The organism is Mesobacillus foraminis, from assembly GCF_004340465.1.
GTDB lineage: Bacteria > Bacillota > Bacilli > Bacillales > Cytobacillaceae > Mesobacillus_B > Mesobacillus_B foraminis.
On record NZ_SLVV01000001.1, the window covers coordinates 400056 to 457726 of the forward strand.

Here is a 57671-nt window from a genome sequence, read left to right on the forward strand (position 1 = left end):
AACTCAATCCTTTTCTTAAGAGCCCCTAGGAAGTCATCGTATTCCACAATATTTGTTTCGGCAGCCGCAGACAGCTTTTCCACCCATTGCGGGAAACCTTCACGATTGATTTCAAGCCCTTTATCCGGGCGGAAGCTAGGGAGTACCTTCACGTCAAAGCTGGCGTCCTCCTTCAGTTTCTGATGGTATTCCAGTGAATCGACCGGATCATCTGTAGTACAAACTACCTCAACCCGTGATTTCTTGATAAGGTCCCTAGCTCCAAAACCTTCCCCGGTCAGCTGTTCATTGACCTTTTCCCAAATTGCAGGAGCACTTTTGGAATTAAGGATGTCATGAATCCCAAAAAACCGCTGAAGTTCCAAATGGGTCCAATTATACAAAGGATTTCCTATGCTCATCGGGACTGTATCCGCCCAGGCCAGAAACTTGTCATAATCGGAAGAATCCCCCGTAATATATTTCTCATCGATTCCGTTTGACCTCATTGCCCTCCACTTATAATGGTCCCCATACAGCCATGCTTCTGTAATATTTTTAAATCTTTTATTTTCATAGATTTCTTTAGGGCTTAAATGGCAATGATAATCGATGATTGGCATATCCTTTGCGAACGTATTGTAAAGAGTAACAGCAGTTTCATTTGATAATAAAAACGTTTCATCCATAAATTTTTTCATTTTTTCACACCTGCTTCTTTTAATATTGTTGTATGTACCTTGTCCCCACCCAAACATAATAACGCTTACATACCTGTACAAAAATAAAGGACAAAAACCGTCCCCGTAATTGTAACAACGTTGTTATTATTTATATTAATCTTAAAATAGAACTTTTTTAATTTCAAGAAATTTCATACATTAATTTAATTATGCCTCTTTATTTACATTGACTTTATAAGAATAACCTGTGAAAATATGAAACATAATCACCTTTTTAACAACGTTGTTAAATAAATAAATCCTTTTTTACATACAAGGCGGGTACATATGTCAATTACAATTAAAGATATAGCACAAGTGGCAGGCGTCAGTTATTCTACCGTATCAAAGGCATTGAATGACAGTCCCCTTGTCAAGCCGGAAACGAAGAGTAAAATTATTGGTATTGCACAGGAGCTGGGGTATGAGCCCAATTATGCAGCCCAGCAGCTGGTCCGGAAGCAATCCAGGGTAATAGGGCTCATATGGCCAACTATAGAGCGGATCGCCCCTGCCACCTTATTGACCAGAATTAATGAGGAAATCTCTAAAAATGCCTACTCGATGGTGCTTTCAATTAATTCCATCAAAGAAAGTCTTGAAATGTTTAAACGGTTCAATGTTGACGGGATCATTGTTTTTGATGAACGAAATCAAGAAGAGTTCGAATCCATTTCGTTTCCTGTTGTCACCTATGGCGTAGCCAAAAAGAAAGCAATCCCTGTGGTTGATGTCAATTACCAGCAAGCGATGGAGAAAGCTGTAAATTACCTGTATGAGCTCGGACATAGGGAAATTGCCTATGTGGGTGATTTTTCGCTGGGAGATGAGAGGCAGAAAGAGAAGTATTACGGCTTTAAAAAGGCGATGACCAGGCTAAGGCTCCCGGTCAGCAGAGAGAACCTCATCAATACAAACGGACTTGACTGGTACGATGGCTATCTCGCAACAAAGAGACTCATTTCCTCCTCCATATCCCCAACCGCCGTGATTGGAGGAAGCTATGATATTAGCGCAGGGGTTGTCCGGGCTTTGCGGGAGGCAAACCGGGTGATCCCAAAGGATGTTTCGGTGATCAGCTATGATAATGTCCCGCAAATGGCCAACTTGGAGGTACCACTCACAAGTGTGGGTGTCCCGGTTGAAGATATGGCCTTTCATATTGTCAAAACCTTAATGGCGCATATGCACAAAGATGATACTGTTCCCTATGTAAATATATTGACTCCGGAAATAACCGAACGAAATTCCTGTGCACACGCACAGAATATTCACAGGAAGCTTCAATCGTAAGCTTCCTGTGGATTTATTTCCTAAAGGGACTTTTTTAGCAAATCAGTATTTTTATTATGTTCGTTTGCGTTCAGTCTAGTTATTTGAATAACCCCGAATTGTTTTTACCATTGAAAAAGACCAGCTTTTTTAGCCGGTCCTTCTCTGTACGCTTTTCCATTTCAGCCGTCTGTTTGGTGCCCACTTTAATTTAGCATGTGCCATGGGCTCTGGGTGAAACGCGTTTGGATCTCAATTGCCGCAGCCTGTTCCTTTCTTTTGTTACTAACAATTGTTATATCTATTTGCCACTATGAATATAGACGAAAATAGACAAGCTTAGATAACAATGTTTTTGCCTTCCTGCAGCTGAACCTCTTGCTGAATCGTATGGAGTTTTTGATTCTTTTTAATCCTGAAGTAATAAACTAGATAACAAGAGATGAAAAAAATGCTTCCGCAATAAAGGGCCATCCTCTGTGCCGGGTCAAATGCCAGACTAACCATCACAATGCAATTTGCCGTCAGGGCAACAATTGGCAGAAACGGATAAAGTGGCACTTTGAATTTCAAGTGTTCAAGCTTTCCACCCTGACGGATGTATGCTCTTCTAAAGGCAAGGTGAGAAGCAGTGATCGCAATCCAGCCGATTTGCGCCCCTAGTCCAGCCAGGGAAAGAAGCCAGACAAAAACGGTCTTTGCTGCCACGACACTTGAAAGCAGTGATAAACCCGAAATTGCAAGCGTAATAAGCAATGCGTTCATCGGAACACCTCTTGGATTTACGTTTCCGAGCACGGGGCTTGCCATTCCTTCCCTGGAAAGAGAATAGAGCATCCGTGTTGCTGCGTAGAGACCCGAGTTGGCAACCGATAACAGCGCCGTAAGAATAATAAAGTTCATGATATCAGCAGAATAGGGTACCCCTATACTGTCCAAAACAACCACGAACGGGCTCTCCACAATTCCAGCTTTCTCCATCGGGATCATTCCTGCCAGTATGAACACGGATAAAATAAAGAAGAACAGAGTGCGCCAGACCGTTTGCTTAATCGATTTAGGAATGGTTTTCTCAGGATTTTCACTTTCACCTGCAGCTATTCCAATCAACTCTGTCCCCTGGAACGCAAAGTTCACCGTAATCATCGTAATTAACAATGCTGTTACACCGTTGGGAAATAACCCTTCTGCTAGGTAGTTTGATAGCAGAGGTGCTTCCTGGCCTCCCTTTATATCAATAAAACCGAACATGGCGGCACCGCCGACAAGAATGAACAATATGATCGCAAAGATCTTTATGCTTGAAAACCAGAACTCTGCTTCACCGAACGCTTTTGCCGATAAAGCATTCAATAAAAAGATGAGTAAGGCAAAAATAGCACACCACATCCAAACGGGTGATTCGGGAAACCATCTCAGCATCAGCTGTCCCGCTGCCAAAAATTCAAGGGCCACAGTTACGGCCCAGCCCAGCCAGTACAGCCATCCCACGGAAAATCCCGTAGCAGGACCAATAAACTTCGTCGTATAGGTTTGAAACGAACCTGAGACCGGCATTGCAACCGAGAGCTCCCCCAGGCAAAGCATGGTCAGATACATAATAAGCCCTCCAACCAGATACGAGAAAATGGCCCCAACAGGTCCTGCTTCGTGAATGGTATAGCCTGAACCCAGGAAAAATCCGGTGCCAATGCATCCTCCCAGCGAAATCATAAATAGATGCCTGGCTTTCATGCTCCTCTTTAGTTCATTCGTTTGAGCTGCTTTCATTCAAACTCTCCTTTGCTCAGATTAGTTTGGAAGCGTTCCTGTTCCCTGCTGGAAGTACATAGCACCAACAGTATTAACCGAAAATGCTAAATCAAAAGAAATCCAGCTTTGTGCAGCCCCACAAATGCATGGTTCGACAGATTAATAGGAGGCCTTATGATGAAAAACATTTTGTAGTTTGCTAGTCTCGATCGATCCTAAAACGAGATTATAGTAATTTATCTCCGAATAACGAACTCATAAGGGCGACAGCAACCTCAGCTGTTTTATTTCGCTCGTCCAGTATGGGGTTTATTTCTACAAATTCGGCAGAAGTAACAATTTCTGCCTCGGACAGTATTTCCATGGCCAGATGGCTTTCGCGATAGGAAATGCCCCCAACCACCGGCGTTCCGACTCCAGGTGCATCATCAGGATCAAGACCATCCAGGTCGAGTGACAGATGGACACTGTCCGTACGCTCTTTTAAATATGTAATGGTTTCTTCCATAACTCTTGTCATGCCTAAGCGGTCAATCTCATGCATGGTATACACTCTGATTCCTTTTTCACGGATCAGCTTTCTTTCCCCCGGATCCAGGGAACGTGCGCCAATAATGACAACATTCTCCGGCTTGATCTTCGGTGCAAAGCCTCCAATATTGGTCAGTGAAGAGTCCCCGATTCCCAAACTGACTGCCAGCGACATGCCATGGATATTTCCCGAAGGAGATGTATCTGCGGTATTCAAGTCTCCATGTGCATCAAACCAGATCACTCCTAAATTTTTATTATGCTTGGCTATCCCGGCCAGTGTTCCAATCGCAATGCTGTGGTCACCGCCCAAAACTAAAGGAAACCGATTTAATCGGACTACCTCCTCAACTTTTTCACTTAACCTTACATTCCCTTTTGTTACCGCTTCCAAATTTTTCAGTCTCGTCTCTGCCCCATTGTCTGCTCTTTCTTTAATTTCAACTTTTATATCCCCTTCGTCGTAAATGGTAAATCCGAGGCCTTCAAGCCTTTCACTCATGCCCGCATATCTGATGGCACTCGGTCCCATATCTACTCCCCTTCTTAATTGACCCAGGTCCATTGGAACTCCTATAACTGATATCTCCTTCATCATGGCAGCTCTCTCCTATCCCAGTTTTTTCTCTCTTAGTTTAATAGATAAGGGCCAGGTGACTCAACTCGACATTTTTTTAAATATTTATGCAATTTAATTTAATCCCTACTAAAGGAATTTCATCTTTAGAAAGTAAGATTTTTATTTTTTTAGGATAATAATGAGCATGAACAGAATGGACAACATGTGAAGTTTTTTTTGAGAAATCGGGGAAATACTGCGGGTGATGGAGGCTATAATCCCCCATTGATTAGATGTTATGAGTTTGATGCTGATTCTCACAGTTTGTATTTTCTATAAAACATCCATACTGAGTTACAATGAGACTGCAGGATTGTGCTTTTAACAGAATGGGCACTTCAGTGGAGTCAATGGCCCAAATTTCCTTACGATAAGCTGCAGTTAAAATAGGAAAACAGCCCGGACCTCCACCTAAGGCGGCAAAGTATACGTTAAGTAAACCAACAGCGTTTAAATCAGCGAACCTTCTGAATGGAGCTTGCCACTTAATCTCTATCATTATTTTAAAATAACTTAACAATCATTTTTCCATTAACCTATGATGTCCTTAGATTTCGGTGGCAATCCCGGGGCTTTCCATGCTGCATTCGTGACTGCATTCAGCAGTTAGCATTTTAGAATCTAACATCCACTTTCGCAATAACAAATTAGTTTTCCTATTATTTATTATTTTTTCCATCTTTGGCAGTGCATTTTACATATCCCACTGAGTATATTTCAAACCCATCAGTCTAAAAAAGCTGCCTCTGCTTTAACAAGCAGCCTCTTTAGTTATAATCCGACAAACAAAAAAAGGCTGCATTTGAACAGCCCTCTCCATTAAGGATGGAATATAGATATTGTTAAATAGTTGATGTTACCCTTCCTTGAAGTGGAAGAAATTTATTTTGTAAGCTGGTTTCTGTCCTCAACTTGCGGAGGTTCTTCCATCCATCCCTTCTTAATCATGATTTTTCCGCCATCCTGGGCATAGGTAAATATGTCTTTAGCAAGGAGTGCCATCTTTGCCGGCAAATCACTTCGAAGGCTAAACGCGCCGCCCAGTGCATTGCTTCCCAATCCAAAGGAGCACAGCAGACTGGTATTATACATCATCAGCTTATCGGAAAAAGGCGCAATCTTTGAAGCGGTAGCTTTACCTGCATGAGTTGCAGGCGGTTCGATATAACTCTGGCGCAAAAATTCGCCCAAATCGATTTCGATTTTCTTTGATAATTTCATTCCATCCACAAGAAAGTCCTGTACCTCTTTATCTTCTGCCACCTGAGCAAACCCGATCATTAATTGCATCCCTACAAGATTGGTTTCAATAGCATGGTGAATCAGCGAGACTTCAACTGTATTCAGGGATCTTGTTTCACTAAACCAGTTGAACCCGCCCAGATAGCCTTTGTCCTTTACAAATTTGACCTCTGTGGGCATCGAGACAAATGCCGGACGTGATAATACTCCCTTCTCTAAAAGCTGGGAAGTCGCCTGCCCGTTCATCTGCTGTGCCTCTGCTGTTAATTTTATAAAAAAGTCTTTAATATCTTTTCGATAAGCCATTCCGGTAAAAAGTGCATACAGGCTCATTTCAACCTTGGTCATCATGTGGAGATACATGATATCGAACATAAAGTCATACAGTTTGGGAACCCCTTTATGTACATCATTCTCTGTGAAGCCAACAGGGATAACGGCTCCTTCCTCCTTAAAGATACTCTTTATCGTCTCAATGTTTTTAGCTGCATCATTAAAATGAGATTGTAATAATTGCTTGCCTTCCTCATCTGCATGTTCAATAAAGTGTTCAAGAATTCTCAAGACCATCGTTTTTTCTTGATAAGCCATCCACAAATTAGCCAATTCGGATGATGTTATTGGTACTTGACTTGAAGTCATTGCTGCTAGCCTCCATGTTTTTTTATAATGTAGCCTTTTATGTCAGCTTTTATTAAAAAATAGCCAGAATCTTTATAAGCTCACTTGAAAACGAGCCAAGTTACCATTGTTATGGCACAAACGGTTCTTCCGTAGTTATTGAGCAAACTTAAAAGGGACTTTAAAGAAGAGAATTAAAAAGACAATGATTATAATCGACATAAGATAGGCACGAAAAGGATATTTCTGATGTACTGCAATAACCCAGAACATAACAAGATCAAATAAAAAGGAATAGCCAAATTTCCAGCCATTCTGATAAGAAATCCTGCCTGACAAATAAAGAATGAACTCGACGGCTATGTAGAACCCTGACCAAATTAGTATATAAATAAAGCGTGAAACCCTCGTATCAGGATAATGGGACAGATATAAAAAAATACTGACTGGCATCGTAATCAGGGCATATATAATCACCGTCATCTCATGCCCAAACAGAAAGTCGGGATGAAACTTCCATAAAGTATAATCTTTCACAATATACTCATAAAGCAGACCAAATGTCGCAATAAAAAACATGCTAGCATGATAGTCTCTCCAGTTTCTCCAATTTCCCCACTTGAAAGATGCTAATAAAGTTAAAAGGGTAATTGCAAGGTGCATGCTGAATTTTCCTCTCCAGAAATTTGTATTAGCCTTCCCCATATCCACAAATTTATGAGCAGTGTTGATTTACCGAAGATAAAAGAGGCAGTCCCTGTGGTTCGCTCATGCCTGAAAGAAATCTGGGACTTTTCCCTTCATAAAAAATTAACGCCAGTTTAAAACCTGCTTAATAGGCCTTTACTATTATTGGACAGGAAGGGTTGTTCGAGTTCAGTAATCTCTGGTTTTAAAATCACATGGAGTTGAGTTTAAGGCTATGATAAGGAATTTGAACAACGCCCATCATACATATTAAAGTAAATTTATTGGAGGTTTTTAATGAAGAAATACCTGCTCTCTCTTGCACTGATTTTGGCTGTTTTTAGCCTGCCATTGACGAACGCAGCTGCTTCACAAAACCATCAGGCCCAACAGAAGGCAACTCCGCTTGCTAAAGCACATGCGCATAACGATTATGAGCATGCACGTCCTTTATTCGATGCACTGCAGCATGGATTTACAAGTGTTGAGGCAGATGTGTGGCTTGAAGATGGGGAGCTTCTGGTTGCCCATGACAAAGTCGATGTACAGCCCGGCCGCACACTAAAATCACTTTATCTGGAGCCGTTAAAAGATATTGTTAAAAACAATAAAGGCTCCGTATACCCTGGCTACCACCATGAATTCATCCTTTGGATTGACATTAAGTCAGAAGGTGAAGCTGCATACAGGAAAATTCATGAACAGCTCAGCCAATACCGCCTTATGCTGACTAAATTTATCCCGGCGGGTGTAAAGCCAGGTCCCGTAACTGTCTATATTTCCGGAAACCGGCCACGTGCTTTGATGGAGAACCAAAGAGTCCGGTATGCCGGATATGATGGGCGGATGACCGACCTTGGGGCAAATGATCCCAATACGTTCATCCCTGTGATCAGTGACAACTGGACGAAACACTTTACATGGACAGGAACTGGGGAAATGCCTCAAAAGGAACAGGAAAAGTTAAAGTCTATTGTGGAAAACGCCCATAAAAATGGTCAAAAGGTCCGCTTTTGGGCTACTCCAGACCTTCCCTCGCCTGCCCGTGATGCCATTTGGCAGAAACTCCTGGCACTTGGTGTCGATTTTATCAATACAGATGATTTGGGCGGTTTGGAGAAATTCTTGAAAGAACATGACCCTGAGGCATCAAAACCGAATATTGGCTGGTAAACGTCAAAGCTTCAATAAAAACAAGGCTTCCAGTAATTCCGGAAGCCTCGTTTTTATCCAAATTTATTTAGATTCAAGCGGGACGGCCTAAGCTGTAAAAACCCTATCCATATGTCTTCTCGCCATTCAAGGCTTTCTGCATGCCTGTACTTCTTATTAACCGTTAAGGTCCTTGCTTCCACTCTCACGATAGGAAGTGTCAGCGATTTTTTCGACTTCATGCTGGTTATTGACGTAATGGACAACTGAAACACTGCAATTCTCATGAACAGGATACTCGGTTCTTTTGGTTATTTGCATTATGTAGTTTCCAATGGTTACCCCATGTGAAAAGATTAGAATATTGCCGCCCTGGGAAGAGTGTTTTTTTACGATATCTTCAACTGCAGTCTTTGTCCGTGTAAAAAGCTGTACATAGGATTCCCCTTCTGGCGCTGCGGCATTTAAATCTTTAAGGCTGAATAATGTTTCGAGTATATTCCCGTGCCTTTCCACTATTTCCTCTTCCAGCAGGGATTCCAAAACGCCAAAGTTCATTTCCTTGAGCCTTGGGTCAATTGTCAAAGGAATATTTCGATCACCAATGGCATATTTGGCTGTATCCAGTACCCTTTGGCTGTCGCTTGAGTAAGCAGCATCAAAGTTTATGTCCGACAATCCTCTTCCGACAGATTTTGCCTGGAGGACCCCTTTTTCTGTAAGCGGTGAATCACAGTGCCCCTGCATTCGCTTTTCTATATTAAATTGAGTTTCACCATGCCGGACAAAAAAAATCGTTACCTTTTTCTCGTTGCCCAAATTCAAACACATCCCTTATTTTCAGTATAAAAAACTAATCCTTAAAAACTTGCTTAATGGGAAATCAACTGATGCCCGTACTGTTATCCCATTATAAACGTTTTATTTTCATTATGGTAATCAACAACAGGAAGGACGGATGGCACCAGTATTTTTCTTGGCAACCTTTTATAGTCCTTGCATTCACTCTCCCAGCTTGGTTAAAAATAACAGAAATCCGCCTTGAATAGCAGGCGGATTTCATTGCTGTAGTTCAGATGTTATAAATATTACCAGTCAGACAGGCTGTTATTGGCGCAACCTGCAAAAATGTTGCTTTAAAAGGGTTCATCCTGTTGTTGATTTCAGGAAGGGCCAAAATAAATATTATGCCCTTGCAGCCTGTTTTACTGTTTCGTAAAGATCTACGAATTCAGCCGCTAAATCCTTCATAGTGATTGCGTTCATCAAGTGATCCTGTGCATGGACCATCAATAAGGAAATTTCCGTTTTTTCCCCGCGAATCTCGCTTTGAATTAAAGAAGTCTGAATGTGATGCGCTTCGTTTAGGGCATTAACTGCTTCCTGCAGTTTTTCCCTTGCACCTTCTATATCTCCTGTCTTCGCCGCGGCAATCGCTTCCATCGCGGAGCTTTTTCCATTTCCACCATGAAGAATGATTTGAAAGATTGTTTCCTCTAAGTTTGCCATTATTATTTCCTCCTATAAAGTGCCCAGCCCTACTCGCACAGGGGCTGAGTTTTGCTAAAAACTTAGCTTGCCTGCTGTTCGGTTGTGCTGCCGTTTTCCTCACGGACCTTCATCTTGTCCCACATCTTGAAGAATGGCATGTAGACAGCGAAAGCAATAGCGATGTTGACGGCCTGCATGACAGCACCGGAGATTTTGCCTCCTGTTGCCAGGTACCCGCCAATAAGCGGAGGCGTAGTCCATGGGATGGCAATGCCTGCCGGTTTTGCAACGAGGCCTGTGCTCATCGCAAAGTACGTTACAATGATCAGGACGATCGGTGTCAGGAAAAACGGGACAATCAGCAATGGGTTCATGACAATCGGTGTCCCAAAGATAATCGGTTCGTTAATCATGAAGGTTCCGGGACCTGCTGACAGCTTGCCCAGCTCTTTCATTTGCTTGCTTCTGGCCCAGAACAGCATGAGGATCATCAGCCCGAATGTGGCACCAGTACCGCCGATATTGACGAATACCTCAAAGAATTGGGAAGTGAAGATATTAGGCAGTTCTTCGCCGGCCTGGAAGGCAATACGGTTGGCATCTGTGTTGGACAGCCAGATCGGGCTCATGACTCCACCCACAATATTGGTCCCGTGAAGGCCTGCAGACCATAGAAGCATGATCAGCATGTAGGCAATGATCGATCCGATTAAGCTTCCGCCAAGTACACTGAGCGGACCGCCCAGAAGAACCCCGATGACATTATGAATGCTTTCAAAGCTTGTATTTTCAAGAATCAGACGAACAAGCCATACAATGGTGATGACGAAGAAACCGGGAATAAGTGCAACGAATGACTTCGAAACAGCTGGCGGTACACTGTCCGGCATTTTAATGACGATGTTTTTCTTGACCACCCAGTTATAAACCTCCGTAGAGAACATCGCAATCACCATGGCAACGAACAGGCCTTTGCTTCCCATTAATGCTGTCGGGATGGCCCCGCCAACTGCAACTGCCTCTGCGGCCCCTTCAGGTGTGAACATGACCTGGAATGGAGTAGCCAATAAGAACGCACATAGAGAGATAGCTCCGGCTGTTAAAGCATCAAGATTGTATCTTTCAGCCAGCCTGTATGCGATCCCGAAGGCTGCGATAAGGCCCATCATGTCAAAGGTGGCTCCGGTTGGATAAAGCAATTTCGCCAGCCACTGGTCCCCGAAAATGCCTGCCATGAAGTCCGCATAGCCCGGAATGGGGATAAACCCTAAAATGAGAAAGAATGACCCGATGATAATTAATGGCATTGTAAGAATGATACCGTCTTTTAAAGCACCCAGATGTCGTTGTCCAGCAAGTTTTGCAGCAAACGGCATAAAGTGGTTTTCCAGGAAGCTTAAGAATTTATTCATGGGTCCTGCACTCCTTATCCTTTATTAATAAGAGCGAGAGCTGATTTCAGAACTTCTGGTCCGTTGCACATTCCGTATTGTACCGGGTTGATGGAATCAACCGGGATGTTCTTTTCTTCACCCAGCTTCTTCATTTGCGGAAGCAGGTAGCGAACCTGCGGCCCAAGCAAAAGGACGTCGGCCTGATCAATATGGTTTTTGACGGCATCGGCACTTTCAGCCCAGATTTTGCACTCAATCCCCTGCTCCGAGGCTGCTTTTTCCATTTTGGTTACCAATAGGCTAGTAGACATTCCCGCTGCACAGCATAATAGAATATTCATGTGAGTTCCTCCTAGAATTTAAATTTAGTTTTTCGTAACTTTGTAAGCCTCTTGTCGAGGTATGTCTTTATCATAGTAGTAAAGCGCTTTCAACTACACTCAAGTTTTTTCCTTTGCTCAACGGAAAAAGATTATACGCTTCCATTATTCCCTTCGTCACCCCTTATTTCTGTAACCTCAACCCCCAATCCTTGCCGAATAATAGACGGTCTCCGCATGCAACGGAAAAATGATGCGTGTACATCCAATTTGAAAAGGCTTAAGATGAGAATTACTATTGTAATGGTTGAAGGGAAATGAATCTGAAAGGCGGAAACGGGATGACTCCTTTTGTTGCAGAGATTGTTGGTACAGCCATACTGCTATTTTTGGGTATTTCATCATGTGCAGGTATGACCCTGAAAAAATCTTTTGCCCACCAGGCAGGCTGGATGGCAGTTAATTTTTCCTGGGGATTAGCAGTCATGATTGCGATCTATGCAGTAGGGGAATACAGCGGAGCCCATTTAAATCCTGTCGTTACATTATCGTTTGCTTTTATAGGAAAATTCCCATGGGATCAGGTACCTTCTTACATAACGGCCCAGCTGCTAGGGGCATTCCTCGGGGCAACAGCTTCCTATTTGCAGTATTTGCCTCATTGGAAGGAAACAGGGGATTCAAAAGTTAAATTGGGCGTTTTTGCAACAGGTCCTGCGATCCCGCATACCTTTGCTAATTTATTTAGTGAGATGCTTGGTTCCTTCGTTCTGATCCTAGCTTTGCTTTCCATTGGTGCAAATAAATTTACCGATGGCCTTAATCCTTTAATTGTCGGTTTCCTGATTTTCTGCCTATGTATGTCCGTGGGGGGAACGACCGGGGCAGCACTGAATCCCGCAAGAGATTTCGCCCCAAGACTGGCCCATTCCCTGTTGCCTATACCGGGCAAGAAAGGCTCAAACTGGCCTTATGCATGGATACCAGTTGTTGGCCCCATCCTTGGAGGCTGCCTTGGAGGACTGTTTTACCAGGCGGTTTTCCTAGGCAGGCCAAGTCCGCAATTATGGTATGTCCTTGGTGTATCAGTTATGGCGCTCGTTACTGCACATCTTTTCAGCAGGAAAGGCTCTTCGCTTATAAAAGGTGCGAGGAAAGCAGCATAGGAAATTCCAATTATTTGTTTTTAGTAAATCCTAAAAAAATCCATCCCTGTGAAATTTTTATATTATAAAAATAAAAAACTCACTATGATAGTGAGTTTTTATATGTTGCCTCCACATACCCAAATTCAGCCGACGCCATCAGCGTTTGCGTTGTTGAAGTGGAAGGCAATTCTCTTTTATCGGAAAAATATCCGTAAACCGAAGCCCCTGCCCCCACTATGATGATAATCACAACCATATTAATCACCCACTTTTTCATCCTGTTACTTCCTTTCACTATGAATAAGAACTAGTCATGTCCCTATCTTATCCAAGAGATATGAACAAATTGTTACTAGGTTTGGGCAGGACTGTAAAAGTGAGGATGATTTTTATCCAGCCTTTAGTTTCTATTGTTCAACAGGGACAAAGCATCTAAAATCTTTATTCAACCTCCAGCATCCGCTCTTTATTTTTATGCAGCAAATACAGTCTGTAAGTATGGCTGAGAATGACTTTGACTACCGCATACACCGGTACTGCAATGATCATTCCTAACAGGCCGCCCAAACTTCCTGCCACGAGCAAAAGTAGGATAATGGTTAGTGGATGGATATCAAGGTTTCTTCCCATAATGTAGGGAGATGTAATATTCCCATCGATTTGCTGGACAACGACAGCCACTATGAGGACCTTCAATGCCATGAATGGAGAAGTAAGGAAGGCAATAATGATGGCCGGGATAATTGCAATAAAGGGTCCAATAAACGGAATCACGTTTGTAAGCATAGCTACAGAGGCAAGCACAAGTGAATAATCTATTCCAATAATTAAATAGCCTATATACATCATTACTCCTACAAGCAAGGATACTATCGCCTGTCCTTTTATATAGGAGCTTAGGGCTTCATCCATGTCTTTCAATATCTTTCTTGCTTCAGCTGCCTGCAGATATGGGAGGTATTTAAGGATATGCGCCGATGCCCCTTCTCCATCCCTTAATAAATAGAAAACAATAAATGGAACAGTCACTATTAATGTGAGGATGCTTGTAATAATTCCAATCACATTCGTTACCTTGCCAAAGACATTTGCCATGTTGGCTTGAAAATAGGCGCTTACTTTTGAGCTAGCCTCTTCAAGTGTAAAATAATCATTTTCTTCAAATCTGGATACCCACTTATTTTCCCGGATGTCCAAAAATTTCCCTCTAAGATTTTCGGAGATAGCCGGGTAATTTTCAACCAGACTTTTAAATTGCCGCTGAAGCTCAGGGCCAATCCACAAAAGTAAAATGGTCCCAAGTCCGATAAACAATAGATAAATAGCTACAATCGCGAGAGATTTAGGCACTTTCCAATCATTCAAGCAGAATACCACCGGTCTTAGCAAATAATAGATGACTCCCGATATTAAAAAAGGGAAAAATAGGGTTTGAAAGAAGATCCCGATTGGTTTAAATATGAAATCTACCTTAGCTCCCAAATAGATGATGAACAAAAATAAAATGATCCCATATCCTATACGGAAGTATTTTGATTTAGGCAAATAATAACAGCTCCTCAAAAAGATTGTTATGGAAGATACCATTCCTTTTACCCACTAGTTAAAGATCATAAATGCATTTGGGCTAAAATAATTTCCCCCTTGTGTAACAAGTCTCCTGCATTTTAAAACAACCCAGTTAACAAGAAAGAGGCTGGACGCATCATCACGTCCAGCCTTTTATTAAGAACTTCATTGTATTTATTTTACCTTAGTAGCAAAACGGGTTCATCAGGAGGATAATTAAAAAATTGCCGCACTGAAATTGAGATGCCTTTTGCGATATTCATTGCCATGGTGAATATGGTATCCAGGTTTGTATATAGAAGGGAACTGTGGAGGTCAGGGTTGTTTTCCAGAACAACTCCCATAATGCTGCAGTCCCCTAGAGATGGGAGTTGATTGCCAAGGCCTATTCCAGGGAGCAGGGTACCTTTTCTCACGATGATGGAGTTGACCATTTCTTTTTTACCTAAAACACTGTCAATGGCGATGACAAAACTGTTGCTTCGGAAACGGACATTTGGGATTTCCCGTCCTAGGGTGACTGCATCTAAAGGGGACTGGAGGCTGCCCATTACAGTCAAGTGACCGGGATATATATTTTTCAGCAGTGTTCCGACTAACGGCCCCAGGCTGTCTCCACTTATGACATTTGAACCTATGCCTGCTACATAGATATGCTCAATCCCATTCGGGATAATGGAATGCAAGGTGTTCCTTATTAGTAAAGGAGCCAGCCTGTTGTTGTATTGGATGATTCCTTCAGATAATGCTGGCTTATCCTTATGATCAACAGTGCTAATCATACCCATTTCCCCTTTTAATTTAGTTACTCGATTCCCTTCACCGTGGTTTTATCTCTCTTTGTCGTCTGAAATCCTGCAGCAGTGGCAATCCCCATTGAACCGTTCTGCCAAAAATGCAGGCTGATTCATAATCAATGCCTGCATTTTCGGTAGGAGCCTAATATCCGGTTTTAACCATTCTGATAAAGTCCTCCAAGCTATGTTCCTGGAGAATCATGATTCGTGGTAATTCATAACGATTGCTCTGGTCTGTACTGATGCCGCCGCCAACCTTGAAGGCCCCTCGGAATCCCAGTTCTTTAAGAACTGAAATCGTTTCGTCATTATAATTGCCATAAGGATAAGCAAAAACATCCGTAGTCTTCCCAGTTAATTCCTTCAGTGCCGTAGTGGCAAAATTAATTTCTTCATATTGTTGTTCTTTGCTTAAATTTGCGAGAAAAGGATGTGACACCGAATGATTCTGGATATCAACTCCATTTTCCTTGATGATCAGCATTTCTTCGGAAGTCATGTTCCAGCCTCCGTTTACCCAATCAGAAACGGTAAACTGGGTGGCCTTCATCCCATATTGCTGCAGGATCGGATACACATATTGGTAAAAGTCACTGGAGTTATCATCAAATGTCAACAGGATTGGCTTTTCTGGCATTGCCGCTTTTTTATCAAGAATGTTGAAATATTGCTTCATGGTTAAAGTCCTGTAGCCATTCTCCTTTAGGTAGGCCATATGTTTCTCAAACTCTGACAGACTGGATTGCCATGGATTGGAAGGATCAGGATCGGGCTTAACCACATGGTACAGCAAAACAGGTATTTCAGCGTTTGCTGATTTATCAGGGGATGCTGCCTGAGTATAGCTGCTGCTGGAAACCAATGTTATGATCAAAACCAGTAGAAGACTCAATAAGTTTTTCATAGAATACTTCCTTTCCAGTATGGAAGATTTGGGATGAATCATTTACTGCAAAATAAAGAACTCTATTGGATAGCCCCGAACCTTGAACCTCTTAATATGGCCCTCTGATATGGTTCTTTACATTTTCCTCATAAAACTCCCTCAGTGCAGCAAGTTCAGGCTCAGTAAATGGTTTTTCGCTCAAGGACTCAAGATTTTGCAGGATTTGTTTTTCATTTTTGAATCCGGGAATGATGCAGGAGACTTCCTCCTGATCGAGAATCCACCTCAACGCTGCCGAAGCCATGGATTTCCGTCCTTCAGCGATCCATTCTAGCTGATCTGCCAGTTCCACCCCTTTAGCAAATCCAAGCCCTGCAAAGGTTTCGCCTACATTGAAGGCTGCACCATGCTCATTAAAATTCCGGTGGTCATCTTCTTCAAAAACATGATCCTTCGTAAATTTGCCCGTCAACAATCCACTGGCCAACGGGAGCCTGACAAGAATACCCACTCCGTTTTTCTTCGCTTCGGGAAGCAGGGATTCCATAGGCTTCTGGCGAAAGATGTTGAAAATCACCTGCAGTGCTTTAACATTCGGATTTTGCAGGCACAGCAAGCCTTCTTCTACGGTTTCCACGCTGACTCCGTAATTCCTGATTTTCCCTTCCTGCTGAAGCTTGTCCAAAACCTCGAACACCTGTCCATCCTTAAGGATTTCAATGGGCGGGCAGTGAATTTGATATAAATCAAGCGCTTCCCTGTTCAGGCGTTTCAGGCTTGCTTCACAATAGGCCGCAACCCGGTCATACGTATAAGTCTCCGGATCATGAATATCCCCTGCCCGGCAAAACTTGGTTGCAATGTGGATCTGGTCCTCTTTGCCTTTCGTTGCCTTTGCAAGCAATTCCTCACTATGGCCGTCACCGTACACATCAGCAGTATCAAAGAAATTTACCCCTTCGCCAATGGCCCTGTCCAGGGAATTGAGGGCCTCTTCATCGCTCGTTTTTCCCCAGGATCCGCCTATCGCCCAAGTCCCGAAACTGACTTCACTTACCTTTAACCCTGTGTTGCCCAACTCTCTGTAGTTCATGTCCTTTGCTCCTTCCTCCCCTTATTTCCGAAACTCCTGAAGCTGCTCATTCAGTTCCCTGGTTTGCTGATAAACCTGTTTGTACAGGCTAAAAAGCTTTTGATACTGGCCAACATTCGCCTCGATTGGTTCGTATGTTTTTACGGCTTCGACGAAATGTTCGGCGCACTGCTGCAAGGATGAAAACCATCCGCAGCCATAAGCGGCAAGCATGGCTGCCCCCATGCCGGGCCCTTGCTCACTGGAAAGCTTGACAATTTTGGCATTGAAAATATCGGCCTGCATCTGGAGCCATGTTTCATTCTTTGCTCCTCCGCCAATACTGATGACAGTATCTATCTTTTTCCCGTTTTCCCTGAAGATTTCAATCGACTCGTTTAATGAAAAAGTGATTCCCTCAAGCACGGACCTTACAAAGTCCCGGCGCTGATGGGAAGCGTCCATGCCGATAAAACTGCCTCTTATCAGTGCATCTGCATATGGAGTCCTCTCTCCAGCCAGATAAGGAGTAAACAAGAGACCATTCGCACCAATTGGGACTTGGTCAATATGTGCCAGCAAGGAGTCAAATTCCTCATCTTTGGCAAACGTATCTTTAAACCAGCTGAGGCTGTACCCTGCTGCAAGCGTTACACCCATTGTATAGTAGGCATTTTCTTCTCCGTGATTGAAATAGTGAACCTTTCCTTCGAAATCCTGGTCATTTCTTTCCTCATAAGAGAGCACGACTCCCGATGTACCTACGCTGCACAATGTCCTTCCTTCCGCAAGGATGCCGGAACCTATGGCTCCACATGCGTTGTCAGCACCGCCGGCAAATACTTTGGTTGATTCCGCAAGCCCTGTTTGAAGGGCCACGTCAGAGGTAATATTCCCGACATGCCCGTGAGATTCAGCCAGTGGAGGGCAGAGTTCCGGCTTGATTCCGAAAATTTCACATATCTCGGTACTCCACTTTTTCTCTCCTACATTTAATAGAAGTGTTCCCGCTGCATCCGAGTATTCACTATGTATTTGTCCCGTCAGCCGGTATCTTAAGTAATCCTTGGGAAGAAGGAAGACACTTGCTTTTTCGAAGTTTTCCGGTTCATGTTCTTTTACCCACAGAAGCTTCGGCAGGGTAAAGCCCTCAAGTGCAGGATTCTTGGTTATGGAGAGCAGCTTTTCCTTTCCAACGGCCTCATAAATCTGCCTGCATTGCTCGGACGTCCTCGTATCATTCCATAAAATGGAGTTTCTAATAATCTCATTTTGTTCATCCAGTAATACAAGTCCATGCATTTGGCCGGAAAAACTGATTCCTTCAATGTCTTCCGCCTTTCCGTCAAACCCCTGGACAAGCTCCTTGATGCCTTCGACTGTTTTTACTACCCATTCTTCAGGGTCCTGCTCACTGTATCCGGATTTTTCCTGGATGAGCGGATAGCTTTTTGACACTTCCTGGCAAACCTTTCCATCCTTATTGACGAGAAGGATCTTTACCGCGCTTGTACCAAGATCGACACCAATCACATACTTCATTCTTATCACCCTTCTATGTTTATTTTAGATTGCAAAAATGTGCTGGAACAAGCTATTCCAGCACATTTTCAACTGCCGCGGAAAGCTTCTTACAGGGAACCTGACAGAGTTTCCAATAGATACTGATTAACCACCGCTTTCAGTCGTTCTTGACGTCCTGATTTATTCTTGATTTCACCAAGACCCAGGGCATACTCCTCAAGCCTCTTTAAATCTGCCTTTCCTTCAACAATTTCAAGTCCGATACCGTCAGAGAAACTGCTGTAGCGATCAGCGACAACATCCTCAAGGACCTTATCTTCAATTAATTTATTGGCAACTTTCAAGCCAATCGCAAAGGCATCCATTCCGGCAATATGCGCATGGAACAGATCTTCCGGCTCAAAAGATGCCCTTCTTACCTTGGAATCAAAGTTTAATCCACCTTTACCCAATCCGCCGTTTTGAAGGATTTCATACATCGCCAGAGTGGTTGAATACAGGTCTGTCGGGAATTCGTCTGTATCCCAGCCGATTAATGGATCTCCCTGGTTTGCATCCACAGAACCAAGCATTCCATTGATTCTTGCCACACGAAGCTCATGTTCAAATGTATGGCCGGCAAGAGTGGCATGGTTGGCTTCAATGTTGAATTTGAAATGATCCTGAAGATTATAGTTCTGCAAGAATGATAGACTTGTAGCTACGTCAAAATCGTACTGATGTTTTGTTGGCTCTTTTGGTTTTGGCTCAATGAGGAACTGGGCATCAAAATTGATTTCCTTTGCATAGTCAACAGCCAGCTGCAGGAAGCGGGCAAGATTGTCCTGTTCCAGTTTCAGATCTGTATTCAACAATGTTTCATAGCCTTCACGTCCGCCCCAGAATACATAGTTTTCAGCACCGAGCTCTTTGCCGACCTCCAGTCCTTTTTTCACGCTTGCAGCGGCATAGGCGAAAACATCGGCATTGTTGGTAGTTGCAGCTCCATGAACATATCTTGGATTAGTAAACGCATTGATGGTATTCCATAGAAGCTTGGTCTTGCTTGTTTTCATATAATCCTTGATCATCGATACAATGACATCAAGATTCTGGTTCGTTTCCCGCAAAGTGCTTCCTTCTGGTGCAATATCGACATCATGGAAAGCAAAGTACGGCACATCAAGTTTCTCAAAAAGTTCAAAAGCAGCTTCAACCCTCGCCTTTGCGAGATCAAGACCGCTAAAACGGTCCCATGGGCGGACCATTGTGCCGGCTCCAAACGGATCTGTTCCATCAGCCGTAAATGTGTGCCAATAGGCAACCGAAAAACGAAGAAGCTCCTCCATTGTTTTTCCGTTAATTTTTTCCGAAGGGTTATAATACTTAAACGCCAGCGGATTTTTTGATTTCTGACCTTCAAATTGAATCTTATGGATATTTTCAAAATAAGCCATTATGTATTGCCTCCTTTGTGTGAATAACAGGTCCGCGGATGTAATGTGACCGCTTACAACCTTGTTTTAAATATTTATTAAAGTATTTGAAATGATTATACACTACCACCTTACTTTGTGCAATGGATAAACAAACTTTATATTCATTTACATTTAAATTATAATGGTAAATATGAAGTGGTGTGAGGACTATAGGAGGAGTAGAAAATAAGATGCAGATAACATGGAATCAGCAAGTAGTAAAAAAAGAGAATAAAACATTAGTGCTGGATTTAATCATGAATTCATTTCCGATTTCCCGTGCTGATGCAGCCCAGAAGCTGGGGCTAAATAAAGGTACGGTTTCTTCCCTGGTATCAGAACTGATTGATGAAAAATTAATTTTTGAGTCGGGTCCCGGGGAGTCCAGCGGCGGCAGACGTCCTGTTATGCTTTTGTTCAACCAGAACGCAGGGTATTCAATAGGAGTGGATCTCGGGGTTAACTATATTTATGGCGTATTAACGGATTTGCTTGGAAACATCATTTTAGAAAAGAACACGGAGAACCCCGGTCTCTCCTACAAAGATGCCTTGCGGGAGGTCAACAGTCTCATTCAGGAGCTTATAGATTCAGCTCCCTCATCCCCATACGGAATCATCGGGATTGGTGTAGGCGCCCCCGGAATTGTGAATAAAGAAGGGGATGTCTTGCTCGCTCCTAATCTTGGCTGGAGGAACGTATCTCTCAAACGCGATTTAGAACATGCTTTTAACCTTCCCGTGATTGTTGAAAATGAAGCGAATGCAGGGGCCTATGGCGAAAAAAAGTTTGGTGTCGGGAAAGACTACGACAATTTAATTTATATTAGTGCGGGAATAGGCATTGGTGCCGGAATTATTATAAATGGAGAACTATATAAAGGCATCAATGGTTATTCAGGTGAAGTCGGACATATGTCCATTGATTTTAACGGACCTAAATGCAGCTGCGGAAACAATGGCTGCTGGGAGCTTTATGCTTCTGAGCAATCCTTGATTTCCAAAGCAGGAAGTTTTGGGCTGGAAAACGAAATGACCCTTGAAAAAATCATAAATCTTGCTGCTTCTGAAGACGAAGATGCCTTGAGTATGCTAAAAGAAACAGGCCGACACCTGGGATTGGGCATCATTAATATCATAAACGCGTTCAATCCAAAACAAATCATTATCGGCAACAGGCTGGCCGCAGCTAAAGAATGGCTTTCATGGGACGTGAAGCAAACCATCAATAAATACACCCTGCCTTTTCACCAGACGGAAATTGATATAAGTTTTTCCAACCTGGCACTCCCTGCAGCTGCACTTGGAGTTTCGGCTTTTTCAATTGAAAATTTCATTAAAAATCAACTGCAGATCTAATGGGTAAATAAACTAGCGCCGTACACGGTGCAGTTTTCCTATCCTGACAGCTGCCCTGACAGCTTTCTTTGCTTTTGTTCTATCCTATTAAATGCCTGGAGTGAACACCGCATGAAAACAACAGCCGGCAAGGCGATCGCGAAAAATGGGGCCAAAACGGGAATGATATAAAACAAGGTGGCTAAAAGTACACCGCCAGCAATCATGACGAGAAACAACCACATATTCGACACGCCTATAAGAAAGGCCTGTTTTATATACTGGCCGAGCTTAAGGTCATAATGGACATAGACCGGCAGGATAAAGAGGCAGGTCATGATATAAAACAAAAAGGCAATCATCAACAAAACCATTGAGCCGGTTTGGACGGGACCGTGGATCGTCCTGATGTAAACCAGGTCAAAGAACAGGAAACCTCCACTGAGCCCGAGAATCAAGCCGAGATTGTTCGACTTCAGCCATTCTGTTCTAAATGCATGAAAGAAGGTTTTGAAAATCGGGATATCTGTTCCCTGCGTGATCCATTTTCGGGCAACGGTAAATACCGCGACAGAAGCTGGCATAATGCCAAAGATAATCAGACCTGAAGCAGTGAAAAGAATCCATAGAATATTGACGAAAGCCAGTCTCATGATCCATTCACAGATCCAAAACAGTTTTCCTGTCATCATGTTCGTTTCCATTTTATTCACCCTTATCTGCTCACTGTAATCGAGGAGCACCTTCTGTAAATGAAGGTGCTTTTTGCTATTTATTGGTTTCATTTTTTAAAGATAAAGTAATCAAAATCCGCATGCATCTCAGCTTTTTTTAAAAAGATATCACCCTTTTACAGAACCAGAAGCAATTCCCTCCACGATCCGGTTGCTCAGGATCAGGAACGCCAGCAGAATGGGAAGGATTGAGATCATTAAGGTTGCACCAATTGCACCCCAATCGGTTGTGTACTGGCCGATAAAGTTTTGGATCCCTACTGTGAGCGTTTTATACTGGTCGGAACTGATAAAAGTGTTCACGAAAACAAATTCATTCCAGTTATAGATCATATTAATGATTGCTGCAGTCGCGATTACCGGGGATGTCATAGGAAGAGTGATCCGGAAAAAGATCCGGTTGAGTGAAGCCCCGTCCATAACGGCTGCTTCTTCCACCTCGCGAGGCAGCGCCTGATAAAAACCGAGCAGGATCATAATCGTAATTGGCAGGTTAAATGCCGTATAAGACAAAATGACCGATAATGGATTATCAACAAGGTTAATGGCTGTAAAGGTGCTGAACAAAGGAATTAGCGTAGAATGAACCGGAATCATTAATCCGACCATGAATAACCCCAGCGCCAGATTGCTCAATTTCCATTTCATCCGGGTAATAGCGAATGTCACCATACTCGCAAGGATAACGGTTAAGATCACAGCCGCAACCGTATAGACAACCGAGTTCAGGAAATATTGGCTAATATTCCCCTCCGTCCATACTTTGGCATAGTTCTCCCATTTCGGATCTGTCGGGATTGAGAACGGCGACATATTGAAAACTTCCTGGTTGTTTTTAAGTGAAAAGAGAAACAGCCATACAATCGGAAATATTTGAAACACAGCTACAATGGCCAGGATTACGTATAAAATTCCTTTTGATGCTTTCTGCATGGCTGGATGGCTGAAAACTTCCAGCCTGTTATCAACAGACACTGAAGGAATACGCTGCTTTGCCTCTGTCTTCATGACTTCTCCTCCTTTAGTAAGTAATTTCTTCTTTAGCTGCGGTCAGTTTGCGGATCAGCCAGGTTACGACGAGGCAAATAACCAGCAGGAAGAATCCAATGGCACTGCCATATCCAAAATCAAAACCTCTAAACGCTTTATGGTACATATAGGAGGCCATTACTTCACTGGCTCCGTTAGGTCCGCCATCTGTCATAACATAAATCAGGTCAAAATATTTAAGCGAGCCGACAACGGCAAGAACAATAGTGACCTTAATAACGTTCATGATCAGCGGGATTTTGATTTTTAAAGCAATTTGCCATGCTGTAGCACCATCAATCCGTGCTGCCTCAATAAGGGATTCAGGGATGTTCTTTAATGCCGCATAATAGATCAGGATGTAGAAGCCGGCATATTGCCAAAGGATCGGAATAAAGATGGCATAAAGTACAATTTTAGGATCAGCAAGCCATGATGGCGGGTTGTCTACCCCGAAAGATCCCAGCAGGGTATTCAATATCCCGTTAGTAGGATGGTAGATTTTAAGCCATAGCTGGGCAATTGCCACGGAGGCCAATAGCATTGGGATGAGATAGATTTTCCTAAAGAAATCGGCCCCCTTGATTTTGCCCGCCAGGACAATGGAGATTAGCAAATAAATAATTAAGCTTAAGGCTGAAAAAACCGCTAACAAGAAAGAATGATAGGCTGTTTTCCAGAATATATCATCTTTTATAAGGGTCTTGTAGTTTTCCAGTCCGATGAATTCCTTGGCACCGATGCCATCCCATTTCATTAACCCATAATAGGCTGTTTGAATGATCGGGACATAAATAAGGCCAATGATTAAAAGCAGCCCGGGAAGGACATATAACGTGATGATTCTTTTATCTGACAATACTTTTTCCATTATGAGTCACTCCTTCCGATTCTGAATAAAAAAGGACATACCGCTTAAAGAAGATATGTCCTTTTCGTTAGGGCATTGTAGACGCTGGAACTCTGTACAGAAGGCCAGGGACACAGCGGGACCTGTGGAATACTCCAGGAAGAAGCCCGCGAACCCCTGTGGTACCTTCAGAAAGTCAACAGGAGGTATAAACAGAGCCTTCAAAATAAATGTGCTGTTTTATTCTTCTTTGGCTAGAGCCTCTTCATGCTGTTTAGTGAAGTCTTTCGGCTTTACTTCATTTCCAAACAAAGATTGAATCAGATTTAAGTGAGTCTCGGCTACTGAAGCGCTCATTTGGACATCGGCAAACAATGTAAGGTTCGTCGATTTGTTCAGTTCGTTCAATACATCGATGTACAGCTGTGGAAGTTCAACCTTCTCGGTATCAACCTTGGTTGCCGGAATGACACCCGCTTTAGTGACTGCCTGCTCGCCCCACTTTTCAACGAAGAACTTCACAAATTGCTTCGATTCTTCTTTCACCTTAGAATTCTCGGAAACAAACATTCCTACACCAGGTCCGCCAACCCAGCTGTCAATATCACCTTTGCCGCCTTCGACAGTTGGGAACTTGAAGAATCCTGCATTATCCCTGAACTCCTGAGGAACTTCCTCGTTTGTTGTCAGGTTAGGCAGCTCCCATGATCCCATAAGATACATCGCTGCATTGCCGTTCATGAATTCTGACTTTCCTTCATCATTTGATAAGCCATTAAAGCCTTTATTGAAAGCATCTGCTTTAACAAGGTTCTGTACTTCTGTCGCTGCTTCCGCCAGGCTCGGATCTTCAAAGGATCCTTCACGGTTGATAGCCTGGGTAAGGACGTCCGGGCCGCCAATCCGATCAGCCAAATACATATACCATAAAGATCCAGTCCAGCGATCCTTATTTCCCAGGGCAATTGGGGCTACCCCGTTATCTTTTAATGTCTTTACAATTGTTTCAAACTCTTCATAGGTTTTAGGGACTTCGAGATTGTACTTTTTAAAGATTTCTTTATTGTAATAGATAGGGGCGATGTTTAATTCAAGCGGAAGACCGTATGTCTTGCCATCAATAGCGTAGGCTTCCGTTGTACCCGGAACGAATGAATCTTTTAACCCCCCTTCCAGAACATCATCCAGCGAAGTAAACAAACCGCCTTTTACAAATGGCTGAAGGTATCCTGCTGCCCATGTAAATCCGACGTCAGGAAGTTCATTTGAAGAAGAAAGGACCTTGATTTTATTTTTATACTGCTCGTTCTCCAGTACTTCTACCTCTACTTTCACATCCGGATTCTCGGCTTCAAATTGCTTGATAATATCTTGAACAATAAGGTTTTGCTGTTTTGAACTGCCCGCAGGCCAAAGGTGCATAAACTTAATTGTTTTCTTAGAACCACTTTCCTCACTGCCGGCTTCTTTGCCTGAACAGCCTGTCAGCACAAGGGCAAAGGCTAAAAGCAAGGCCATTAATGTATGCGCTTTCCTAAACATATTGTGTTTCCCCCTTTGTTTGTTTGAATCTGTAATTAGGATATCATCGCAGGCAATATTAAATAAGGTTATGACAATTGGGAAAAATTCCACTATTTTTAGAAAAGGTTATGACCATCAGGTTAAATTCCACTATTTTTAGATAGAATGACTCGATGCTGTTTTTCTGAACTTGCTCGGTGTGGTTCCCTCGTAATCTTTAAATAGTTTAATAAAGTATTTGCCAGTCTGATAGCCTACTTTCTCTGCCACCTCTTCGATGGAAAGATTGGTCGTCAGCAGCATCTTCTTGGCATTTTGAAGTTTTTTGCGAGTCACATATTCGCTGAATGTTAGATTGGTTCGCTCCTTAAAAAGAGCACTAAAATAGCTTGGGTTCAGATGTACATGCGATGCCACATCCCGAAGACTCAGCTGCCCATTTATATTTTCCTGAATATAAGCCATCGCCTCTTTAATTGGAGTACTGGCCGTGTCTTCTGTATTGACTTCAATCAGGCTTTTATCCACAACTTTATCAATGAAGCCTGCCCGTTCCTGGCTTTGGACCACTTCCATAGCCTGTTCCACCGCTTCAGTCAGCCGCTTCTTGCTGATTGGCTTAAGCAGGTAGTTTTTAACCCCAAGTTCAATGGCCCGCTGTGCATATTCGAATTCCGAGTAGCTGGAAATAATAATGACAACTGGCTCCTGTGAAATCTCCCTTAAAGCTTCTAAAAGCTGAAGTCCGGACATTTCTGGCATTTGGATATCCGTAATCAGCAGGTCGACTCTCCTTTTCCTGCAGATTTCCAGCGCTTCCCTTCCGTTTGAACCACTATATATCTCATATCGGCCATCGCCCCAAATTTCCAGGGTCTTTTTCAGACCCTGCCTCGTTCTTTCCTCATCATCGACAATCAAAATCGTTTTAGTCTTCACCATGCTAACTCTCCTCTCCCGGTACCTCGAAAACAATCCAGGTGCCTTGCGTTAATATGCTGTATATCGAAAGCCCTAAATCTTGGTTATCGTAGTAAAGCTTCAGTCTTCTGTTTACATTGGCGACTGCCATTCCGGTTCCTTTAAGTGAGGATACACCCCCGGACTCCATGGAATCTACTATTCTTCTAAGGGTAGCCTGGTCCATCCCGGGTCCGTTATCTTCTACCTTAATGACAAGGCTGGCTGAATCGGGCGCTTGTTCTATACTTACCTTCACCTTGCCCTTGCCGGCCTTATTTCCAATTCCATGTAGGATTGCATTTTCAACTAAAGGCTGAATCAATAGTTTAGGAATCTTCACACCTAAATGGCGTTCCGGCGCACAGAGCTCCCATTCAAGTCTTTCTCCAAAGCGGATTTTCATGATCTGCAGATATTTTTCGATATGGTCAAACTCTTCCCTTATCGTAACCCATTCGTTTTTATTGGAGCCGCTTATGGTATACCGGAACAATTCAGACATGGCCACTACCATTTCAGCCAGTTCGTCTTCACCCTTTTCATCAAGAGACCAGTACAGGGCGTTAAGGGTATTGTAAAGGAAGTGAGGATTAATCTGAGCCTGCAGCGCTTTCAGTTCCGTACGGCTGGTGATGATTTCCTTCTCGTAAACCATCTGAATGAGGTGATTTGTCTGATCGACCATCTGGTTATATGTATCGTTCAGTTCATTTATCTCTACTGTTGAAGCCATTTCCGGACTGTGCACCAACTCGCCTTCCCTTGCACGCCGCATGGCAGTAATTAATTTAAAAATTGGTTTTGTAACAAGAGTGGAGAGAAAAAAAGAGAATATCAGGAAAATGATAAATCCGATTACACCTGACAGTAAAAGGGATGCTCGCAGCACGGATAATCCATCTGTCAGGGCATCAACCGGTGTCAAAATCAGCATGGTCCAGCCTGTAACGGCGGATTCCTGCCGTACCAGCATGAATTTTCTGCGGTCTAAAGTAACAAAGGGTTCTCTCATTGAAAGAAGCTCTGTAATTGAACCATCGTAATTAGAATGAACAGTTTTGTTGTTGCCATCGACTAAAATAGTATAGTCTGATAGATTTTTTGTTATGGGAGTATCTTCAAAACCAAAATAATTTTTATTGATCCTGACTAAAAGGTAGCCGCCGCTGGAAAACCAGCGGTCAAATAGACTTACACGGCGGATTGCCAAAAAGTAGCGAGGATTCTTCGGATCCGTCCCGACCCACAGCATTTCGCCTTTGCCGCGCTTGGCTTTTTCAATCCACTTTCGCCCCAGCCGATCCTGCAAGTTCCTGTCATCCGCAGGATAAAGCTTAGAATGATCATTTAAATAAAGCTCCAGCGAATCAATGCCATTGTAGTAAGCCTGATAGGAATTGACCATTTGCAGCAAGGATTGTTTTTCCTTATATGTAGGCTTTCCTCCTTCGACTATATCAAGCAGCATGCTTTGAACACTTGGATTAGTCGTGACCTGTCGCGTCAAAAGCTCCAGTTGGTGATAAAGCGTTTCCATTCTTCCGTTTGCCTGAACTGCTGTCTGCTGGATTTGCTTCTCTGCGTTGCTGCTGACTAGCGAGGATACCTGCTTGAAGGTGATGAGTCCTATAAGGACCAGGACTATGGCCATAACGAGCAGGTATACAACCAGGATCTGATTGCGCATCGTATTAAATCTCTGAAGCTTTGCCCACATGTTAAAACCACCATCCAATATAATATTATTACTCTATACTTTTAATACTATTAGACTATACTTTAACAGAAGTGTCAGGCTATTTAAATAAATACCTTTTAAAATGTATTTTAAGGTTGAACGGACAAAATTAATAGCTTTTATGAAAAAAAAGACTGCAGGGTTTACTAACCCTGACAGTCTCCCCGGCCTGAAGGGTTTACGATCTGTCTCTTACTTCTATTAGCTACAATGAAACAAACCAAACAGGAATAGGAGGACACAAAAGAAAGAAGGAATCCTGAAGCGGAATCCCTTCTGAAAGGTTTTCATTCTAATTGCAGCAATTAAAAACGCTAGATATGGGACTAGAACGCTGCCCCTGAGACAGATAAGAGCTTCCACCAGGATAGCGGCGCAATTATAGACTAGTAAATGGTTCTGTTTAGCTGATCGCCAATGCCGGATTTTCGGTAGAAATAGGTATTAATAATGTCCCGCCATTCTTTGGAATGCTCGGCTTGCGCCTCAAGACGGCCAAGGACACTCACATACCTGTCTTCATCTATTTTTCCTTCTAGCTTTTCCCAGCTCTTCTTTAGCTCTTCAGCCTGTTCGGCTCCTTCAAAGTGAGTGTTATAAATATGCTGAATGACCGTGACGCCTGATTTTAATTCGTGAGTATAGGGAACATGGTGAAAGAACACAATAGCTCATCAGGGCATGTTTCTACTGACTCATACAGCCCGAAGTTTTCCTCGAAATATTGGGAAGTGTACCCAGTCCCATCCTTTAAGGTACGATTAACTCCAATCCCATGGCAATCGGCAAAATGGTACGTTCCCCATACCGAGTATTCATACCCATCTACATTTGGTCCATAGTGGTGATGAGGATTTACCATCCAGCCTACTCCAAGCGGAGAAGTATAGTTTTCATATATCCTCCAGGATTCAGCCAGCATCGCCTTCACGGTTTCTTTTACTTCTTGATCATGCCCAAAGGTCTGAACCACCCACTCGTTCGTGATTTCCTCTTCTGATAGATCAGGATTCCATATTAAGCGGCCATATCCGTAAAGATTGGCCTGGGCAAGAGGATGGCCTGTCCAGTTTTCATCCATTCCGATGCTGGTAACAGCGGTAATCCCGCTGTATTTGTAAGGATACAGAGAGCCGTCCACGATTCTTTTCACATAGGAACCTTTTCCCCGTGCATAGGTATCAAAATCCAGTACCTCTTTCCATTGCGGAATCAGATAGCATAAATGCACTTGCTGCCCTGTGTATTCCTGGGTTATTTGAAACTCAAGGACCTGGTTGGTTTGAGGCATGGCCCCAAATAAAGGAGATACTGGTTCCCTTACCTGGAAATCCATTGGTCCATTCTTGATTTGAAGGATGACATTATCTAAGAATTCTCCGTCCAGCGGCATAAAATGGTCGAAGGCTGCCTTGGCACGGTCGGTCTTGCGGTCCCGCCAATCCTGCAGGCAATTGTAAACAAAGCATCGCCAGATCACTGTCCCTCCAAATGGCTCCAGCGCTCTTGCAAGCATGTTGGCACCATCGGCATGTGTCCTGTTATATGTAAAGGGACCTGGGCGATGTTCAGAATCTGCCTTAACGACAAACCCTCCAAAATCAGGGATGTAGCGGTAGATTACTTCGGCTCTGGAGTTCCACCATTCCCTCACATTGGGGTCCAGCGGGTCTGCAGTGCCTAAGCCCCCTATTTGCATTGGGCTTGCATAGTTAATGCTAAGGAAGGTTCTGATTCCATAAATTCTGAAGATGTCTGCCACCTTCGCAACCTCTGGCAGAAATTCCTCTGTAATCAGCTTTGTTTCCACTTCGTGAACATTGACATTGTTAATAGAAATTCCGTTAATCCCAATAGAGGACATTAGTCTTGCATAATCCTTGATTCTCCGGGCATCACCGGTACATTGGCCATCTTTATAAAATATGGAGCCTCCTGCATAACCGCGCTCAATGCTGCCATCCATGTTATCCCAGTGATTAATCATCCTGAGCTGATTTTTGGGACTTTCAATGATATTAATGTCAGATGTCCCGCTGCCCTCCTGGAGCAGCCTCAGGAGGTGGAAAACTCCGTAGAGCACCCCTGTGTCAGTCTTGCCAATGATCTGCAATCCTTCTGTTCCAGTTTCTGATGCCGATTTGATGATATACCCTTCATCATTTATTTCCCTGGCTAACAAATCAAGATCAGGGATATTCTGTATATGCTTGTTATTTAAGCTGCAAAGCGTAATCGCGTTATTTGAATATTCTTCAGAAGCTACCTGGGGGTGAATCCCGGTCATTTGCGAAATCCCTGTCTTTAATTCTTCAGCTGCCGCTTTCAGGGTCTGGCTTTCTCCATTTATAACGATTCTTGAAAAATAAGCTGGTGGCCTGATGGAATCATTTCTTTTATATTGAAGCCAGCAGTTGTAGCTTTCTGTCTGTATTTCAGAAATATAAGACGCATTGTCCATTGTCTGTCTCCCCTTCTATTTAGAATGATCGTCTCTTACAGTGACGTTTGAACCTGTTCATTGTTATCATTGAAACCCTGTTTTTCCTGCCTGGTGCAGAAGGAAATTAGGTCATGTGAAGCCATTAAACTCCTGAGTATGCCATGAATCCTCCATCAACAGGGACAGAGATGCCGGTTACAAACCCACTGGCCTGCTCATCAACAAGCCACAATAAAGTACCCAGTAAATCCTCAGGACTTCCAAGGCGCAGCATTGGGGTATGGGCAAGAATCTTTTCTGTGCGCTCCGTGTAGGAGCCATCAGGATGTTTTAACAATGCCTCATTTTGGCTAGTCAGGAAAAAGCCCGGTGCAATCGCGTTCACCCGTATGCCCGCTTCAGCCATATGCACGGCCAGCCACTTGGTAAAGTTTTCAATCCCCGCCTTAGCCGCACTGTAGGCTGGAACTTTTGTCATCGGGCTGGGCGCACTCATGGACGAGATATTTATGATGGTGCCTTTATTCCCAACCATTCGTTTGGAAAATACCTGGGTTGGAATTAAGGTTCCAATAATATTAAGATTAAACACAAATGAAAAACCTTCTAATGTCAGATCAAAAAAGCTCGTCAGTTCTTCCCTTCCGATATCCGATAATTGGAGAGTTTCCTTGGTGGTGATTCCTTTGGGGTGATTCCCGCCCGCGCCATTTATAAGCACGTCACATCTGCCAAATTCATTGAAAACAATTTGCTCCGCCTTTTTAACGCTCTCCATATTGACCACATCACATTGCACTGCAATGGCCTTTCCGCCTTCACTGGCAATCTGGTCAACAACCTTTTGGGCCTTTTCATATGTACGGTTCAAGATGGCTACCTTCATTCCCTGCCTGGCAAGTTCTCTAGCCATACAGCTGCACAGCACACCGCCACCGCCTGTTACTGCTGCTACTTTTCCCGCGAGAGACTCATTCAGCGGCAACATTTTCACTCATCCTCTCTTTTGGCAGGTTTTTCGTTTTTTCAAGGCTGTCCCAAATGCCTAATATATACATGATTCCAAGCCCGCGGTCGTACAATCCATACCCCGGCCGTGCTACTTCGTCCCAGATCATCCGCCCATGGTCCGGCCGGAAATAACCTGTAAACTCATGATTATGCAGAACTTTTATAATCTCATACAGATCCAGTGAGCCATCCTGGCTTCTATGGGACGACTCCTCAAAATCACCGTTCTCATAAATTTTGACATTGCGGATGTGAACGAACGGAACCCGGCCCAATTTTAAAAAGTAATCCAGAATTTCAGGGATATTATTATTAGGATTTGCCCCCAGCGACCCTGAGCAAAGGGTAACGCCATTTGAAGGACTGTCAACACATTTGACAATTCGCTCGAGATTTTCCTTATTGTTCACAATGCGAGGGAGACCGTAGACAGACCATGGCGGATCATCCGGGTGAATGGCCATCTTTATATCACATTCCTCGGCAACCGGGATCACACGTTCTAGAAAGTATTGAAGGTTTTCGAATAAATCTTCCTCGGTCACATCCCTGTATAATTCAAAAAGGTTTTTTATTGTTTTTAAGCGCTCTGGTTCCCAGCCTGGCAAGGAAAATCCATTAGAGTCATTCTCCATTTTCCCCACCAAAACATAAGGGTCAATATTTTCCACTCGGCTTTTTTCATAGGCCAGGACGGTTGAGCCATCAGGAAGCTCTTTGGCCAGGTCCGATCGGGTCCAGTCAAATATCGGCATGAAGTTGTAGCAAATCACTTTAATGCCTGCCTTCGAGAGATTCCGAATTGTTTCCTGGTAATTTTTAATATATTGTTCACGCGTTGGAAGCCCCAATTTAATATCTTCATGAATATTTACACTCTCAATAACTTCAAGACGAAGCCCGTTGCTATTAATCTCGTTCTTCAACTCCAGAATCCTGTCCAATGGCCAGACTTCGCCAACAGGGATATCGAACAGAGCGCCTACAATGCCATCCATACCGGGAATTTGCCTAATATGGGCCAGTGGCACACTGTCATCCTTTTTGCCAAACCATCTAAATGTGACTTTCACTTCTGAATTCTCCAATCTATGATTTAATACAGGCCTTAAGATGGCAGTCCTGCAGCTGCACATTTATGTTAGATAAAATAGTATGGATATCTTTCCTTCAAAAACTCTTTTTCGATGACAACTAATCGCAAATGCTGCTCCATTACTTTCACAGCTTGCTCCTCATCTTTATTTACAATGAGCTGGTAAATGAGTTTGTGCTGTGAAATGATGTGGTCCCAATCGGAATTTGACTGCAGCCTTAAGATTCTTAATCGATTAAAATGGCTGTTCAAGAGCTGAAGCATCTTCCAGGTTCTCCCTTTTTTACACCCGAAAAATAATATTTGATGGAATTCCTCATCCAGTTCAAACAGCTTCAGAATATTCTTCTGTTCCACGCACAAATCCTGCATGACAATATTGCTTTCCAGTTTAAATCTATATTCTCCTGGAAATGCCTTGCATGCGAGGGCTACAATTTCCTTTTCGAGAACTTCCCTGATGAATCTTCCTTCTTCAACATGCTCAAGGTTTATTCTCGAAACAATCGTTCCGCTCTGGGGAATAATATCCAGAAGTTCCTCCTGTGCGAGCTTCATAAAAGCTTCACGAACCGGGGTTCTGCTGACATTAAGCTGTTCGGCGATTTCCTTTTCCGAAATTTTTGTACCAGGCTCGAGCTCAAGATTAAGAATCTTTTCCTTTAATATTTGATAGGAGTGATCCCTGGTGGACCTCCTGACTGTCTGCTGTGTAAGCATGTTGCCCCCTTCTGCCAAGTTCAAAATACTAGTATGGTAGATTTTCATTCAAAAAAATTTGCTATGCTCCTAAAGGCAGCTCTCTACTTATTTAGCGGCTTTTCTTTTGCTCCACATTGAACTCGATTAAGTTCCCATCTGGATCACTGCAGAAGATTTGTGCAAAACCACTTTTGCTATTTGGCTTTTCCAGTACAGGCACTCCTTTTTCCTTCAGATAGTTTAAGGTGTGATCATAATCCAGTACTCTCACGGCAAAGTGTCCATCCCTGGAACTGATCTTCCGGCTGGGACGTAGTGTTTCCGCTTCTGGACAAACAATTAAATGAAGGTGCTGATATCCAACCTGGTACCAGGCACCAGGAAAATCAAATGGAGGGCGCTCGATTTCAGGAAAACCCAGAATATCACCGTAAAAAGCCTTTGCCTCGTTTAAATGGACGACCGCTAAGCTTACATGATGGATTCCTTCTGTTTTAATCACTTTTATGCCACCGCCGTTTCTTCTTATTTATAGGAGTGTTCTGGAAATTCAATCTTAATCGCATTTTGCTGTGCTTCCAGGCAAAGCTCAGCCGCCTTGAACGCATGCTCCTGTGTCATCGCATTTTCCGTTCCATTTAAACAGTCCAGGATAAAATCTCCGAAAAATGGGAAACCGACTTTTCCTGAGCAATCGAAATGCTGCTCGCCCTCATGATTGACAAGATATAGATGGTTGGATGTATTTTCCCTGCCAATATCGATGTATTTTCTCACCTCGATATAGCCGTCTGTACCGAGGATAATGACACGGCCATCCCCCCATGTGCCCAAGCCATCAGGAGTCAGCCAATCCACCCGGAAGTAAAAGGTTGCCCCATTATCCGCGACAAGAGTCGCATCTCCAAAGTCTTGAAAATCCGGATACTTTTTAAAGCTGTAGTTTGCTACTTTGCTATGAAGGACTTTGGCATCCTTTGCACCAGCAAAATGAAGAAATTGTTCGATTTGGTGGCTCCCGATATCACATAAAATTCCGCCAAATCGCTCAGGATCAAAGAACCATTCAGGGCGGCCTTCTGGACGCGCACGATGAGGACCTGTGCCGATGACCTGAACAACCCTGCCAATGGCACCTTCTTCAATCAGCTGGCCGGCGTATACGGCACTCTCAACATGAAGCCGCTCACTATAGTAAATTCCCCATTTCAGGCCCGTTTCTTCTGTTTTCTTCCTTGCCTTTGCTAATTGGTCCATTTTTGTGAAGGCTGGCTTGTCTACAAAGTAATGCTTCCCATGATCCATGGCTTTAAGTCCCAGCTCATAGCGTTCAGATGGTATGCATGCCCCGGCAATTAGCTTGATTGAGGGATCCTTAAGGATTTCATCTTCGGATAAGGCAGCTTTAACCCCAGGGTAAGTGGAGCAAAACTGTTCGACCTTCTGGGGGTCCGGGTCATAAACACATACAAGATTTCCTCCTGCTTCAATCAATCCGTTGCACATCCCGTAAATATGGCCATGGTCCAGACCTATGGCCGCAAATGGAAACTCTCCCTCTCCCACTGTACGGACAATCTTCTCGCCTTTTGGCGCGTAATTCATTCCATCACTTTTATTCACCATTACCGCTCCTTTCCGTTTCCTAGGATTCCTTAATTGTTCCCGCCTGAAGTGATCGTATTTTCCGCAAAGTTTTCGATACTATTTTTCTTCTCGTAAAAATGGACCGCATTCTCCAGGATCCCTTCCCTCGTATAAAAAGGACTGTCAGGCTTCAGCGGAAGACGTACTGTTTCTCCATAGCTTGCTGACTGAAAAATGGCCGTTATAAGCTCGAGCGTCCGCCTGCCCTGGATTCCGTCAACAAGAAGATCTTTCTCGCCTTCAACAGCCAGTAAAACATCATGGATTTGCCCTGTATGACCCTCATGCTTCAGCTCTGGCTGGCTTTCGTACACATTCTGCAGCTCTAGCTCCAGAGCGCTGTCTTCTTCTGGAAATCCATTTTGCTTCGACTTTGATGCCGCAACTTTCCAGGGGACAGAAACACGGGCTTTTTTCCCCTGGAAAATTAACTGCTGTTCCTCGCCGTGATGGACAACGGAGCTGGTTATCTGTGCCAGGCTGCCATCAGGATAGCGGGCTATTGCAATCGAAAGGTCTTCGACTTCTGCATTATCATGTGAGGTGTTACTCATCACAGCCGTTATTTCAGCCGGCATTCCGTTCATCCATTGAAAGATATCGATATGGTGAACCGCATGATTCAGGGTGCAGCCGCCGCCCTCTTTTTCCCATGTGCCCCGCCACCACAGATCGTAGTAGCTGTAGCCCCGCCACCAAAAAGAATCAACCTGGGTATGAACGATAGGTCCCATCAGTCTGGTTTCAAGGACATTTTTTAACTTCATCATCGGAGTCGTAAAACGGTTCTGTGCGACAACCGATAAAAGTTTTCCGCTGTTCTTTGCCGCTTCAAGCATCCTGTCGCATTCTTCAAGTGAAGAGGCCATCGGCTTTTCCACTACTACATGAATCCCCGCATTTAAAAATGCAATCGAGGTTTCAGCATGAGTATATGGAGGTGTACAGACAGAGACAAGATCAATCTCAGAATGCTCAAGAAGATCGCTGTAATCCTTGTATACTTTGGCAGGTAGCTGGTATTGTGCCACCAGCTTTTCCGCTTTCTCGGAATAGATATCACATACAGCTACAATCCTGCATTTTTCCGGGAACTGCAGGTACGCTTTGATATGCGCAGATGATATTGCTCCGGCTCCAACAATTGCGATTCTCAGCATTTTAATTCGACTCCTTTTAGATTGAATTTTTGAAAGCAGTTCTTTGCTGTTGGATCTCCTCTTGCCTAAATCTTCTAAAAATAGGCTGCTTAACCACGGTAACTGCCTGTCATGAAAATCCGGCTGGTCTCCCGGATTTTCAGCCTTTTAAAATAACAACATCCTTGGCTTTCACCTTCAATTTCATTCCGGCTTCATATGTTTGGTTATCGAGCAAAGAATGGTATGTTTTGGGCAGGGCAATTTCTCTTTCCTCTTCGGCATGGTTGAGCACAAAAGTAAAGATCTCGTCCCCTTTCTTCCTTTCTGTGATTTCAACCCCTTCGCCAGACTCAATCTTGCAAGCTATTTCGTAGTTGCTGGCTGTTTGTTTAAATAACTTCTTTAAAAAATCCAGATCAGGGTAGCTGGCTATATACCAGGCTTCTCCACCGCCAAACTTGTTCCTGGTAACAGCCGGTGTATTCGCATAGAAGTCTTTTCCGTATGTACCTATGGTCTCTGCCCCTAATGTTTTCACTACATCAAAGATCATGTTGCATGGATATTCTCCTTTTAATTCACCTGACTCCACACATATACTGTTAAAGTCCTGGGGAAGTAAGGTATCGGTCTCATCAATCCTGATTCCCAGCAGTTTTTTGAACAGGCCTGGCCGGTCATCAAGAATCGCGTTATCATTTTCATCCACAATCCCGCTCAAAAAGGTGGTAATGAAGGTTCCGCCTTTTGCTGTAAATTGTTCTGCTTTCTTATGGTAGTCATCCTTCACCATATGCAAGAGAGGTGCAATGACAACATCATATTGATCCAGTTCGGTATCCGGCCCAATTACATCTACCGGAATATTTAAAGCAAACAAGGCTTTGTAAAAGTGAATCATGGTTTGCTGATAGCTGATATGCCGGGACGGGCCATCGGAAATTTCCACTGCCCACCAGCTGTCCCAGTCGAATACCATCGCTACCCTTGCGCTTGTTTCCGAACCTGTAAGCTGGTCGCCTAACAATGACAGTTCTTCCCCCAGCTGCCTGGCCTCGATAAAAAACCTGGTATCATTGCGGCCGGCATGATTTATCAGCGCACCATGGTATTTTTCGGAAGCCCCCTTTGACTGACGCATCTGGAAAAACAAAACCGAATCAGAACCATGAGCAATGGCCTGGTAGCTCCATAAACGCATGACTCCCGGCCTTTTTACAGGATTGATGTCCCTGCAGGCTGTCGTTGTAGGCGTCTGTTCCATCAACCAAAACGGCTGCCCGTTTTTTAATCCCCTCATCAAATCATGCGTCAGTGCCATTCGTGCTTCAGATTTCATATCCGGCGGATAATTATCCCAGGAGATGAAATCCAGATGCTTCGCCCATTTAAAATAATCCAGTGGCCTGTACATCCCCATAAAATTGGTTGTTACCGGGATAGCCGGTGTGATTTTATTCAGCTCTTCTTTCTCTGACAGGAAGTTATTCAGAAGACTGTCTGAATTAAAACGCATATAGTCAAGGGTGATCCCCTGAAAAGCCGTTACATTCTCTCTCCCATAATGCTCGCTTAATGCATTAGGTACGACAATGTCATCCCAGTCATAGAAGTAGTGGGACCAAAACATGGTGTTCCAAGCTTCATTCAGTTTCTCGATTGTTCCATATTTATGATGAAGCCAGTTGCGGAATGCCTTTTCACAGTTTTCACAATAACAAGACCCGCCATATTCGTTGTTGACATGCCAGGCAATGATGTTGTCATACCCCGCATATCTCTCCGCCATTTTTTGGGCCATCAGCCTTGAATATCCTTTATATACAGGACTGTTCGGGCATGAATTATGCCTCTGCCCAAATTTATGTTTCAGTCCCTGAAAATCTGTACGTGTTACTTCCGGGTACTTTCTGGCCATCCAGGCTGGATGGGCGGCTGTCCCGGTGGCAAGGCATACCTTTTTCCCCTCTTTATGCAATCGCTCCATAATTTTATCCATAAGGGAAAAATCGTACGTCTCCTCATCCTTTTGAATCATGGACCAGGAAAACACACCAACAGTCAGAGTATCTATATGTGCCTCCTCAAATAACGCCATGTCTTCCGACCAAATCTCCTCAGGCCATTGTTCCGGGTTATAATCCCCGCCATAATGTATTTTGTTCATATGGACTCCTTTCTTCTACCCTTAAAAAGTTAAATTCAATATCTTTCAGAATCTCCCTTGTGTTCAGCATGATGAAAAAAGCAACGATACTGGAGACAAAAATAATTAGAAAATCGGTCGTCATCATGGAGGCAAATCCAACTATGAATAAAATCAGCACGTTGCCGATTGAATTTTTAAATTTACGGAAGCTGTAATAAACAGACAGCTTGAGTAAGTCTATGATTCTAAATTTGTATAATGAATTAATAGCCATAATGGTAATGGACAGTACGGACAGAAAAACAATCAGGAGTGAAATGATAATGGATAGGGCCTGGTTTGTACTGGATGCGGACTGCTGAAAATATTGCAGATCCACCATTAAAATAAAGTAGGCTGCCAGTATCGATATCCAAACTGCTAATGTTGTTTTTATACTAGATTTATATCCATGAATAAAATCAGACACAGGAGACAATTCTTTGGTTTTTAAGAGCTTATCCATTGAATAAAACAAGGCGGATATGGCCGGCCCAGAAGGAATCAGGGCTAATAAATATAAGCTGATATTGGAGAAATCCGGTTTTAGCGTCATGAAAAAACCGATAAAAACGGCGTTTGCCAAAACAAACAGAAGGTTTGTCATCAGTAGCCAATAAATATAATTCGAAAATGTAAATAAGATTCCCTGCCCAAATTCTTTTCTTTCCACTTGATCTTCACCTTCTTTGATGGTTTTCACGTTCGCGTTCCTGACTCTCCAGCTTAGTAAATCAGGCTGCCCCTCACTTTTGGGAAGGGGCAACCTCAATGCTGTTATTTATTCTTCTTATACTCTTTATAGGTTTTATTCGCAATCTCCAGATATTGATCTAACCCTTGACCTTTAAGTTCTTCAACAAATTTATCGAATTCCTTCAGGTCACGGTCTCCCATAATAAACTTCAGTGTATTTTGATCCGTGTAGTCTTTTAGCGGCGTGCTAAGCAAAGATACTTTTTCTCGATCCTGCACCGAATACGGGATTGGAGGATCTTGAGGAATCGTGGTTTTTGTTTTTGCCATATCTTCCTGGAACTTCACTTCTTCCTCACTCATCATGGAATGCAGCAGCTCGGTCGTGCCTCCATAGGCGAATACTCCGCCAGAGAAACCATAGTCAACACGTAAATCTTTGGTTCCTTCTGGATTTAAACCATTATAATTCACATCTTCAACAAGCTTCCTTACTCCGTTTTCTTTGGTAAAGGTTGTTCCCTCGACTCCCCACTTGGCGAATTCCTGTCCTTCATCGCTATAATAGAGCCAGTCAATGAACTGCAGGATGGCTTCAAAGTTCTCGCTTTCCTTTGCCTTTGCAGAAATCATTACACCGTTTTCCAGCCTGGAACCTCCCATAAGCTGCCCCGCAGGCCCACCTGGAACGGTAATTTTAGAAATGGAATATTTGCCTTTGCCCAGGGTTTTATCCATATCAGTTCGGTGAAGGTTGACCGTTTGAGAATTTCCATTGATAATGAAGGACTTGCCTGTAACAAATTTTTGGATGGCCTGATCATCTTCTTGTGTGAAGCTTTCTTTATCCAGAAGGCCTTCCTCTGTCAGTTTATGAAAATACTCAAGCATCTCTTTATATTCATTTGTCGTTGCAGCGTAGATGAATTCGTCCTTGGATTCATCATAGGATAATCCGTTTCCGAATCCCCAGCCCGCTTTAGTTCCAAAGCCGGTTGCCGCGATGTTCAGCGTGCTGTTGAAAGTGAACCTGTCTGAAAATGGCGTAACATCAGGATAGAGTTCTTTTAATTTTTTCATAGCGGTGTAAAGCTCATCCCAGGTTGCCGGGATTTCAATATTATGTTTCTCGAAGATATCGGTTCTGATCAGAAGCGTGTAATCCGGCCAAACCTCTTCATGCAGTCCCGGCAGCAGATAGTACTTCCCGTCGTTTTGTCTTAAGCCGTCGATTTCAGCTTCCAGATTCCATTTTTCAACCTTTTCCTTAAAATGCGGCATTTTGTCGATATAATCACTTACAGGCAGAATAGCACCAGAAGCGACGAATGCCGATTCTTCTCCAGGATATGTTTTTGGAATGACAAGCGGTGCATCTCCCGAACTGATTAACAGGCTTCGTTTTTGCGGATAATCACTCAATGGCACAAGGGTCGGCTTCAGCGTGACATTAGTGGTTTCTGTGATTTTCTCCCATAATAGCCAGTCCTTTTTATATGGATAAGTTGGCTGATCCATATATAGAATGGACAAATCAAATTTTTCCTCTGCTTTGAAGGTATCCCCTGCCTTATACCCTTCCATTGCTCCTTTTGATGTATTGCCCCCATCTTTTCCGGCAGACTCATTGCTGCTGCAGCCCACCATAAGGGCAGCTGACAAACCGATTGCCCCCAGGCTGCTGAACAATCTTTTCATACCAATTCCCATTTTCTTTCCCCCTGTTTTTTCATTTATATGGTAAAAAAGTAAAACCAAATTTGTTCTTCCTACTTCACCGACCCCAGCATGACACCGGTTACAAAATACTTTTGGACAAATGGATAAATGGTCAAGATCGGCAGAATGGTAAGTACCATGGTCACAGACTTAATATTTGCGGCAATCTGGGTCAGATTATCCGCTGAGGTTGCTCCGGAGTTCATTCCGCTCGTAGCGCCCGCAATCATATTTCGTAAATAAATTGTTACAGGGAACAGCTCTTTTTGATCAAGGTATAAGAAAGCACTGAACCATGAATTCCAGTAGGCAACTGCATAAAAGAGGATCATGGTCGCAATGACCGCCTTACTTAGTGGCAAAATAATTTTTAGCAATATACCGTATTGATTTAAGCCATCGATCGAAGCAGCTTCTTCCAGTTCATCAGGCATATTTTCAAAAAAGGATTTCATGATGAGCATGTTATAGATGCTGATCGCGCCTGGAAGGACAATGGCCCACATTGTATTTGCCATGCCAAGGCTGTTGATCAGGACGTAGTTAGGGATTAATCCGCCGTTAAAAAACATGGTGAAGACGGCGAATAGGGTTAATGGCCTGCGTCCAATCAGGCGTTTTTTTGATAATGCATAGGCAAACATCGTGGTGAGCACCATGGATATGGCTGTGCCGACGACTGTATAAATCACCGTGTTTTTATAATTCGTCCAGAACATCGTATCCTTAATAACCGTTTTATAGGTTTCAACATTGAAGCCTCTCGGGAAAAGACTAACCTTTCCTGAATTGATGTAAGCCTCACTGCTGAAAGACTGTGCAACCACATTTATAAACGGATAGAGCGTTAAGAAGACGATCAGCAAAAGAATAATTGTGTTGAATACTTTAAAGATCTTGTATTGTATGGATTCCTTCATTACTGCTCACTCCTTACCAAAGGCTTCTTTCAGTCAGTTTGCGGGAAATTGAATTAGCTGTCAGGACCAGGATCAATCCAATCAGGGATTCGAATAATCCAATTGCAGTTGCATAGCTGAAATTATTTGATTCAAGACCGATCCGGTATAAATAGGTCGAAATCACATCGGAAGTTTCATAGGTTAATGGGTTGTAAAGAAGCAGGACCTTCTCAAAACCAACGGCCATAAAACTGCCGATATTAAGTATTAAGAGTGTTACGATTGTCGGCAGTATTCCAGGAATGGTGATATGTAGAGTCTGCTTCCAGCGGTTGGCACCATCAATTTTTGCCGCCTCGTATAAAGAGTCATCAATCGTTGTAAGCGCCGCAAGGTAAAGAATGGCACCCCAGCCCATCCCCTGCCAAATTTCAGAGCTGATATAAATCGTCCTGAACCACTCGGCCTGCTGCATAAAAGTGATCTTGCTTCCTGTAAAAAACTCCACTAAGGCATTGATCGAGCCGTTAATTGCTGTCAGTTGGAGAATCATACCCGCAATGATGACGATCGAAAGAAAGTGAGGAAGATAAGAAGCTGTCTGCACAAACTTCTTGAACTTTCTTGATTTAACCTCGTTTAGCAAAAGCGCAAAGATAATTGGCATCGGGAAGGTGAACAGAAGTCCCAGTCCTCCCAGCATCAATGTATTTTTAAAGACATTCCAGAAAACCGGATCATTGATGAACATATTAAAATAGTGAAGGCCCACCCATTCTTCTCCATAGATATTGCCCCCTGGCATAAACCTCCGGAATGCAATAACATTTCCAACCATGGGACCGTATTTAAAAATAAGCAAATAGATAATTGGCAAGATTAATAGTGTATAAAGCTGCCAGTCTTTGCGTATTTTTGCTGAAGCAATGGCCAGCTTGCTTTTCCTGGCTGTCTGTACAGTACCAGCAGCTGTATGTGATCTTACTACATCTGTTTCCACTCAAACCCTCCACTCTTTGGTTGATGAATAATGAAAACCTGCGGCTATTGGATAATATGAAAGCCTGTGTAAAGGAACAAAGGATTCAAATCACGAAGCATATATAAAGCGCTTACTTTTTAATCAACCTCCTTCCGGTCAATCCAGGAAATAATGAAATCAAACTCAAAAGTATACTAGCAATAGTAGTATGGTAGAAAGCAGTAAATGGAACCCCTTTCATTTTTTATTAAAAGGGGATTTGCTGCTTTGATTGGTATAACTCGACTACTAGATGTACTAGTATGGTAGTAAAAGCCACTGAAGATCTTATCGCAGCTTAATAAAGAATCCAACTGACAAGTGACTGTCTGTGTTTTCAATACTTGAGCTAAATTCATTATAGCAACCGTCATATTGTTTGTCTACCGAATAAACAAAGATTTTTCATAGTTTTTTATTTTTTTAAAAAATTCCGCCTCATCACATAATCTGAAACAGATTCCCGCTTTTAATATAGTGGACGGGTGTGTTGGCAAAAGTGGTTCTAACTTGTTCAGCCAGCAGCTGCATGCCTGGCTCCTCACTTGGTGCATGCCCCAAAAAGATCATCGCTTTGTGATTTCCCTGGTATGCGGAATCCCGAACATACTCGGGGGTCTCCCACTCGGGGCCTTCACCGGCTATAATTAAATCTACACCTTTGCCTTCAAAAAGCGGGATGGCAGTCTGTCCTCCTCCTCGATACCCTGCCAATAATCCAATTCGACTGCAGGTGGCCGATATATCCCCGGCAACTCGGACAAACGGGATTTCGAGTTTCTTCTTTATCAGACTTGCAAGTTCAGGCACAGTCGCACTTGGTATATGAACAATGGAGAAGGCAGCCGCGTTCTCTTCTATAAATGCATCCCATCCTAATTGAGCAATCAACCCGGCCATAATTCCATCTGGCCGGTATTTGTGGATGTGGTCATGAAAACGGAAAATCGCCATCCCCTCCTGTTCAATCAGGCGGCGTTTCGCTTGGTACACAGGATCATTCTGAATATGTGAGATAGCTCCTTGGTGACTGTAGAAAGGATTTTCATGAGTAATGATCAGGTTCGCTCCCAGCTCTTTCGCGCGTTCAATCACGTACTGTGTAGCTATAAATGAAATAACAATGCCTTTCACCTCAGTGTTTGGCTCACCGAACAACAGTGAATCCACACTGGTTTCCAGCTCCCCGGCAGGTTTCGTTAGCTGTTTAATAACATCGTTAATGGTAGTTATGGAAATCACCCCTACTATAGTAAAAGAATTGATTAGGAATCTTGTATTCTCCTAAATCTGGATTTTGTCTTATTTTCACTTGCATTCAGGTGGCTGCCCTCAGCTCTAATAACTCGCTTACTGTCACCAGCTTGTACCCTTTAGACGAAAGCTCGCCAACCAGCATTCTAACAGCTTCTACCGTTTGCGAACGATTCCCGAACCCATCATGAAACAAAAGGACACTGCCATTCATGGCGTGTTTTCTTGATTTGCTCAAGATATGGTCCACGCCTGGCTGCTCCCAATCGAGAGCTTCCATGTTGAGGGCTCCTATTATGCTGTAGGATCGGCTATGAATGAGCGCAGATATTTTATGATCAAGATCCAGATAGGGCGGGCGAAAGGTAACTGGACGGGTTCCTGTCATATCCCGGATCAATTGCTCTGTCAACTGAACTTCCTTCTGACAATCCTCCGGTGTAAGCGTGGTGAGTTTTGGATGGGTATAGGTATGATTGCCAATTTCATGCCCTTCCTTCGAAACAGCTGAGACTATGTCCGGATATTTTTTCATCTGTTCACCAATCATAAAGAATGTTGCCTTTCCCGATACCTCCCGGAACAGATCGAGAATCTGCGGGGTGTAGACTGGATTAGGCCCATCGTCAAAGGTAATCGCTATGGCTTTATGCCTGGTATCAACTTGATTAATTATTTTTGGAATGCTCATATGCTTCCCTCCTTCCAACATTAAGTTTTGAGTTTTAAGGCACTCATAGAACTCTCATAAAAACAATAAGTTTTACAATCTTTCACTGGCAGCTGCAACTGAGCCCAGCGGCCGGGTGTCGCGGTCTTCTGGTTTCCAGATTTTATAGTTGCCACTCAAAGCCAGAAAACTAAAAAGATATAAACAATTATCGTAATAGCGGCGTACTCCTTTTCGAACAGGAGTGTTCCAGAACAGCTCGACCATTTCTCTCACGTAAGGGCCATCGGCGGCGAGAGATGCCATTGCATTCGCAGCAATGAGGCCAACAGGATGAAGTGACTTCTCGTCAAATGGCTCCCCATTGATTTTATACCTGCGATAATCATCGGGTTCCTTGCGGGAAAAGAATTTCTGAATTTTATTTGCCTCCTCCACTTCCCACTCACTGCCGCGGAACCACTCAAAATCTAGGGCAATATTGGCTGCCACGCGGTAGGAATCACTGAAAAAGTGGCCGTAGCCTCTTTCGTTATTAGGAGTGCCGTCGTAATGGGCATATTCAGGCGCCAGCCCCGTTTCCGGGTGACAGGAAATCTTCAAATAATCCCTGCTTGCGTCGGCTGCTTCTTTCCAGAATGGACGGTCTTCCGGGTAGGACCATAATGCAAACAGTTCATAAAAGTGAGGCAAATGATAGGATGGATCCGAGTACTCGCAGCTTGGTACGAACTTAATTAATTTTTTCTCTTTATTCCACATGGGAAACCCATTTCCATCCTCCCCTTTGTGAAGGCAATCCCTGAGTAAATCCCTTGCCTGTACACTGTAATTAAACGGTTCCTGTCCATCCCCCCAACGGTGGGATGCAAAGAACAGGGCCAATGCATAAAATTCTTCGCCGTCCGGAGCAGGGCCTTGTGCCCGTTTCGTCCCATCAGGAAGACATGACCAAGCGAAATAGCCAGAGTTTTCTCCTTCTGTCATATACATATGTTTTTTCGACCAAAGCCAGATCCGGTCGAATTCCTCTTTTTTATCCAGCTGGACGGCCATCATCATCCCGTAGGACATGCCTTCTGTTCTGACATCCAAATTACCCGTATCAAGCAAGTAACCGGTTTCATTATCTTGATTTTCATAGTAGATTCTTGTATCTTCATCCCCGTAAAATATTTGCTGCCAGGTATCCTCGAGCCTCGCCGTTATTTCAGACTCCGAATATCCATGCTCCTTGAACACATTGCGGTAAGTTCCTGTGTAGAATGACCCTCTATCCATTGTTGCGCCCCCTTTTCAATAATGATCTAAATTATGAAGAACCCGCTTAATCTAGGTAAAAATAAAAAAACCCCCCTCCCATCCAAACTATTTTTCAGAGTTTTTAAATTATAACACCCCGTCCAATCTTAGTGCAACCAACGAACAAAGATTGCTTCGTATTTACTGCTTAAACGAATACTTCCAGAGCGGCAAAACAGAAATTACTAAAATAAAAAAATAGTAAAAAAACTTAGTTTATTCAGTAGACTAACTAAGTTTATGCTGTTATAATAATTTTCAAGTCAGGCATCTTAAGCTACATACTTATGAAAGCCCTTTCTAAGGTCCTTTCCCTGACTATCATACTTAAAATAGGGAGGTATTTTCAGAGTATTTTCAGCTGGTACTTCGAATTCAATCTTAAAAAAAGGAGACTAAAACATGTTAAAAGTTTTGCGTAAGCCAATTATTTCTGGTTTAGCCTTAGCCTTATTGCTCCCTGCAGGAATGAACAATGCTGCTGCTGCGAATGAGCCAATCAGCGCATTGGAAGCAGCTCCTATGGATGAAAGGTATAAAGACTTCTTCTCTATTGGCGCGGCAGTAGAACCATACCAATTAACAGGGAAAGATGCAGAAGTACTGAAGCGGCATTATAACAGCATCGTGGCAGAGAATGTAATGAAGCCAATCAATATTCAGCCTGAAGAAGGAAAGTTCAACTTTGAAGAAGCCGACAAAATTGTAAAATTTGCAAAAGAAAACGGGATGGAACTGCGCTTCCACAACCTTGTATGGCACAGCCAGGTACCAGACTGGTTCTTCCTCGACGAAGCCGGTAACCCGATGGTAAATGAAACGGATCCGAAACAGCAGGCCAAAAATAAAAAACTGGTTTTAAAGCGCCTCGAAACACATATTAAAACCATTGTAAAACGCTATAAAAATGATGTCAGCTCCTGGGATGTCGTGAACGAGGTCATTGACGACTCACCACAGAATGAAAAAGGCCTGCGGGAATCGCCATGGTATAAAATCACTGGAACCGAATTTATCGAGGTGGCTTTTAAAACAGCAAATAGATATGCCGGGAAAGATGCAAAGCTTTATATCAATGACTACAACACCGAAGTAGAGCCGAAAAGAACCCATTTGTATAACCTGGTTAAGGAACTAGTGGACAAGGGTGTGCCTATTGACGGTGTCGGACATCAGTCTCATATCCAGATTGGATGGCCATCCCTGCAGGATATTGAAACATCCATCAACATGTTTGCGGATCTTGGATTGGATAATCAGATCACTGAACTTGACGTTAGTCTTTATGGCTGGCCGCCACGCCCTGCCTATCCAACCTATGATGCCATTCCGGCAAGTGAATTTGAACGTCAGGCAGTCCGTTATAACGCCTTGTTTGAGCTATATGAGAGACTGGGCGATAAAATCAGCAACGTCACTTTCTGGGGTATTGCCGACAACCACACCTGGCTGAATGACCGTGCAGAGCAGTACAACGACGGAGTTGGAAAAGATGCTCCATTTGTTTTCGATGAAGATTACAATGTAAAACCTTCTTATTGGGCCATTATGGACTAAGAAAAATCAACACAAAATCAGCTCCAGAAACATGGGGCTGATTTTCATTACTTACAGCTGAGTGATTAGCTTTTAAACTTAGACACTCTTAAATTAGATTTATACCAAATAATGGGTTTGCCTCTTGCTCGATTTACAGTATTTAAAGAATTCTAACAGTTTGTTTGTATAATGGATATACAAAGTTAGGATAATTTGATATAAATAATAGGAAGACAGAAAAAAATGGAGATGAGACAAATGGAGAAAACCTTGAAACAGAATGAACCTCTAGTCAAGCATATTTATACTGCAGATCCATCTGCTCATGTATTTGATGGCAAGATTTATATTTACCCTTCCCATGATATTGATCATGATGGCCCCACAAATGATAATGGCGACCAGTATGCAATGGAGGATTACCATGTGCTTTCGCTGGATGGTTTCGACTCCCCTTGCGTTGACCATGGCGAGGTACTTCACCTGAAAGACATCCCTTGGGCAAAGCAGCAGCTTTGGGCTCCCGATGCCGCTTTTAAAAACAATACCTATTATTTATTCTTCCCGGCAAGGGACCATGATGGTATTTTCAGACTGGGAGTAGCGACCAGTCCTAATCCTGCGGGACCATTTACGACTCAGGAAAATTACATACCGGGCAGCTTCAGTATTGACCCTGCTGTCTTAGTGGATGATGATAACCGGGCCTTTATCTATTTTGGCGGACTTTGGGGAGGACAGCTGGAAAAATGGCAGACTGGCAGCTTTATCCCCGATGCTGAAGGCCCAGCAGAATCGGAGCCTGCTTTGGGACCAAGGATTGCTGAATTAAGCGAAGATATGCTGACCTTTAAAGAGGACCCGAAGGAAATATCGATCGTTGATGAAAATGGCCAGCCGATCCTTGCAGGTGATGAGGAGCGAAGATTCTTTGAAGGTCCATGGGTCCATAAATACAATGGATACTACTATCTCTCTTATTCTACCGGAACCACACATTGCATCGTCTATGCCATGAGTAAAAATCCTGAGGGCCCATATGTTTACAAAGGAAAGATCCTTACTCCTGTATTAGGGTGGACTACTCACCATTCTATCGTACAATTTGAAGACAAATGGTATTTATTTTACCATGATTCCTCTTTATCCGGAGGGGTCAATCACAAACGAAGCGTCAAATTTACAGAATTAAAGTATAATGAAGATGGTACGATTCAGACAATTGATCCATATAAATAAGAAAAAAATCATCACCACACAGCAAATTTGTGTGGTGATTTATATTTTGTCTGGTTGAAAACTTCTGTTGACTTCCGTTCCAGGCGTTTAACCGGTAATAAATAGCCAAAAGAATTTCGGAAATGGGAATGCCGTACCTTTTTTATCGACGAACTGAAACACCACACAGCAGAGCTGTGTGGTGTTTCAGTTCGTTATTCCTGGAAAAGTGTTTACAACTTTATCAGGTTAGGTACTTTCGGGTTGGATGGGACCCAATGATCTTTCATACGCAATTAAAAGTTGCATTTTAGTGGATATTAACAAGTTTAGCTGCCTTTAGATATCTCCTCTACCATTGGCAGCGGCGCCGGCCGGTCACAGGTACTCTGCATTTTATAATACGTTTCATTGGCGGATGAATCATGAAATCCGTGCATCGCTTCCAGGACATGATAGGCCAGTTCGTCATTGGCACGATGCTTGCTGCCGCTGAGGATGGCCTGGGCCATGTCTGCCACCCCAAGGCCCCTGCTGTTTTGCGAATACCCATAAGAAAGAGGAACCTCTGCGAATTCTGTTTCACCCTTTTTCCTGATCCGGACAGGCCCGCCAAAAGTGTTCGGGTCTGGAACCAGCAGGGTTCCTTCGCTTCCATAAATTTCAATTGGAGGCAATGATGTCCCTCCAAATGCGTCGAAGCTGGTTGTAATGGTTCCAACCGCCCCTGATTCAAAATCAATGACTCCTGAAATATGGGTCGGAGTTTCAACCGGGATTTTCGACCCGGCCTTAGGTTCACTTGTAATCGTCCGTTCCGGATAACTGATCCTTGCTGAACCGGCAATTCTTTTAATCGGTCCAAGCAGGGATACCAGTGCCGTCAAATAATAAGGACCCATATCAAACATAGGGCCTCCGCCAGCTTGATAATAAAAGGCTGGATCCGGATGCCAATGTTCATGGCCGCGGTTAATCATAAACGCTGATGCACCTATTGGCGTGCCTATTTCACCTTGTTCAATCAAGCTGAGAGCTGTTTGGATCCCCGCACCTAAAAAAGTATCGGGAGCACTGCCAGCCAAAAGATTATACTTCCGAGCTGTTTCCAAGATCAGCCTGCCCTCTTCACGGGTTACAGCAAGCGGTTTTTCTGTGTAGACATGTTTTCCAGCTTCCAGGGCTTTGATGCATATCTCTGCATGGGCCTTTGGAATGGTTAAATTAATCACGAGGTCGATTTCAGGATCCAAAAGCAGCCCCTCAACGGAATAGACCCTAGGAATATTGTATTTTTCCGCCTGTGCCTGTGCCCTTTCTATATCCAGATCTGCGCAGGCCAGAACCTCAAGGTGCTCAAAGTTTTGGCAATTCTCCATATAAATGGAGCTGATAAATCCACATCCTACAATCCCGACTCTTACTTTTTCCTTCATCTAATGCTCCCTCCTCTTTTGTTCGATTATTGGCTGTCGCCCATGCCTGTATAGGAAATACGGTTCTCGTCAGCCCTAAAGTTCAATGGAGACTGATTCTGGGCAGCCTGTTTCCCTTCCGAAGCATACAGGAAGCCTCGACGCATAATCAGTGACACTTCAGGCATAGCTACAATGTTGGCCAAGTGGCCCAATGAATTATAGAAAACCCTTCCATGTCCCCAGCGTTTTGTCCATACTACAGGCATATCTACTGCTTTATTAGCTGCATGCGGGCCATCAACCACCGGGAAACGTGTAGTTGCCAACACCTCAACTGCAGGGTCGACATGCAGATAATATTGTTCACTGACCACCTTAAAGTCTGGCAGACCTTCTAAAAGCGGGCTCGATGACTGCTTAATATTGACCATATATTCAACGCCGTCGTTTCCTGGATGTGCTACCCAGTTACCGCCAGTCATGAATTGCCAGTCAACATTGTTCCGGAACGAATCGCACATCCCTCCATGGCAGCCCGCCAGGCCGACCCCGCTTATAACAGCTTCTGAAATATTTAACACATATTTTTTTGGAATATCCCCCATTGTCCAATGAGGTACAATCAAGTCCAGTGATTTTAGTTTTTCGGGATCGGAATAAGACTCCAGCGTATCGGAAACTTCGACATTAAAATTTTCCTCTTCAAGTATTCCGCGAAATATTTCTGCTACCTGGTCCGGCTCGTGACCGTCCCATCCTCCCCAGACAATCAGTGCATTTTTTTTCATTCCTTGTCACTCCTCCTTTAATCTAACTCAGATATTTGAATCCATTGCCGTTTTTCGATTGACAAATCAACCGCTTCCAAAACCTGCTGGCATTTAACGCCATCCCTGAAGTTGGGCACTGGCTGGCGGTCTTCCCGCAGAGCGTCCATTAGCTCCACCATTTCATGGATAAAGGTATGTTCATAGCCGATGGTATGTCCAGGAGGCCACCACGCTTCCGAAAAAGCATGTGCAGGGTCCGTTGCCACAACTCGGCGGAAACCTTGGACATCTTCCTTGTCATCGTTAAAGTAAACCTGCAGCTCGTTCATTCGTTCAAAGTCAAAAATGACACTTCCCTTGCTGCCATTTATTTCAAAGGAATTGGTACTCCTGTGACCGGAAGCAAAACGTGTCGCCTCAAAGGAACCCAGTGCTCCGTTTTTAAACCGAGCCAGGAATAGAGTGGCATCATCAACAGTGACCGGCCCTTTTTCTCCATCTGCATTGCTGGAAGCCGACAATCCTGCCATATTGGCTGGCAGCGGCCTTTCTTTAATGAACGTTTCATTCATTCCAATCACCTCAGCCACGTCACCGACAAGGTAATGGGCCATATCAATGAGATGAGCTCCTAAATCCCCGTGGGAACCGGAACCGGCAATCTCCTTTTGAAGTCTCCAGGCAAGAGGGAAATTGGGATCAACGAGCCAATCCTGTAAGAAAAAGGCACGGAAATGATAAATCTCCCCTAAACGCCCTTCATCCACAAGCTTTTTTGCCAGCAGCACAGCCGGGGCAAACCGATAGTTAAAACCAACCATGTGCTTGACTCCTGCAGCTTCTGCTGCCTCAAGCATTTCCTTCGAATCCCGCAATGTAAGCGCTAACGGTTTTTCGCAAAAAATATGCTTGCCTGCATGGGCGGCAGCAATAGCAATTTCTTTATGTACATCACTTGGTGCATTAATATCAATTAAATCAATGTCTTCTCTTTCTAGCAGGTTTTTCCAATCTGTTGTGGATTCTTCCCAGCCAAACTGAGCTGCCGCTTTTGCAACTTCGCTTTCATTCCGTCCGCAAATCACCTTCATTTCCGGACGCAGACTTTCCGGGAAAAACAATGGCAGGTCACGGTAAGCATGACTGTGTGCCTTCCCCATAAATTTATAGCCTACCATTCCAACTTTAATCTTTTCCAAGAGTTTACCATCCTTTCTCTTTTAATAGATTAGTAGATTCCCGTCAATGATCAAACAGACAGCATGTAAAGGTTTTCAAATCATTCTTCCTTCAGCGGGTAAAAGGAAAAATTTTACCTGTCTACACTTAGTTTAATCGATAAACTATGTCTTTGTCCATTAAAAATATTTATCGCTTGTTTACAAGTCATCAAAAGATAAAGTCAAATTGGCCGAATCACTTGCTAAAGATCACCTTATTGATTGCCTCTCTATATGGAAGTGTTAAATCGGCTACTGTAGTCTGGGGAATGGGGGATTTAGGAATGGGGGCAATGGCTTGGGTGAACCTGACAGTTATTTTTCTTCTGACCAAACCTGCCTTACGGGCTTTAAACGACTATGTACGACAGAAAAAGGCAGGGAAAGACCCTGTATTCAAGCCTGCGAAGCTGGGAATCGAAGGGGCAGACTTTTGGGAAGAAAAGTATAAGGTTCCTCTGCATACGCAAAATCAACTGAAGGAAAGAAGAACGGTTTCCTAACATAAGGAATGCTATTCATGTAGTAAAAGGAGTGCGATCTTCATTTGATTGCACTCCTTTTTATATCCAAGTTTTAAATAAATGGTAAATCTGTTCAGGAGTTCCATACATCATATCTAAGAGATGTCCCAAAAGCTATTCTTTTAAGACACCCCAAAAAAATACCATTAAAACTTAATTTACTAACTTACATTGTGCTGATGTCAATTACAAATCGGTACTTAACATCTGACGCTAACACTCGCTCGTATGCTTCGTCAATTTGATCCGCTGAAATGACTTCAATCTTAGGAACGATGCCATGTTTTCCACAGAACTCCAACATCTCCTGAGTCTCACGTATGCCTCCAATCATTGAACCAGCGAAGGAACGGCGATGACCGATCAGTGAGAATACGTTAACTGGCAATGGCTCTGCAGGCGCCCCCACGTTTACAAGAGTACCATCAAGAGTCAGCAGTGAGAAATAAGCATTAATGTCGATTTTTGCACTTACCGTGTTAATAATTAAGTCAAAGGTTCCGGCAAGTTTCTCGAATGTTTCTGGGTCGTTTGTTGCATAGTAGTTGTCTGCGCCGAATTGCAAACCGTCGTCCTTTTTATTCAATGTTTGTGACAGAACGGTCACCTCTGCACCCATGGCATGTGCTATTTTGACAGCCATATGCCCAAGACCGCCCATACCAACAACCGCTATTTTCTTATCTGGACCCGCTCCCCAGTGATTTAGTGGAGAATATGTCGTAATACCTGCACACAGCAGTGGTGCGGCGACGTCGAGCTCAATGCTATCAGGGATTCTGACTACGAAGTCCTCAGTTACTACAATGTGGGTAGAATAACCACCTTGAGTGGGCTCGCCATATTTATCCACACCAGCGTAGGTAGGGACATTTCCTTTCAGACAGTATTGTTCTTCTCCTTTACGGCAGTTGTCGCATTCACCGCAGGAATCAACCATACATCCGACCCCTACCCGGTCACCGACCTTGTACTTCGTGACCTCAGCTCCTACATCCGTGACAATTCCAGCAATTTCGTGTCCAGGCACGAGTGGATAGTTCACGGGACCCCATTCTCCGTGTGCAGTATGGATGTCAGAGTGGCATATTCCCGCATATTTAATTTCAATTAGAACGTCATGCAAGTCAAGATCGCGTCGTTTAATTTCAGCAGCCCGAAAGGCTTTGTCCGGGCCATCAACAGCTCGTGCTTTAGCAGTTATCATTAAGAAAACCTCCTAAAATTTATATTTTTCAAGAGAATGTGCCTGTATCAGGTAAATGAATTGCTCAGGGTAAACTTCCCTTCACCCAGTTCTATCCCTACTTTTTTCTCTTGTAAAACAATGTTAATCCTTATAGTTAACTCTAGGTCAAGTAATTAATCTATATTTCTTTTGAAGAGCTCCCCCGGCTATACAGGTTTCATATCATCTACCAATCTTGCCTATACTTTTTCCATAGTAAGTATACTTCTATTAAACCTAGGTGACTTTTACCTCCATTAAGATGACTTTGACATTCAGAAAATACCGTGGTAAACTCCCTTCATAAAAAATAGAGTTAACTCAAAGTCTATGCCATTAAGAAAGGGAGCTCAATGTTGAAAACATTTTCTATAGGCGAAGTTGCAAAAGAATTAAATCTTACAGTATATACCTTGCGTTACTACGACAAAGAGGGACTTATGCCTTTTGTAGAGAGGACAGCCAGCGGAACACGATTGTTTAAAAAATCCGATATTGACGCTTTAAGGGTAATTGAATGTCTGAAATCCACAGGAATGCCTATTAAGGAAATTAAAAATTTTATTGATTGGTGTTCTGATGGGGATGCTACGTTGAAGCAAAGATATGACATGTTCATGGAAAGAAAAGCTAATGTAGAAGCACAGATAGAAGAACTAAAAAAAACTATGGAACTTATCGAGCATAAATGTTCTTATTACAAGACTGCTTTAGAAGCTGGGACTGAAGAAATTCATAAAAACAATAAAATAGGGACTTCTATTACTCCTTAACAGAAGATCACCTGTAATTCATTAAATATATGAAATACAGGTGTGCAGTCAAATAGTTGGAAAATTGATAAAGAGTAATGCAAACTTATAACTTCTCGTTTTAAAATTATGTCCCAGGAAACAAGTATCTAATAGATGTATCGATAAACATAATATTCATTGGAACCACAAACCAATAGAAAAATGCCCCTTAATTTTTTTGGGGGCATTTTTTACTATAGATCTTTAGGCCATTCCTAATTCATCTTAAATATTTCAGAAAATGACTACCAGATTATTCAGTACATCAATTTGAGAATTTCGCCTGAATTGCTTTTAAAAACATATCAGCAGCTGCGGAAAAAGACTGATGCTTCTTCCAAACAATATTTAATCCTGATTCAAGTCTTGGCTCCAGCGGTCTAAAACAGAGGTTACTATCACTAGACGTATTCACTATTTTATCAAGGGCTATTGCATAACCAATGCCCTCCTCAACCATAATCGCAGCATTATAGGCAAGATTGTATGTTGTCACGACGTTTAATTTATCAAAATCTTCACCAAACCAATCTGCAAATTCATTTTTAGAAAATGTCTGTTTCATAGCCTGGCGTGAACAGATTAGCGGAACATTTAATAAATCCACTGCTTGAATGGTATCTTTTAAAGCTAAAGGACTGTCTTTCCTCATAATAACGCCCCAAATATCTTTGGCTGGGATATTGATGTAATTGTATTTTGATAAATCAGCTGGCTGGATTAATATACCAAAGTCAAGCAACCCCTTGTCAAGCCGTTCAGTCACATCGTCTTCGTTACCGCTGTAAAGATGGTGCCGTATATTTGGATAATGTAACTGTAAATCTTTTACTACCCTTGCAATCTGTTTCATGGCGTCTGTTTCCCCTCCGCCTATGTAAACATCACCACTTATTGTTTCTTCCATGGAACTAAATTCCGCCTCTAATTTATCGACCAAATCAATGATTTCTTCTGCTCTCTTTCGCAAGAGCAATCCTTCATCTGTGAGAATGATCCTGTGACTACTGCGAATAAATAGTTTTTTCCCTAACTCTTGTTCAAGGTCTTTTAATTGTCTTGACAAGGTTGGCTGTGTAACATGCAAAAAATCTGCAGCAGCCGTCATGCTACCTTCTCTTGCGACAGCAATAAAATAGCGCAAAACTCTAAATTCCATCTAACAAACCTCCTTTATGATGTTTTAGTATATACGTTTTAGAAATACTCATAAAGCATATCACGATATAAGATATAAGCATTGGATATATCAAAAAGGCATAGTTAGAATAAATAGTAATAACAACAGTAGAAAGGATGGTGTTTAGTATATCAACAATTAAAGATAAAGTTGTTGTAATTATGGGAGCATCAAGTGGAATTGGTGAAGCAACCACCAGGAAACTGGCAGAAGAAGGAGTGAAATTAGTCATTGCTGCTCGTCGTGAAAATCGCTTAAAAACTCTTGTTGAATCATTGCCAAATGCCAAAATTTTATATGCTGTGGCAGATGTAACCAATAAAGACGAAGTTCAAGCAGTTGTCAATTTAGCAGTTGAAAAATATGGCCGCGTAGATGTGCTCTTCAATAATGCTGGAGTGATGCCAACTGCGCCACTTTCAGAAAAACGTTTTGATGAATGGCGGCAAATGTTGGACATCAATATCATGGGTGTTTTAAATGGCATAGCTGCGGTGTTACCGATCATGAAAAAACAACAATCCGGTCAAATTGTTACGACTGACTCTGTTGCTGGACATGTTGTTTTTCAACAAGGTGCTGTTTATTGTGGGACTAAATTTGCTGTTCGCGCCATTATGGAAGGGCTGCGTCAAGAAGAACGCGAAAATAATATCCGGAGCACGCTTATCTCTCCAGGAACGGTAGATACTGAACTTCATACAACCATTAAAGACCCTGAAAATCGCGAAAGGGTGGAAAATCTTCAGCGTACGATCGGTTTACAATCAAGCGACGTAGCCGATGCAGTGGCTTATGCAATTAGCACACCTGAAACCGTTGCGGTAAGCGAAATTATCATTCGACCCACTAAACAAGTTGACTAATGGAAGTTGCGATTAACGAAACAATATTTCCAAGAATACTGAACGCATTAAATTGTGTAATTAAGATTTTGCCTAAAATTTGAGAAGGGGTGCTATTCATGATGTCCACTATGAAAAAGTTTAAAATGAAAAAAAAATCTATTATCACGCGTGTACTCACAGTGATAGCACTTGGGTTACTTTTAACCGGGACCATTGTTGCATCCAAGACCAGCGTTGGCGCTGCATACACACCGGACATGTCCAATGGAGCAGACAACTTTTACAAGAGCAACAAGATAACCATGAAGAAGGTTGAGTTTAAAAATCAATACAACATGAATGTTGCAGGGAATCTTTTTATTCCCAAAGGTTTGAAGAAGAACACCAAAAATCCCGCAATCATTGTCGGACATCCCATGGGCGCAGTAAAAGAACAAAGTGCGAATTTGTATGCCCAGAAAATGGCTGAACGGGGATTCGTTACTCTGTCCTTGGATTTGTCGTTCTGGGGAGAGAGTGAGGGTCAGCCTCGCAACGCTGTTTCTCCGGATATCTATGCCGAGGATTTTAGTGCTGCGGTGGATTTCCTGGGCACCCGGTCATTTGTTGACAGGGAGCGGATTGGTGTTCTCGGGATTTGTGGCAGCGGAAGCTTTGCCATCAGCGCAGCCAAGATCGACCCGCGCATGAAGGCCATTGCCACAGTCAGCATGTACGACATGGGTGCCG

Annotated in this window: 51 protein-coding genes and 1 pseudogene (2 of these 52 cut by a window edge); 10 read left to right on the plus strand and 42 right to left on the minus strand. The window is 43.1% G+C overall.

Translation table 11 applies throughout. The annotated features are described in order from the left end of the window. A protein-coding gene (gene uxaC, locus EV146_RS01900; RefSeq protein ID WP_132001193.1) for a glucuronate isomerase crosses the window boundary here: on the minus strand, positions 1-680 show its beginning. 721 nt of this gene lie to the left of the window's left edge; only the first 680 of its 1401 coding nucleotides appear in the window; it begins with the start codon at positions 678-680; the stop codon falls past the left edge of the window. A gap of 309 nt (positions 681-989) precedes the next feature. Between uxaC and EV146_RS01905 the strand changes: the two genes are divergently transcribed. Then, positions 990-1994 (plus strand): LacI family DNA-binding transcriptional regulator, encoded by a 1005-nt coding sequence (locus EV146_RS01905; RefSeq protein WP_132001196.1) that lies wholly within the window; start codon positions 990-992, stop codon positions 1992-1994. A gap of 318 nt (positions 1995-2312) precedes the next feature. Here the strand turns inward: EV146_RS01905 and EV146_RS01910 are convergent, their stop codons facing one another. The 4 genes from EV146_RS01910 to EV146_RS01925 form a co-directional block, all read right to left on the minus strand. Continuing rightward, positions 2313-3743 (minus strand): amino acid permease, encoded by a 1431-nt coding sequence (locus tag EV146_RS01910; protein ID WP_121609764.1) that lies wholly within the window; start codon positions 3741-3743, stop codon positions 2313-2315. Between the two features lie 208 nt (positions 3744-3951). Then, a complete protein-coding gene (rocF, locus tag EV146_RS01915; RefSeq protein WP_181215901.1) occupies positions 3952-4851 on the minus strand; it encodes an arginase in 900 nt (299 codons plus the stop codon). Between the two features lie 906 nt (positions 4852-5757). Further along, entirely contained in the window at positions 5758-6759 is a 1002-nt protein-coding gene (locus EV146_RS01920) for a DUF3231 family protein (RefSeq protein WP_132001202.1), read from the minus strand. Positions 6760-6894: 135 nt separating this feature from the next. Further along, a complete protein-coding gene (locus EV146_RS01925; RefSeq protein WP_338419204.1) occupies positions 6895-7443 on the minus strand; it encodes a CBO0543 family protein in 549 nt (182 codons plus the stop codon). 279 nt (positions 7444-7722) lie between these two features. On the opposite strand from EV146_RS01925, the gene EV146_RS01930 reads away from it, so the two are divergent. After that, positions 7723-8598, plus strand: a complete 876-nt coding sequence (locus EV146_RS01930) for a phosphatidylinositol-specific phospholipase C/glycerophosphodiester phosphodiesterase family protein (RefSeq protein WP_132001208.1) — start codon at positions 7723-7725, stop codon at positions 8596-8598. A 156-nt stretch (positions 8599-8754) separates the two neighbouring features. On the opposite strand, the gene EV146_RS01935 is transcribed toward EV146_RS01930, so the two are convergent. The 4 genes from EV146_RS01935 to EV146_RS01950 form a co-directional block, all read right to left on the minus strand. After that, the gene (locus tag EV146_RS01935; protein ID WP_158286966.1) at positions 8755-9396 is read right to left on the minus strand and encodes a histidine phosphatase family protein; all 642 of its coding nucleotides are present in this window, start codon (positions 9394-9396) and stop codon (positions 8755-8757) included. A gap of 366 nt (positions 9397-9762) precedes the next feature. Then, complete coding sequence (locus EV146_RS01940) at positions 9763-10086, minus strand: PTS lactose/cellobiose transporter subunit IIA (protein WP_132001214.1); 324 nt, start codon at positions 10084-10086, stop codon at positions 9763-9765. Positions 10087-10148: 62 nt separating this feature from the next. After that, positions 10149-11480, minus strand: coding sequence for a PTS cellobiose transporter subunit IIC (celB, locus tag EV146_RS01945; RefSeq protein WP_132001217.1), 1332 nt, complete (start codon positions 11478-11480; stop codon positions 10149-10151). Positions 11481-11494: 14 nt separating this feature from the next. After that, complete coding sequence (locus EV146_RS01950; RefSeq protein ID WP_132001220.1) at positions 11495-11803, minus strand: PTS sugar transporter subunit IIB; 309 nt, start codon at positions 11801-11803, stop codon at positions 11495-11497. A 320-nt stretch (positions 11804-12123) separates the two neighbouring features. On the opposite strand from EV146_RS01950, the gene EV146_RS01955 reads away from it, so the two are divergent. Continuing rightward, positions 12124-12948 (plus strand): MIP/aquaporin family protein, encoded by an 825-nt coding sequence (locus EV146_RS01955; RefSeq protein WP_132001486.1) that lies wholly within the window; start codon positions 12124-12126, stop codon positions 12946-12948. A gap of 82 nt (positions 12949-13030) precedes the next feature. Here the strand turns inward: EV146_RS01955 and EV146_RS26725 are convergent, their stop codons facing one another. The 7 genes from EV146_RS26725 to xylA form a co-directional block, all read right to left on the minus strand. Then, positions 13031-13207: a hypothetical protein gene (locus EV146_RS26725; RefSeq protein ID WP_158286967.1), complete on the minus strand. Its 177-nt coding sequence runs from the start codon at positions 13205-13207 to the stop codon at positions 13031-13033. 164 nt (positions 13208-13371) lie between these two features. Then, on the minus strand, positions 13372-14517 hold the full coding sequence (locus tag EV146_RS01960; protein ID WP_309136101.1) for an AI-2E family transporter: 1146 nt from the start codon (positions 14515-14517) through the stop codon (positions 13372-13374). A 161-nt stretch (positions 14518-14678) separates the two neighbouring features. Beyond that, a complete protein-coding gene (yyaC, locus tag EV146_RS01965) occupies positions 14679-15281 on the minus strand; it encodes a spore protease YyaC (protein WP_132001226.1) in 603 nt (200 codons plus the stop codon). A gap of 157 nt (positions 15282-15438) precedes the next feature. Beyond that, on the minus strand, positions 15439-16200 hold the full coding sequence (locus EV146_RS01970; protein ID WP_158286968.1) for a polysaccharide deacetylase family protein: 762 nt from the start codon (positions 16198-16200) through the stop codon (positions 15439-15441). A 91-nt stretch (positions 16201-16291) separates the two neighbouring features. Beyond that, positions 16292-17275: an aldo/keto reductase gene (locus EV146_RS01975; protein WP_132001232.1), complete on the minus strand. Its 984-nt coding sequence runs from the start codon at positions 17273-17275 to the stop codon at positions 16292-16294. Positions 17276-17296: 21 nt separating this feature from the next. After that, the gene (gene xylB / locus EV146_RS01980) at positions 17297-18796 is read right to left on the minus strand and encodes a xylulokinase (protein WP_132001235.1); all 1500 of its coding nucleotides are present in this window, start codon (positions 18794-18796) and stop codon (positions 17297-17299) included. An 89-nt stretch (positions 18797-18885) separates the two neighbouring features. Continuing rightward, complete coding sequence (gene xylA / locus EV146_RS01985; protein WP_132001238.1) at positions 18886-20214, minus strand: xylose isomerase; 1329 nt, start codon at positions 20212-20214, stop codon at positions 18886-18888. A gap of 212 nt (positions 20215-20426) precedes the next feature. Between xylA and EV146_RS01990 the strand changes: the two genes are divergently transcribed. After that, positions 20427-21593, plus strand: a complete 1167-nt coding sequence (locus EV146_RS01990; protein WP_132001241.1) for an ROK family transcriptional regulator — start codon at positions 20427-20429, stop codon at positions 21591-21593. A gap of 38 nt (positions 21594-21631) precedes the next feature. Here EV146_RS01990 and EV146_RS01995 read toward each other — a convergent pair whose 3' ends face one another. The 21 genes and pseudogenes from EV146_RS01995 to EV146_RS02095 form a co-directional block, all read right to left on the minus strand. Continuing rightward, the gene (locus tag EV146_RS01995) at positions 21632-22357 is read right to left on the minus strand and encodes a YesL family protein (RefSeq protein ID WP_132001244.1); all 726 of its coding nucleotides are present in this window, start codon (positions 22355-22357) and stop codon (positions 21632-21634) included. A 57-nt stretch (positions 22358-22414) separates the two neighbouring features. Next, positions 22415-23314, minus strand: a complete 900-nt coding sequence (locus EV146_RS02000) for a carbohydrate ABC transporter permease (RefSeq protein ID WP_132001247.1) — start codon at positions 23312-23314, stop codon at positions 22415-22417. Positions 23315-23327: 13 nt separating this feature from the next. Next, positions 23328-24206, minus strand: a complete 879-nt coding sequence (locus EV146_RS02005; RefSeq protein ID WP_132001250.1) for a carbohydrate ABC transporter permease — start codon at positions 24204-24206, stop codon at positions 23328-23330. A 219-nt stretch (positions 24207-24425) separates the two neighbouring features. Next, on the minus strand, positions 24426-25727 hold the full coding sequence (locus EV146_RS02010) for an extracellular solute-binding protein (protein WP_132001253.1): 1302 nt from the start codon (positions 25725-25727) through the stop codon (positions 24426-24428). Between the two features lie 138 nt (positions 25728-25865). Then, a complete protein-coding gene (locus EV146_RS02015) occupies positions 25866-26651 on the minus strand; it encodes a response regulator transcription factor (RefSeq protein WP_219916339.1) in 786 nt (261 codons plus the stop codon). A gap of 1 nt (position 26652) precedes the next feature. Next, complete coding sequence (locus EV146_RS02020) at positions 26653-28389, minus strand: sensor histidine kinase (RefSeq protein ID WP_132001256.1); 1737 nt, start codon at positions 28387-28389, stop codon at positions 26653-26655. A 407-nt stretch (positions 28390-28796) separates the two neighbouring features. Continuing rightward, a pseudogene (locus EV146_RS02025) lies at positions 28797-30871 on the minus strand (alpha-glucuronidase family glycosyl hydrolase). 124 nt (positions 30872-30995) lie between these two features. Then, positions 30996-31841 (minus strand): SDR family oxidoreductase, encoded by an 846-nt coding sequence (locus tag EV146_RS02030; RefSeq protein ID WP_132001259.1) that lies wholly within the window; start codon positions 31839-31841, stop codon positions 30996-30998. After that, positions 31825-32937 carry a mannonate dehydratase gene (gene uxuA / locus EV146_RS02035; protein WP_132001262.1) on the minus strand — a complete coding sequence of 371 codons (1113 nt, stop codon included), beginning with the start codon at positions 32935-32937 and terminating at the stop codon, positions 31825-31827. The genes EV146_RS02030 and uxuA overlap by 17 nt, the downstream gene beginning before the upstream one ends. 68 nt (positions 32938-33005) lie before the next feature. After that, on the minus strand, positions 33006-33680 hold the full coding sequence (locus EV146_RS02040) for a GntR family transcriptional regulator (protein WP_132001265.1): 675 nt from the start codon (positions 33678-33680) through the stop codon (positions 33006-33008). Between the two features lie 91 nt (positions 33681-33771). Further along, positions 33772-34164 carry a VOC family protein gene (locus EV146_RS02045; protein ID WP_132001268.1) on the minus strand — a complete coding sequence of 131 codons (393 nt, stop codon included), beginning with the start codon at positions 34162-34164 and terminating at the stop codon, positions 33772-33774. 23 nt (positions 34165-34187) lie between these two features. Further along, positions 34188-35285 carry a Gfo/Idh/MocA family protein gene (locus EV146_RS02050; RefSeq protein ID WP_132001492.1) on the minus strand — a complete coding sequence of 366 codons (1098 nt, stop codon included), beginning with the start codon at positions 35283-35285 and terminating at the stop codon, positions 34188-34190. Between the two features lie 32 nt (positions 35286-35317). Beyond that, positions 35318-36469: a Gfo/Idh/MocA family protein gene (locus EV146_RS02055; RefSeq protein WP_132001271.1), complete on the minus strand. Its 1152-nt coding sequence runs from the start codon at positions 36467-36469 to the stop codon at positions 35318-35320. Between the two features lie 139 nt (positions 36470-36608). Further along, positions 36609-38618 carry a beta-galactosidase gene (locus EV146_RS02060; RefSeq protein WP_132001274.1) on the minus strand — a complete coding sequence of 670 codons (2010 nt, stop codon included), beginning with the start codon at positions 38616-38618 and terminating at the stop codon, positions 36609-36611. Beyond that, positions 38587-39342, minus strand: coding sequence for a DUF624 domain-containing protein (locus tag EV146_RS02065; protein ID WP_241993778.1), 756 nt, complete (start codon positions 39340-39342; stop codon positions 38587-38589). Before EV146_RS02065 ends, EV146_RS02060 begins: the two co-directional genes overlap by 32 nt. A 74-nt stretch (positions 39343-39416) precedes the next feature. Further along, the gene (locus EV146_RS02070; RefSeq protein ID WP_121613765.1) at positions 39417-41045 is read right to left on the minus strand and encodes an ABC transporter substrate-binding protein; all 1629 of its coding nucleotides are present in this window, start codon (positions 41043-41045) and stop codon (positions 39417-39419) included. A 59-nt stretch (positions 41046-41104) separates the two neighbouring features. Next, entirely contained in the window at positions 41105-41974 is an 870-nt protein-coding gene (locus tag EV146_RS02075) for a carbohydrate ABC transporter permease (protein ID WP_132001277.1), read from the minus strand. Between the two features lie 13 nt (positions 41975-41987). Next, on the minus strand, positions 41988-42956 hold the full coding sequence (locus EV146_RS02080) for an ABC transporter permease (protein ID WP_132001280.1): 969 nt from the start codon (positions 42954-42956) through the stop codon (positions 41988-41990). Positions 42957-43418: 462 nt separating this feature from the next. Beyond that, positions 43419-44219: a Nif3-like dinuclear metal center hexameric protein gene (locus EV146_RS02085; protein WP_338419205.1), complete on the minus strand. Its 801-nt coding sequence runs from the start codon at positions 44217-44219 to the stop codon at positions 43419-43421. Between the two features lie 76 nt (positions 44220-44295). After that, the gene (locus EV146_RS02090; RefSeq protein WP_132001283.1) at positions 44296-44922 is read right to left on the minus strand and encodes a polysaccharide deacetylase family protein; all 627 of its coding nucleotides are present in this window, start codon (positions 44920-44922) and stop codon (positions 44296-44298) included. Between the two features lie 72 nt (positions 44923-44994). Continuing rightward, on the minus strand, positions 44995-46182 hold the full coding sequence (locus EV146_RS02095; protein ID WP_132001286.1) for a family 8 glycosyl hydrolase: 1188 nt from the start codon (positions 46180-46182) through the stop codon (positions 44995-44997). Between the two features lie 423 nt (positions 46183-46605). Here EV146_RS02095 and EV146_RS02100 point away from each other — a divergent pair, with 423 nt between their 5' ends. Together EV146_RS02100 and EV146_RS02105 are read left to right on the plus strand one after the other, a co-directional pair. Further along, the gene (locus tag EV146_RS02100) at positions 46606-47760 is read left to right on the plus strand and encodes an endo-1,4-beta-xylanase (protein ID WP_132001289.1); all 1155 of its coding nucleotides are present in this window, start codon (positions 46606-46608) and stop codon (positions 47758-47760) included. Positions 47761-48000: 240 nt separating this feature from the next. Further along, positions 48001-48981 carry a glycoside hydrolase family 43 protein gene (locus EV146_RS02105; protein WP_132001292.1) on the plus strand — a complete coding sequence of 327 codons (981 nt, stop codon included), beginning with the start codon at positions 48001-48003 and terminating at the stop codon, positions 48979-48981. Between the two features lie 308 nt (positions 48982-49289). Here EV146_RS02105 and EV146_RS02110 read toward each other — a convergent pair whose 3' ends face one another. The 3 genes from EV146_RS02110 to EV146_RS02120 are packed head-to-tail and all read right to left on the minus strand — an operon-like array spanning position 49290 to position 52326. Continuing rightward, the gene (locus EV146_RS02110) at positions 49290-50396 is read right to left on the minus strand and encodes a Gfo/Idh/MocA family protein (protein WP_132001295.1); all 1107 of its coding nucleotides are present in this window, start codon (positions 50394-50396) and stop codon (positions 49290-49292) included. A 26-nt stretch (positions 50397-50422) separates the two neighbouring features. Then, a complete protein-coding gene (locus tag EV146_RS02115) occupies positions 50423-51166 on the minus strand; it encodes a ThuA domain-containing protein (protein ID WP_132001298.1) in 744 nt (247 codons plus the stop codon). Positions 51167-51183: 17 nt separating this feature from the next. Next, positions 51184-52326 carry a Gfo/Idh/MocA family protein gene (locus EV146_RS02120; protein WP_373566075.1) on the minus strand — a complete coding sequence of 381 codons (1143 nt, stop codon included), beginning with the start codon at positions 52324-52326 and terminating at the stop codon, positions 51184-51186. A gap of 242 nt (positions 52327-52568) precedes the next feature. Here EV146_RS02120 and EV146_RS02125 point away from each other — a divergent pair, with 242 nt between their 5' ends. Next, positions 52569-52871, plus strand: a complete 303-nt coding sequence (locus EV146_RS02125) for an alanine:cation symporter family protein (protein WP_241993779.1) — start codon at positions 52569-52571, stop codon at positions 52869-52871. A gap of 187 nt (positions 52872-53058) precedes the next feature. On the opposite strand, the gene EV146_RS02130 is transcribed toward EV146_RS02125, so the two are convergent. Continuing rightward, a complete protein-coding gene (locus EV146_RS02130; RefSeq protein WP_132001307.1) occupies positions 53059-54099 on the minus strand; it encodes an NAD(P)-dependent alcohol dehydrogenase in 1041 nt (346 codons plus the stop codon). 377 nt (positions 54100-54476) lie between these two features. On the opposite strand from EV146_RS02130, the gene EV146_RS02135 reads away from it, so the two are divergent. Further along, positions 54477-54893: a MerR family transcriptional regulator gene (locus EV146_RS02135; protein WP_132001501.1), complete on the plus strand. Its 417-nt coding sequence runs from the start codon at positions 54477-54479 to the stop codon at positions 54891-54893. Between the two features lie 286 nt (positions 54894-55179). Here the strand turns inward: EV146_RS02135 and EV146_RS02140 are convergent, their stop codons facing one another. Further along, on the minus strand, positions 55180-56073 hold the full coding sequence (locus tag EV146_RS02140; RefSeq protein WP_132001310.1) for a LysR family transcriptional regulator: 894 nt from the start codon (positions 56071-56073) through the stop codon (positions 55180-55182). Positions 56074-56222: 149 nt separating this feature from the next. On the opposite strand from EV146_RS02140, the gene EV146_RS02145 reads away from it, so the two are divergent. Both EV146_RS02145 and EV146_RS02150 read left to right on the plus strand, forming a co-directional pair. Next, positions 56223-56960 carry an SDR family oxidoreductase gene (locus EV146_RS02145; protein WP_132001504.1) on the plus strand — a complete coding sequence of 246 codons (738 nt, stop codon included), beginning with the start codon at positions 56223-56225 and terminating at the stop codon, positions 56958-56960. 125 nt (positions 56961-57085) lie between these two features. Then, positions 57086-57671: the 5' portion of an alpha/beta hydrolase gene (locus EV146_RS02150; protein WP_132001508.1), read on the plus strand. 500 nt of this gene lie beyond the right edge of the window; 586 of the gene's 1086 nt are visible here — the first part of the coding sequence; its start codon is at positions 57086-57088; the stop codon falls past the right edge of the window.

Excerpts from the sequence above, each read along its gene's own strand:
- EV146_RS01905 (WP_132001196.1), top strand. The coding sequence starts at position 990 with ATGTCAATTACAATTAAAGATATAGCACAAGTGGCAGGCGTCAGTTAT.
- EV146_RS01910 (WP_121609764.1), bottom strand. The coding sequence starts at position 3,743 with ATGAAAGCAGCTCAAACGAATGAACTAAAGAGGAGCATGAAAGCCAGG.
- rocF (WP_181215901.1), bottom strand. The coding sequence starts at position 4,851 with ATGAAGGAGATATCAGTTATAGGAGTTCCAATGGACCTGGGTCAATTA.
- EV146_RS01920 (WP_132001202.1), bottom strand. The coding sequence starts at position 6,759 with ATGACTTCAAGTCAAGTACCAATAACATCATCCGAATTGGCTAATTTG.
- EV146_RS01925 (WP_338419204.1), bottom strand. The coding sequence starts at position 7,443 with ATGGGGAAGGCTAATACAAATTTCTGGAGAGGAAAATTCAGCATGCAC.
- EV146_RS01930 (WP_132001208.1), top strand. The coding sequence starts at position 7,723 with ATGAAGAAATACCTGCTCTCTCTTGCACTGATTTTGGCTGTTTTTAGC.
- EV146_RS01940 (WP_132001214.1), bottom strand. The coding sequence starts at position 10,086 with ATGGCAAACTTAGAGGAAACAATCTTTCAAATCATTCTTCATGGTGGA.
- celB (WP_132001217.1), bottom strand. The coding sequence starts at position 11,480 with ATGAATAAATTCTTAAGCTTCCTGGAAAACCACTTTATGCCGTTTGCT.
- EV146_RS01950 (WP_132001220.1), bottom strand. The coding sequence starts at position 11,803 with ATGAATATTCTATTATGCTGTGCAGCGGGAATGTCTACTAGCCTATTG.
- EV146_RS01955 (WP_132001486.1), top strand. The coding sequence starts at position 12,124 with ATGACTCCTTTTGTTGCAGAGATTGTTGGTACAGCCATACTGCTATTT.
- EV146_RS26725 (WP_158286967.1), bottom strand. The coding sequence starts at position 13,207 with ATGAAAAAGTGGGTGATTAATATGGTTGTGATTATCATCATAGTGGGG.
- EV146_RS01960 (WP_309136101.1), bottom strand. The coding sequence starts at position 14,517 with ATGGTATCTTCCATAACAATCTTTTTGAGGAGCTGTTATTATTTGCCT.
- yyaC (WP_132001226.1), bottom strand. The coding sequence starts at position 15,281 with ATGATTAGCACTGTTGATCATAAGGATAAGCCAGCATTATCTGAAGGA.
- EV146_RS01970 (WP_158286968.1), bottom strand. The coding sequence starts at position 16,200 with ATGAAAAACTTATTGAGTCTTCTACTGGTTTTGATCATAACATTGGTT.
- EV146_RS01975 (WP_132001232.1), bottom strand. The coding sequence starts at position 17,275 with ATGAACTACAGAGAGTTGGGCAACACAGGGTTAAAGGTAAGTGAAGTC.
- xylB (WP_132001235.1), bottom strand. The coding sequence starts at position 18,796 with ATGAAGTATGTGATTGGTGTCGATCTTGGTACAAGCGCGGTAAAGATC.
- xylA (WP_132001238.1), bottom strand. The coding sequence starts at position 20,214 with ATGGCTTATTTTGAAAATATCCATAAGATTCAATTTGAAGGTCAGAAA.
- EV146_RS01990 (WP_132001241.1), top strand. The coding sequence starts at position 20,427 with ATGCAGATAACATGGAATCAGCAAGTAGTAAAAAAAGAGAATAAAACA.
- EV146_RS01995 (WP_132001244.1), bottom strand. The coding sequence starts at position 22,357 with ATGAAACCAATAAATAGCAAAAAGCACCTTCATTTACAGAAGGTGCTC.
- EV146_RS02000 (WP_132001247.1), bottom strand. The coding sequence starts at position 23,314 with ATGAAGACAGAGGCAAAGCAGCGTATTCCTTCAGTGTCTGTTGATAAC.
- EV146_RS02005 (WP_132001250.1), bottom strand. The coding sequence starts at position 24,206 with ATGGAAAAAGTATTGTCAGATAAAAGAATCATCACGTTATATGTCCTT.
- EV146_RS02010 (WP_132001253.1), bottom strand. The coding sequence starts at position 25,727 with ATGTTTAGGAAAGCGCATACATTAATGGCCTTGCTTTTAGCCTTTGCC.
- EV146_RS02015 (WP_219916339.1), bottom strand. The coding sequence starts at position 26,651 with ATGGTGAAGACTAAAACGATTTTGATTGTCGATGATGAGGAAAGAACG.
- EV146_RS02020 (WP_132001256.1), bottom strand. The coding sequence starts at position 28,389 with ATGTGGGCAAAGCTTCAGAGATTTAATACGATGCGCAATCAGATCCTG.
- EV146_RS02030 (WP_132001259.1), bottom strand. The coding sequence starts at position 31,841 with ATGTTGCCGCTGAATGAGTCTCTCGCGGGAAAAGTAGCAGCAGTAACA.
- EV146_RS02040 (WP_132001265.1), bottom strand. The coding sequence starts at position 33,680 with ATGCTTACACAGCAGACAGTCAGGAGGTCCACCAGGGATCACTCCTAT.
- EV146_RS02055 (WP_132001271.1), bottom strand. The coding sequence starts at position 36,469 with ATGCTGAGAATCGCAATTGTTGGAGCCGGAGCAATATCATCTGCGCAT.
- EV146_RS02060 (WP_132001274.1), bottom strand. The coding sequence starts at position 38,618 with ATGAACAAAATACATTATGGCGGGGATTATAACCCGGAACAATGGCCT.
- EV146_RS02070 (WP_121613765.1), bottom strand. The coding sequence starts at position 41,045 with ATGGGAATTGGTATGAAAAGATTGTTCAGCAGCCTGGGGGCAATCGGT.
- EV146_RS02075 (WP_132001277.1), bottom strand. The coding sequence starts at position 41,974 with ATGAAGGAATCCATACAATACAAGATCTTTAAAGTATTCAACACAATT.
- EV146_RS02090 (WP_132001283.1), bottom strand. The coding sequence starts at position 44,922 with ATGAGCATTCCAAAAATAATTAATCAAGTTGATACCAGGCATAAAGCC.
- EV146_RS02095 (WP_132001286.1), bottom strand. The coding sequence starts at position 46,182 with ATGGATAGAGGGTCATTCTACACAGGAACTTACCGCAATGTGTTCAAG.
- EV146_RS02100 (WP_132001289.1), top strand. The coding sequence starts at position 46,606 with ATGTTAAAAGTTTTGCGTAAGCCAATTATTTCTGGTTTAGCCTTAGCC.
- EV146_RS02105 (WP_132001292.1), top strand. The coding sequence starts at position 48,001 with ATGGAGAAAACCTTGAAACAGAATGAACCTCTAGTCAAGCATATTTAT.
- EV146_RS02110 (WP_132001295.1), bottom strand. The coding sequence starts at position 50,396 with ATGAAGGAAAAAGTAAGAGTCGGGATTGTAGGATGTGGATTTATCAGC.
- EV146_RS02115 (WP_132001298.1), bottom strand. The coding sequence starts at position 51,166 with ATGAAAAAAAATGCACTGATTGTCTGGGGAGGATGGGACGGTCACGAG.
- EV146_RS02120 (WP_373566075.1), bottom strand. The coding sequence starts at position 52,326 with ATGGTAGGCTATAAATTTATGGGGAAGGCACACAGTCATGCTTACCGT.
- EV146_RS02130 (WP_132001307.1), bottom strand. The coding sequence starts at position 54,099 with ATGATAACTGCTAAAGCACGAGCTGTTGATGGCCCGGACAAAGCCTTT.
- EV146_RS02140 (WP_132001310.1), bottom strand. The coding sequence starts at position 56,073 with ATGGAATTTAGAGTTTTGCGCTATTTTATTGCTGTCGCAAGAGAAGGT.